This window comes from Delftia sp. JD2, assembly GCF_001682645.1.
GTDB classification, from domain to species: domain Bacteria; phylum Pseudomonadota; class Gammaproteobacteria; order Burkholderiales; family Burkholderiaceae_C; genus Comamonas; species Comamonas acidovorans.
In genome coordinates this window covers 1-56570 of sequence record NZ_LFJT01000007.1, presented here as the reverse complement: position 1 = coordinate 56570, position 56570 = coordinate 1, and the positions used below count along the sequence as shown (strand labels likewise).

52 protein-coding genes and 1 pseudogene (1 of these 53 running past the window's edge) are annotated in these 56570 nt (G+C 65.9%); 22 read left to right on the top strand and 31 right to left on the bottom strand.

Translation table 11 applies throughout. The features are described from left to right. From ACM14_RS05810 to rpsP, 5 genes are all read right to left on the bottom strand, one after another. Window positions 1-467 carry the 5' portion of a CoA pyrophosphatase gene (locus ACM14_RS05810; RefSeq protein ID WP_043825071.1) on the bottom strand. 262 nt of this gene lie to the left of the window's left edge, so 467 of the gene's 729 nt are visible here — the first part of the coding sequence; its start codon is at window positions 465-467; its stop codon lies beyond the left edge, outside the window. 87 nt (window positions 468-554) lie between these two features. Next, the gene (gene rplS / locus ACM14_RS05805) at window positions 555-935 is read right to left on the bottom strand and encodes a 50S ribosomal protein L19 (RefSeq protein ID WP_013800930.1); all 381 of its coding nucleotides are present in this window, start codon (window positions 933-935) and stop codon (window positions 555-557) included. A gap of 110 nt (window positions 936-1045) precedes the next feature. Further along, window positions 1046-1816: a tRNA (guanosine(37)-N1)-methyltransferase TrmD gene (trmD, locus tag ACM14_RS05800; RefSeq protein WP_065345607.1), complete on the bottom strand. Its 771-nt coding sequence runs from the start codon at window positions 1814-1816 to the stop codon at window positions 1046-1048. Between the two features lie 12 nt (window positions 1817-1828). Then, window positions 1829-2398 (bottom strand): ribosome maturation factor RimM, encoded by a 570-nt coding sequence (gene rimM, locus ACM14_RS05795; protein WP_065345606.1) that lies wholly within the window; start codon window positions 2396-2398, stop codon window positions 1829-1831. Between the two features lie 132 nt (window positions 2399-2530). Continuing rightward, on the bottom strand, window positions 2531-2785 hold the full coding sequence (gene rpsP / locus ACM14_RS05790; RefSeq protein ID WP_012207143.1) for a 30S ribosomal protein S16: 255 nt from the start codon (window positions 2783-2785) through the stop codon (window positions 2531-2533). Window positions 2786-2931: 146 nt separating this feature from the next. Between rpsP and ACM14_RS05785 the strand changes: the two genes are divergently transcribed. Beyond that, window positions 2932-3456 (top strand): GNAT family N-acetyltransferase, encoded by a 525-nt coding sequence (locus ACM14_RS05785; protein WP_013800927.1) that lies wholly within the window; start codon window positions 2932-2934, stop codon window positions 3454-3456. Between the two features lie 7 nt (window positions 3457-3463). Next, entirely contained in the window at window positions 3464-3970 is a 507-nt protein-coding gene (locus ACM14_RS05780) for a TM2 domain-containing protein (protein ID WP_065345605.1), read from the top strand. Window positions 3971-4060: 90 nt separating this feature from the next. On the opposite strand, the gene ACM14_RS05775 is transcribed toward ACM14_RS05780, so the two are convergent. The 7 genes from ACM14_RS05775 to ACM14_RS05745 all read right to left on the bottom strand — a co-directional run bounded on the left by ACM14_RS05775 (window position 4061) and on the right by ACM14_RS05745 (window position 10080). Beyond that, window positions 4061-5071, bottom strand: a complete 1011-nt coding sequence (locus ACM14_RS05775) for an inorganic phosphate transporter (RefSeq protein WP_012207146.1) — start codon at window positions 5069-5071, stop codon at window positions 4061-4063. A 22-nt stretch (window positions 5072-5093) separates the two neighbouring features. Beyond that, window positions 5094-5741, bottom strand: coding sequence for a DUF47 domain-containing protein (locus tag ACM14_RS05770; protein ID WP_012207147.1), 648 nt, complete (start codon window positions 5739-5741; stop codon window positions 5094-5096). A 142-nt stretch (window positions 5742-5883) separates the two neighbouring features. Further along, window positions 5884-6246 (bottom strand): DMT family protein, encoded by a 363-nt coding sequence (locus tag ACM14_RS05765; RefSeq protein ID WP_012207148.1) that lies wholly within the window; start codon window positions 6244-6246, stop codon window positions 5884-5886. Between the two features lie 252 nt (window positions 6247-6498). After that, entirely contained in the window at window positions 6499-7245 is a 747-nt protein-coding gene (locus ACM14_RS05760) for an ABC transporter ATP-binding protein (RefSeq protein ID WP_012207149.1), read from the bottom strand. A gap of 3 nt (window positions 7246-7248) precedes the next feature. Then, window positions 7249-8043, bottom strand: a complete 795-nt coding sequence (locus ACM14_RS05755; protein WP_012207150.1) for an ABC transporter ATP-binding protein — start codon at window positions 8041-8043, stop codon at window positions 7249-7251. A gap of 17 nt (window positions 8044-8060) precedes the next feature. Further along, window positions 8061-9140, bottom strand: coding sequence for an ABC transporter ATP-binding protein (locus tag ACM14_RS05750; protein WP_013800924.1), 1080 nt, complete (start codon window positions 9138-9140; stop codon window positions 8061-8063). 10 nt (window positions 9141-9150) lie between these two features. Then, window positions 9151-10080 (bottom strand): branched-chain amino acid ABC transporter permease, encoded by a 930-nt coding sequence (locus ACM14_RS05745; protein ID WP_012207152.1) that lies wholly within the window; start codon window positions 10078-10080, stop codon window positions 9151-9153. Between the two features lie 305 nt (window positions 10081-10385). On the opposite strand from ACM14_RS05745, the gene ACM14_RS05740 reads away from it, so the two are divergent. Continuing rightward, window positions 10386-10733: a GFA family protein gene (locus ACM14_RS05740; RefSeq protein ID WP_013800923.1), complete on the top strand. Its 348-nt coding sequence runs from the start codon at window positions 10386-10388 to the stop codon at window positions 10731-10733. Here the strand turns inward: ACM14_RS05740 and ACM14_RS05735 are convergent. Both ACM14_RS05735 and ACM14_RS05730 read right to left on the bottom strand, forming a co-directional pair. Then, window positions 10712-11347 carry a 2-hydroxychromene-2-carboxylate isomerase gene (locus ACM14_RS05735; RefSeq protein WP_065345604.1) on the bottom strand — a complete coding sequence of 212 codons (636 nt, stop codon included), beginning with the start codon at window positions 11345-11347 and terminating at the stop codon, window positions 10712-10714. The genes ACM14_RS05740 and ACM14_RS05735 overlap by 22 nt on opposite strands. A gap of 80 nt (window positions 11348-11427) precedes the next feature. Then, the gene (locus ACM14_RS05730; protein WP_065345603.1) at window positions 11428-12156 is read right to left on the bottom strand and encodes an SDR family oxidoreductase; all 729 of its coding nucleotides are present in this window, start codon (window positions 12154-12156) and stop codon (window positions 11428-11430) included. A 90-nt stretch (window positions 12157-12246) separates the two neighbouring features. On the opposite strand from ACM14_RS05730, the gene ACM14_RS05725 reads away from it, so the two are divergent. Further along, entirely contained in the window at window positions 12247-12696 is a 450-nt protein-coding gene (locus tag ACM14_RS05725; protein ID WP_043825062.1) for a helix-turn-helix domain-containing protein, read from the top strand. Window positions 12697-12728: 32 nt separating this feature from the next. Here the strand turns inward: ACM14_RS05725 and ACM14_RS05720 are convergent, their stop codons facing one another. Continuing rightward, window positions 12729-14033 (bottom strand): replication-associated recombination protein A, encoded by a 1305-nt coding sequence (locus tag ACM14_RS05720; protein WP_012207157.1) that lies wholly within the window; start codon window positions 14031-14033, stop codon window positions 12729-12731. Window positions 14034-14475: 442 nt separating this feature from the next. Here ACM14_RS05720 and brnQ point away from each other — a divergent pair, with 442 nt between their 5' ends. After that, on the top strand, window positions 14476-15789 hold the full coding sequence (gene brnQ / locus ACM14_RS05715; protein ID WP_065345602.1) for a branched-chain amino acid transport system II carrier protein: 1314 nt from the start codon (window positions 14476-14478) through the stop codon (window positions 15787-15789). Here the strand turns inward: brnQ and ACM14_RS05710 are convergent. The 3 genes from ACM14_RS05710 to ACM14_RS05700 form a co-directional block, all read right to left on the bottom strand. Continuing rightward, window positions 15776-17302, bottom strand: a complete 1527-nt coding sequence (locus ACM14_RS05710; protein WP_013800918.1) for a methyl-accepting chemotaxis protein — start codon at window positions 17300-17302, stop codon at window positions 15776-15778. The genes brnQ and ACM14_RS05710 overlap by 14 nt on opposite strands. 168 nt (window positions 17303-17470) lie before the next feature. Further along, on the bottom strand, window positions 17471-18106 hold the full coding sequence (gene lolA, locus ACM14_RS05705) for an outer membrane lipoprotein chaperone LolA (protein WP_043825056.1): 636 nt from the start codon (window positions 18104-18106) through the stop codon (window positions 17471-17473). A 29-nt stretch (window positions 18107-18135) separates the two neighbouring features. Beyond that, the gene (locus ACM14_RS05700; protein ID WP_065345601.1) at window positions 18136-20499 is read right to left on the bottom strand and encodes a DNA translocase FtsK; all 2364 of its coding nucleotides are present in this window, start codon (window positions 20497-20499) and stop codon (window positions 18136-18138) included. A 261-nt stretch (window positions 20500-20760) separates the two neighbouring features. Between ACM14_RS05700 and trxB the strand changes: the two genes are divergently transcribed. From trxB to rpmG, 3 genes are all read left to right on the top strand, one after another. Then, window positions 20761-21714 (top strand): thioredoxin-disulfide reductase, encoded by a 954-nt coding sequence (gene trxB, locus ACM14_RS05695; protein ID WP_065345600.1) that lies wholly within the window; start codon window positions 20761-20763, stop codon window positions 21712-21714. 267 nt (window positions 21715-21981) lie between these two features. Further along, window positions 21982-22215, top strand: a complete 234-nt coding sequence (rpmB, locus tag ACM14_RS05690; protein ID WP_012207163.1) for a 50S ribosomal protein L28 — start codon at window positions 21982-21984, stop codon at window positions 22213-22215. 20 nt (window positions 22216-22235) lie between these two features. After that, window positions 22236-22406 carry a 50S ribosomal protein L33 gene (gene rpmG, locus ACM14_RS05685; RefSeq protein WP_012207164.1) on the top strand — a complete coding sequence of 57 codons (171 nt, stop codon included), beginning with the start codon at window positions 22236-22238 and terminating at the stop codon, window positions 22404-22406. A gap of 120 nt (window positions 22407-22526) precedes the next feature. On the opposite strand, the gene ACM14_RS05680 is transcribed toward rpmG, so the two are convergent. Beyond that, window positions 22527-24011 carry a PLP-dependent aminotransferase family protein gene (locus ACM14_RS05680; RefSeq protein ID WP_065345599.1) on the bottom strand — a complete coding sequence of 495 codons (1485 nt, stop codon included), beginning with the start codon at window positions 24009-24011 and terminating at the stop codon, window positions 22527-22529. A 212-nt stretch (window positions 24012-24223) separates the two neighbouring features. Here ACM14_RS05680 and ACM14_RS05675 point away from each other — a divergent pair, with 212 nt between their 5' ends. Further along, window positions 24224-24592 (top strand): hypothetical protein, encoded by a 369-nt coding sequence (locus ACM14_RS05675; RefSeq protein WP_065345598.1) that lies wholly within the window; start codon window positions 24224-24226, stop codon window positions 24590-24592. On the opposite strand, the gene ACM14_RS05670 is transcribed toward ACM14_RS05675, so the two are convergent. After that, entirely contained in the window at window positions 24567-25790 is a 1224-nt protein-coding gene (locus ACM14_RS05670) for a fatty acid desaturase (RefSeq protein ID WP_065345597.1), read from the bottom strand. The two genes, ACM14_RS05675 and ACM14_RS05670, sit on opposite strands and share 26 nt — an antisense overlap. Window positions 25791-25905: 115 nt before the next feature. Further along, on the bottom strand, window positions 25906-27234 hold the full coding sequence (locus tag ACM14_RS05665) for an RsmB/NOP family class I SAM-dependent RNA methyltransferase (protein WP_065345596.1): 1329 nt from the start codon (window positions 27232-27234) through the stop codon (window positions 25906-25908). Window positions 27235-27326: 92 nt separating this feature from the next. On the opposite strand from ACM14_RS05665, the gene ACM14_RS05660 reads away from it, so the two are divergent. After that, entirely contained in the window at window positions 27327-27599 is a 273-nt protein-coding gene (locus ACM14_RS05660; RefSeq protein WP_012207169.1) for a DUF1653 domain-containing protein, read from the top strand. Between the two features lie 7 nt (window positions 27600-27606). On the opposite strand, the gene purN is transcribed toward ACM14_RS05660, so the two are convergent. Further along, window positions 27607-28185, bottom strand: a complete 579-nt coding sequence (gene purN, locus ACM14_RS05655; protein WP_012207170.1) for a phosphoribosylglycinamide formyltransferase — start codon at window positions 28183-28185, stop codon at window positions 27607-27609. A 98-nt stretch (window positions 28186-28283) separates the two neighbouring features. On the opposite strand from purN, the gene ACM14_RS05650 reads away from it, so the two are divergent. The 3 genes from ACM14_RS05650 (at window position 28284) to ACM14_RS05640 (ending at window position 31484) form a co-directional block, all read left to right on the top strand. After that, window positions 28284-28964 (top strand): YceH family protein, encoded by a 681-nt coding sequence (locus tag ACM14_RS05650; protein WP_043796599.1) that lies wholly within the window; start codon window positions 28284-28286, stop codon window positions 28962-28964. Window positions 28965-29117: 153 nt separating this feature from the next. Further along, window positions 29118-30299 (top strand): acyl-CoA dehydrogenase family protein, encoded by a 1182-nt coding sequence (locus ACM14_RS05645; protein WP_012207172.1) that lies wholly within the window; start codon window positions 29118-29120, stop codon window positions 30297-30299. A gap of 69 nt (window positions 30300-30368) precedes the next feature. Continuing rightward, window positions 30369-31484: an acyl-CoA dehydrogenase family protein gene (locus ACM14_RS05640; protein ID WP_065345595.1), complete on the top strand. Its 1116-nt coding sequence runs from the start codon at window positions 30369-30371 to the stop codon at window positions 31482-31484. 95 nt (window positions 31485-31579) lie between these two features. Here the strand turns inward: ACM14_RS05640 and ACM14_RS05635 are convergent, their stop codons facing one another. Both ACM14_RS05635 and ACM14_RS05630 read right to left on the bottom strand, forming a co-directional pair. Continuing rightward, a complete protein-coding gene (locus ACM14_RS05635) occupies window positions 31580-32527 on the bottom strand; it encodes a bestrophin family protein (RefSeq protein ID WP_065345594.1) in 948 nt (315 codons plus the stop codon). 123 nt (window positions 32528-32650) lie between these two features. Next, window positions 32651-34723, bottom strand: coding sequence for an IPTL-CTERM sorting domain-containing protein (locus ACM14_RS05630; RefSeq protein ID WP_254662003.1), 2073 nt, complete (start codon window positions 34721-34723; stop codon window positions 32651-32653). A 272-nt stretch (window positions 34724-34995) separates the two neighbouring features. Between ACM14_RS05630 and ACM14_RS32005 the strand changes: the two genes are divergently transcribed. Then, window positions 34996-35358, top strand: coding sequence for a hypothetical protein (locus tag ACM14_RS32005; protein ID WP_175403242.1), 363 nt, complete (start codon window positions 34996-34998; stop codon window positions 35356-35358). 191 nt (window positions 35359-35549) lie between these two features. On the opposite strand, the gene ACM14_RS05625 is transcribed toward ACM14_RS32005, so the two are convergent. Further along, window positions 35550-36251, bottom strand: coding sequence for a response regulator transcription factor (locus ACM14_RS05625; protein WP_013800907.1), 702 nt, complete (start codon window positions 36249-36251; stop codon window positions 35550-35552). A gap of 168 nt (window positions 36252-36419) precedes the next feature. Here ACM14_RS05625 and ACM14_RS05620 point away from each other — a divergent pair, with 168 nt between their 5' ends. From ACM14_RS05620 to ACM14_RS05610, 3 genes are all read left to right on the top strand, one after another. Next, window positions 36420-38399: an ATP-binding protein gene (locus ACM14_RS05620; RefSeq protein WP_065345649.1), complete on the top strand. Its 1980-nt coding sequence runs from the start codon at window positions 36420-36422 to the stop codon at window positions 38397-38399. Next, entirely contained in the window at window positions 38387-40456 is a 2070-nt protein-coding gene (locus ACM14_RS05615) for an ATP-binding protein (RefSeq protein ID WP_065345592.1), read from the top strand. Before ACM14_RS05620 ends, ACM14_RS05615 begins: the two co-directional genes overlap by 13 nt. A gap of 121 nt (window positions 40457-40577) precedes the next feature. Next, window positions 40578-41894, top strand: a complete 1317-nt coding sequence (locus ACM14_RS05610) for a methyltransferase domain-containing protein (RefSeq protein WP_065345591.1) — start codon at window positions 40578-40580, stop codon at window positions 41892-41894. A 10-nt stretch (window positions 41895-41904) separates the two neighbouring features. On the opposite strand, the gene ACM14_RS05605 is transcribed toward ACM14_RS05610, so the two are convergent. Beyond that, on the bottom strand, window positions 41905-42513 hold the full coding sequence (locus tag ACM14_RS05605; RefSeq protein WP_012207180.1) for an HNH endonuclease: 609 nt from the start codon (window positions 42511-42513) through the stop codon (window positions 41905-41907). 157 nt (window positions 42514-42670) lie between these two features. Between ACM14_RS05605 and ACM14_RS05600 the strand changes: the two genes are divergently transcribed. From ACM14_RS05600 to ACM14_RS05585, 4 genes are all read left to right on the top strand, one after another. After that, the gene (locus tag ACM14_RS05600) at window positions 42671-43720 is read left to right on the top strand and encodes a bifunctional riboflavin kinase/FAD synthetase (RefSeq protein ID WP_012207181.1); all 1050 of its coding nucleotides are present in this window, start codon (window positions 42671-42673) and stop codon (window positions 43718-43720) included. A gap of 105 nt (window positions 43721-43825) precedes the next feature. After that, entirely contained in the window at window positions 43826-46681 is a 2856-nt protein-coding gene (gene ileS, locus ACM14_RS05595) for an isoleucine--tRNA ligase (RefSeq protein ID WP_065345590.1), read from the top strand. Between the two features lie 20 nt (window positions 46682-46701). After that, the gene (gene lspA / locus ACM14_RS05590; RefSeq protein ID WP_013800899.1) at window positions 46702-47217 is read left to right on the top strand and encodes a signal peptidase II; all 516 of its coding nucleotides are present in this window, start codon (window positions 46702-46704) and stop codon (window positions 47215-47217) included. Window positions 47218-47480: 263 nt separating this feature from the next. Next, window positions 47481-49145, top strand: a complete 1665-nt coding sequence (locus ACM14_RS05585; RefSeq protein WP_013800898.1) for a Na/Pi cotransporter family protein — start codon at window positions 47481-47483, stop codon at window positions 49143-49145. A 6-nt stretch (window positions 49146-49151) separates the two neighbouring features. Here ACM14_RS05585 and ACM14_RS05580 read toward each other — a convergent pair whose 3' ends face one another. After that, the gene (locus ACM14_RS05580) at window positions 49152-50003 is read right to left on the bottom strand and encodes an NUDIX domain-containing protein (protein ID WP_065345589.1); all 852 of its coding nucleotides are present in this window, start codon (window positions 50001-50003) and stop codon (window positions 49152-49154) included. Next, window positions 50000-50980, bottom strand: coding sequence for a quinone oxidoreductase (locus ACM14_RS05575; RefSeq protein ID WP_065345588.1), 981 nt, complete (start codon window positions 50978-50980; stop codon window positions 50000-50002). The genes ACM14_RS05580 and ACM14_RS05575 overlap by 4 nt, the downstream gene beginning before the upstream one ends. A 136-nt stretch (window positions 50981-51116) precedes the next feature. Between ACM14_RS05575 and ACM14_RS05570 the strand changes: the two are divergent. Continuing rightward, a pseudogene (locus ACM14_RS05570) lies at window positions 51117-52019 on the top strand (DMT family transporter). Here the strand turns inward: ACM14_RS05570 and ACM14_RS05565 are convergent. From ACM14_RS05565 to ACM14_RS05555, 3 genes are all read right to left on the bottom strand, one after another. Then, complete coding sequence (locus tag ACM14_RS05565) at window positions 51994-54744, bottom strand: EAL domain-containing protein (RefSeq protein WP_065345587.1); 2751 nt, start codon at window positions 54742-54744, stop codon at window positions 51994-51996. The pseudogene ACM14_RS05570 and the gene ACM14_RS05565 overlap by 26 nt on opposite strands. A gap of 186 nt (window positions 54745-54930) precedes the next feature. Next, window positions 54931-55728: an SDR family oxidoreductase gene (locus ACM14_RS05560; RefSeq protein ID WP_013800893.1), complete on the bottom strand. Its 798-nt coding sequence runs from the start codon at window positions 55726-55728 to the stop codon at window positions 54931-54933. A 157-nt stretch (window positions 55729-55885) separates the two neighbouring features. Next, a partial coding sequence (locus tag ACM14_RS05555) for a DUF3422 domain-containing protein (protein ID WP_139093382.1) occupies window positions 55886-56570 on the bottom strand: 685 nt, incomplete at its 5' end.

The following is a 56570-nucleotide window of genomic DNA, read 5'->3' as shown; positions in this document are numbered from 1 at the left end:
GTGCCCGTGATGTAGATGGGCAGCGTGCCCAGCACTTGCACATCGCTGGCGGCCAGTCCGACTTCCTCATGCGCCTCGCGCAGGGCCGTGGCCTGGGCAGAGGCATCCTCCGGATCGCGCTTGCCACCCGGAAATGCCACCTGTCCCGAATGCGTGGACAGGTGGGCCGTGCGCTCGGTCAGCAGCACCGTGGGTTCGGGGCGAAGCACGATGGGCACGAGCACGGCGGCATCGGTGGGCTGGCGATCGCTGAAGCGTTTCTCGCGCACCACCTCGGGAGCCCACTGGGGCGGCAGCGCAAAGCGCTGGCGCAGGGCCTCGGGCGTGCGGGCCTCGGGGGGAACGGCAGGCAGGTGGCTGTCCTTGCCAATCAGTTGCGCCATGCGCGGGTCGGCGATCGACGGCACGGCTGCGGGCACTGGGCCGCCGGTCGGCACGGGAATGGCGGTATCGGGCAGTGAGGACACGAATGAAGGCTTGTGATGGGAAACGGCCGGACAACAAAAAAGCCGCTACAGGCGACTGTAGCGGCTTTCCAGCTGTGACGCAGGTGCTTAGGCTTCGGCAGAAACCTTGACACGCGACGGCAGCTTTTCCTTGATGCGGGCCGACTTGCCGCTGCGCTCGCGCAGGTAGTACAGCTTGGCACGACGCACATCACCGCGACGCTTGACTTCGATGCCGGCGATCAGGGGCGAGTAGGTCTGGAACGTACGCTCCACGCCTTCACCGCTGGAGATCTTGCGCACGGTGAAGCCGCTGTTCAGGCCACGGTTGCGCTTGGCGATCACCACGCCTTCGTAAGCCTGCACGCGCTTGCGGCTGCCTTCGACCACGTTCACGCTCACGATGACGGTGTCACCGGGGGCGAACTGGGGGATGGTCTTGTTCAGACGGGCGATTTCCTCTTGCTCGAGGATCTGGATCAGATTCATGGTCAACATCCAATCGATCTTGTCCGCGCCAGGATTGGCAAGCGCCGGGATTGGCGCCATGGCTGCTTTGTTCGTAGCAGCGGCCGGATAGAGGATCGAAGAATCGCGGATTATAGCCCGGAGACGTTTTTTGCCAAAAACCCCTCGTCCTTGGCGTTGAGCAGGCCCTGGGCGCGCGCCTGCTCTATCAGCTCGGGCCGGTGCCTGGCCGTGATGGACAGGCGCTGGTCGCGGCGCCAGCGCTCGATCTGCGCGTGGTGGCCGGACAACAGTGGCGCCGGCACTTCACGCCCTTCCCAGACTTCGGGGCGGGTGTAGTGCGGGCAATCGAGCAGGCCGTCGAGCGCCGGATTGAAGCTGTCCTGCTGGAAACTGCCTTCGTCATTGAGCACGCCGGGCTGCAGCCGCGCGACGGCATCCAGCAGGGCCATGGCAGCGATCTCGCCGCCAGACAGCACGAAGTCGCCCAGGCTCAACTGGTGCGTGACATGGGTATCGATGAAGCGCTGGTCCAGGCCCTCGTAGCGGCCGCACAGCAAGATTGCGCCCTGCCCCTGCGCCCAGTCGGCCACCACGGCATGGCGCAGCGTGGTGCCGATCGGCGAGAACAGCACCACGGGAGCCGGCCCGGGCTCGCCGGCATCGCGGCGCGCCTGCTGCGCCGTCTCAAGGCAGCGCTGCAGCGGCTCGGCCATCATCACCATGCCCGGACCGCCGCCAAAGGGGCGATCGTCCACGCGCCGGTAGTTGCCCTGGGCATGGTCGCGCGGATTCCACAGGTGCACGCCGACCTGGCCCGAGGCATAGGCACGGCGCGTGACGCCGCTTTCAAGAAACGGCGTGAACAGCTCAGGGAACAGCGTGATGATGTCGAAGCGCATGGAGGTCGGCGATCAATAGTCGGGCTGCCAGTCGGCAACGATGGTCTTGCCCGGCAGATCCACCTTGTCCACATAGGCATCTACAAAGGGAATCATGCGCTCGCGCTCCTTGCCTTCCTCTTCATAGGCCAGCACCAGCACGGTCTGCGGGCCGGTGGACAGCAGGTCGCGGACGACACCCAGGACCACGCCCTCGCGGTTGACCACGGACAGGCCCAGCAGATCGACCCAGTAGTACTCGCCATCTTCGGGCTGCGGGAAATCGCTGCGCGCCACGAAGATGCGCGCGCCACGCAGGGCCTCGGCGGTATTGCGGTCGTTCACGACAGGCGATGTGGCGACGACGGAATCGGAGTGGACGCGCGCCTGCTTGACCGGCAGCAGCACCGTACCGGTGAACTGCCGCGCACCCTTCTCGGGGGGCTGCAGATACCACTGCTTTGCGGTGAACAGGGCCTCGGGGTCGGCACTGAAGGCGGCCACCTTGAACCAGCCCTTGATGCCCCAGGCATCGGCAATGCGCCCGACCTCCACGGCATCGGCGGGCAGGACGCTGGCTTCGAGTTCAGGCATGTGGCTCATGGCAGTCGGTAGGCAGTAGATGGACAGTCAATGCAGATCGTTGCAGATCCGTGCAAGGCGATCCGGAGGGGAAAACAAAAACGGGCTCCGTCAGACAAGCCAACGGAACCCGATTTCAGAAGGGATGCTGAATTAGGCAGCAGTCTTCTGGGTGGCCTGCTTGATCAGGCGCTCTGCGGTCTCGGAAGCCTGCGCGCCAACGCCCTTCCAGTAGTTCACGCGGTCCAGAGCAACGCGCAGACCCTCTTCGCCGCCACGGGCGTTGGGGTTGTAGAAGCCCAGGCGTTCGATGAACGAACCATCGCGACGCACGCGCTTGTCGGCGGCAACGATGTTGTAGAACGGACGGGCCTTGGAACCGCCGCGAGAGAGTCGAATGACGACCATGATTTTCCTTCGGGTGGGCGCAGCCACCACACAATTAACTAGACAATGAATGGCTGCACATGTTTTGCGGCGTTTGAGACACGCGACATGGCCACCCGGCCAGCGACACGCCGTAAAACCAGCGATTATATCCAACTTCCCTTTCCATGCCTACCATTCGCTCAAGCCTGGACGGCGATCTCGCCGCCATCACCTCCATTTACCGCCACCACGTGCTGCACGGCACGGGCACGTTCGAGACCGATCCCCCTGCCGAATCGGACATGGCCACGCGCCGCGCGGACGTGCTGGCCAAGGGCCTGCCCTATCTGGTCGCCGTGGACGAACAGGGCCAGGTGCTGGGCTTTGCCTACGCCAACTGGTTCAAGCCGCGCCCGGCCTATCGCTTCTCCGCCGAGGATTCCATCTACGTGCATGACGCAGCGCGCGGCCAGGGCGTGGGCCGACTGCTGCTCGATGCGCTGTCGCGCGAATGCGAGGCGGCCGGCGTGCGCAAGCTGCTGGCGGTGATCGGTGACTCGGCCAATGCCGGCTCCATCGGCGTGCACCGCGCCGCGGGCTTCACCCCGGCGGGCACGCTGAGCTCCATGGGATGGAAGTTCGGCCGCTGGCTGGACATCGTTCTCATGGAGAAGACCCTGGGAGACGGCAACCGCAGTTCGCCCGAATAATGGGCGCATGAACCGACCCAGCACGCCTTTGCCTCAGCCCGCTCAAGCACAGCAGGGAGCTCCGCGCTCCAAAAGCAAGACCCTGACGACCTGGCTGGCCTTTGTCGGCGGGCCGCTGGGGCTGCACCGCTTCTACCTGCATGGCTTCGGCGACTGGCTGGGCTGGCTGCTGCCCGTGCCCACGGCGCTGGGCGTGTACGGCATCGAGCGCGTCCAGCAACTGGGGCAGGACGACCAGCTCAGCTGGCTGCTGATTCCGCTGCTGGGCTTCACCATCGCCGGCTGCGCGCTGCGCGCCATCCTCTACGGGCTGACCGACACCGAAGCCTGGAACCGGCGCCACAACCCCGGCATTGACGTGCAGGCGCAGGCCGGGCGCACGGGCTGGTCCACCATCTTTGCCATTGCACTGTCCCTGATGCTGGGTGCCGCCGTGCTCATGGCCAGCATTGCCTACAGCTTCCAGCACTACTTCGAGCACCAGGTGGAGGAAGCGCGCAAGATTTCGCAGTGAAGTTTTCGCTGTGGTGCGCCAACGCGTGCCTCCGCCCAAAAAGAAAGACCGCCATTGGCGGTCTTTCTTTTTGGAGGCACTTGCCTTGGCTCAGTACAGCTGGAGACTGATCCAGTAGGCAATGGAAGCCACGAAGGCGCTAGCAGGAATCGTCAGCACCCAGGCCCAGACGATGTTGCCTGCCACGCCCCAGCGCACGGCGCTGGCACGCTGGGTGGAGCCCACGCCGACGATGGCGCCCGTGATGGTGTGCGTGGTCGAGACCGGCACGCCCAGGAAGGTCGCGAAGAACAGCGTCAGCGCGCCACCGCTTTCGGCGCAAAAGCCTCCCACGGGCTTGAGCTTGGTGATCTTCTGGCCCATGGTCTTGACGATGCGCCATCCGCCGAACATGGTGCCCAGGCCGATGGCCAGGTAGCAGCTGACGATGGTCCACAGCGGCGGCTCCGCGTCGCCGGCATTGGCATAGCCGGTGGCGATCAGCAGCAGCCAGATGATGCCGATGGTCTTTTGCGCATCATTGCCGCCGTGGCCCAGGCTGTAGGCGCCGGCGGAGACCAGCTGCAGCCGGCGGAACCAGCGGTCCACCCGGTTGGGAGCGGCGCGGCGGCAGATCCAGGCCACCAGCACCATCATCAGCGAGCCCAGCAGGTAGCCCAGCAGCGGCGAGACGAAGATGAAGGCCACGGTCTTCCAGATGCCGCTGGCGATCAGTGCGCCCGCGCCAGCCTTGGCGATCACGGCGCCCACGATGCCGCCGATCAGCGCATGCGAGGAGCTGCTGGGGATGCCGTAGTGCCAGGTGATCACGTTCCAGGCAATGGCGCCGACCAGGGCGCCGAAGACCACGTGCGTGTCCACGATGCCGGGCTGGACGATCCCCTTGCCCACGGTGGCCGCCACGCTGAGGTGGAAGACAAAGACCGCCACCACGTTGAAGAAGGCCGCGAAGGCCACGGCCTGCGTGGGCTTGAGCACGCCCGTGGAGACCACGGTGGCGATCGAGTTGGCAGCATCGTGGAAGCCGTTCATGAAGTCGAACAGCAAGGCCAGCACCACCAGCAGGATCACGACCCACAGGGCCGCTTGTACGGATTCCATAACGAAACGACTCCGCGAGGGCTCAGGAATTCTCGAGGACGATGCCCTCGATCAGGTTGGCCACGTCCTCGCAGCGGTCGGTCACCGTCTCCAGCAGCTCGTAGATGGCCTTGAGCTTGATGACTTCGCGCACATCGGGCTCTTCGCGGAACAGCTTGCTCATGGCCGAGCGCATCACGCGGTCGGCGTCCGATTCGAGGCGGTCGATTTCCTCGCAGGTCTTCATCGCCGCGTCCACCACCGATGGATCGGAGATGCGCGACAGCAGCTTGACCGCATCGCGCAGCCGCTCGCAGCAGCGTACGCACAGGTCGGTCAGGCGCGTGATCTCATCCGTCATGTGGCGCACGTCGTACAGCGCCATGGTCTCGGCCGAGTCCTGGATCAGGTCGGCCACGTCGTCCATGGTGTTGATCAGCGAGTGGATGTGCTCGCGGTCCAGCGGCGTGATGAAGGTCTTGTGCAGTGCCTTGGTGACGTCATGCGTCACGCGGTCGGCGGCACGCTCGGCGTTGTTCACGTCCTCGTTGTATTTCTCGCGAAGATGAGGATCGTTGTAGTTGGCGACAAGCTGCGAGAAGGCATGCGCGGCATCGACGATGCGGTCGGCATGCTGGTTGAACATCTCGAAGAAATTGCCTTCGCGTGGCAATAGTTTGCCAAAAAGCATGAATGCTCCTTACCGGGAAAAGTGGGAACCAGGCGACTCACTGCGTCACATTGCGGATGCTTGGCATGGCTTCCCGGCTTGAACGGGGCGAAGTGTACTCTTGAGTCCCAAGCGCGTTTTTGCGCGCCGGCGCGTCGCCTTGTCAGCCGCTGCGAAAAATAAAATACACCGCGCCCACCATGCACAGGCCGGCCCAGAGGAAGTCCCATTTGAGGGGCTGGTTCAGGTAGAGCACGGCAAAAGGCGCGAACACCGACAGCGTGATCACCTCCTGGATGATCTTGAGCTGCGCCACGCTGAACTGCGTGTGGCCTATGCGGTTGGCGGGCACCTGCAGCAGGTACTCGAACAGCGCAATGCCCCAGCTGACAAGGGCTGCCACGTACCAGGGCGACGAGGCGTGGTTCTTCAGGTGCCCATACCAGGCAAACGTCATGAAGACATTGCTCATGGCCAGCAGGACCACGGTCTGCAGCCCGACGGGGATGTGTTGGAGCCAGTTCATGTGAGGTGCGCCCGGGTGCTGGAAGGCCTGAATTATCGCGCCCGCAGCGCCAGAAGCCGGATTTTCGATTGCTTTCCGAAAATTGCTTTTTTGCGCGAATTTTCTCGAAAAACCTGCTTCATCGCACAGATACGCAACATTCCGCATCGATGGGCATTCGATGAATCTTCATCAAATCGTCATATTTTTGCCATATCCCGTCGATGGCACGGGACATTCCAGCAACCTGTGCGCAGGCGGCGACCCCGGTGGTCACTCGCCCAGGTAGGCGGCCCGCACGCGCGGATCGCTGAGCAGGGTCTGGCCTGGCCCGGTCATGGTGATCAGGCCGGATTCCATCACATAGCCGCGATCGGCCAGCGCCAGCGCACGGCTGGCGTTCTGCTCGACCAGCACCAGCGTCACGCCCAGCGCATGCACATCGCGCACCACCTCGAAGATCTTGTCCACCATGATGGGCGACAGGCCCATGGAGGGCTCGTCCAGCAGCAGCACCTTGGGCTGGCTCATCAGCGCGCGCGCCATGGCCAGCATCTGCTGCTCGCCGCCCGACATGGTGCCGGCCAGCTGGTCGCGGCGCTCCTTCAGGCGCGGGAAGATGCCGAACATGCGCTCGATGTCGGCGGCAATGCCGGCCTTGTCGTTGCGCGTGTAGGCGCCCATGAGCAGGTTCTCGGTGATGGTCATGCGCGCGAATACGCCGCGCCCCTCCGGCACCATGACCAGGCCCTGGGCCACCAGATCCCAGGCGCCCACGTTGCGGATGCTGCGGCCCAGGTAGTGCACGTCGCCATCCGCCATCTGCAGGCTGCGCGTGACGGCCTTCATGGTCGTGGTCTTGCCCGCACCGTTGGAGCCGATCAGCGAGACCAGCTCGCCCTGGCGGACCTCGAAGTCCACGCCCTTGACGGCCTGTATGCCCCCATAGGCCACCTTCAGTCCCTGGACCTTCAACAGCACCGGCGCGGACACGCCCTTGTCTTGCACTTGCTCACCCATGGTTCAGTGTCCTCCGGTGCCCAGATAGGCTTCGATCACCTTGTCGTTCTTCTGCACCTCGGCCGGCGTGCCTTCGGCGATGGGCTTGCCATAGTCCAGCACGGTGACGCGATCGCACAGGCCCATGACCAGCTTCACGTCGTGCTCGATCAGCAAGATGGTGCGCTGGTCTCGGCGGATGCGGTCGATCAGCTCGCGCAGCTGCACCTTCTCGGTGGCGTTCATGCCGGCGGCCGGCTCGTCCAGCGCGATCAATTGCGGGTCGGTGGCCAGCGCCCGCGCGATCTCCAGGCGGCGCTGGTCGCCGTAGCTCAGCGTGCGGGCCTTGAAGTCGGCGTATTTGGAAATCCCCACGTAGTCCAGCAGTTCGCGGGCCCGCGCGCGGATCGCGGCTTCCTCGGCCTTGAAGCCGGGCGTGCGGAACACCGCGCCGATCAGGCCCGAATGCGTGCGCACATGGCGCCCGACCATCACGTTCTCCAGCGCCGTCATCTCGGCAAACAGCCGGATGTTCTGGAAGGTGCGCGCAATGCCAGCCTTGGCCACCTTGTGCACGGCCGAGGGTTCGTAGGCCTTGCCGGCCAGCTCGAAGCTGCCGCTGTCGGGCGTGTACAGGCCCGTGATCACGTTGAAGAAAGTGGTCTTGCCCGCGCCGTTGGGACCGATCAGGCCGTAGACCTGGCCACGGCCAATGGTCATGCCCACATCGGACAGGGCCTGCAGTCCGCCAAAGCGCTTGGAAATGCCCGAAACCCTGAGCACCGGGGAGGTGGAGCCGTTGTCTGCCGTGTTCGCCATCTGCGTTGTCTCCATGCTCAGGACTGGTGCGGCAGGTTCTTGCCATGCTCGGGCGACGGCCACAGGCCGCGCGGACGCATCAGCATGATGACGATCATGGCCAGCGCGATCAGCAACTGGCGCAGGATGGAGGCGTCAAGCCGCCCGTCGGTCATCTGCTGCAGAGGCCCGGCCACATAGCGCAGCACCTCGGGCAGGGCCGACAGCAGCACCGCCCCCAGGATCACGCCCGGCAGATGGCCCAGGCCGCCGAGCACCACCATGGCCACGATCATGATGGACTCCATGAGGCTGAACGACTCGGGCGAGACGAAGCCCTGGAAGGCCGCGAACATGGCGCCCGAGACACCACCGAAGGAAGCGCCCATGCCGAAGGCCAGCAGCTTCATGTTGCGCGTGTTGATGCCCATGGCCTTGGCGGCGATCTCGTCCTCGCGGATGGCCATCCAGGCGCGGCCGATGCGCGAGTCCTGCAGGCGCCAGCAGATCACGATGCTGACGAGCACCAGGAAGAGGAACAGGTAGTAGTACAGCGTGACCGAGCTGATGTCGTAGCCGAAGATCTCCTGGCGCTTGGCCAGGTCCAGGCCCAGAATCTTCACCGAGTCGATCTGGCCTATGCCCTTGGGGCCGTTGGTGATGTTGACCGGCTGGTCCAGGTTGTTCATGAAGATGCGAATGATCTCGCCGAAGCCCAGCGTGACGATGGCCAGGTAGTCCCCGCGCAGCTTGAGCACCGGGATGCCCAGCAGTATTCCCGTGATGCCCGCCAGCAGCGCCGCCAGCGGTATCACCAGCCAGATGGAGGTATGCAGCCCGTCAGGGAACATGGCGGCAAAGCCCTCGAAGGTCTCCGCCAGATGCGGCGAGGCCATCAGCGCGAACATGTAGGCGCCCACGGCGTAGAACGCCACGTAGCCCAGGTCCAGCAGGCCTGCATAGCCCACCACCACGTTCAGGCCCAGTGCCAGCAGCACATAGAGCAGGGCCAGGTCGGCGATGCGCACCCAGGCATTGCCGAAGTACTGCAGCACCAGCGGCAGCACCATCAGCGCCAGGCCGCCCAGAATCCATTGCACGGTCTTCTTGCTGTTCATGCGGGTCTCCTCAGGCGCGGTCGGCCACACGCTCACCCAGCAGGCCCGAGGGGCGCAGCGTCAGGATGATGATGAGCACGATGAAGGCGAAGATATCGGTGTAGTGGCTGCCCAATACGCCGCCCGTGAGGTCGCCGATGTAGCCCGAGCCTATGGACTCGATCAGCCCCAGCAGCATGGCGCCGACCACGGCGCCGGCCAGGTTGCCGATGCCGCCGAACACGGCCGCCGTGAAGGCCTTGAGCCCCGGCAGAAAGCCCATGGTGTGGTGGGCCGTGCCGTAGTTGGAGGCGTACATGATGCCCGCGATGGCCGCCAGCACGGCGCCGATGATGAAGGTGGCCGAGATCACCACGTCAGGCTTGACGCCCATCAAGGCCGCCACGCGCGGATTCTCGGCCGTGGCCCGCATGGCGCGCCCGAGCTTGGTGTAGTTGACCAGATAGGTCAGCGATGCCAGCGCGATCGCCGTGACCACCAGCACCAGGATCTGGGTGGGCGTGATCACCGCCGTGCCGATCTCGAAGGGCGTGCTCGGCAGCAGCGTGGGATAGGCCTTGTAGTTGGGCTTCCAGATGATCATGGCCAGCGTCTGCAGCAGCAGCGAGACGCCGATGGCCGTGATCAGCGGCGCCAGGCGCGGGCTGCTGCGCAGGCGGCGGTAGGCCACTTTCTCGATCACGAAATTCAGTGCCGCGGCCACCACGCAGGCGATCACGGTCGCCAGCAGCAGGATCAGCCAGCCCGGCGCACCGGGCATGGCCTCCTGCATCAGGCCTATGCAGCTCCAGCTGGTCAGCGCGCCGACCATGAGCACCTCGCCATGGGCGAAGTTGATGAGCTGGATGATGCCGTACACCATGGTGTAGCCCAGGGCGATCAGGGCGTACATGCTGCCCAGGACCAATCCGTTGATGACCTGCTGAAGCAGTATGTCCATATGCGCTCTCCCCTTTAGTCCAGGATGGAGACATTCAGCGTGCCTCGCATCCAAACGAACGGAGCCAGCAATGCCATGGTGGTGGAAGCTCTCCCGCCGCATCCTGGCTTGTGGCCCGGAAACCGCAGGGGATTGGCGATTCTAGGCACCCCCCGGTGGCCTGCAACGCCTTGTTGCAGGGGGGTTTCCCGAGGCTTTACAAGCCACGTGCTCTTATGTAGCACTGCAGCAATTTGCCGTAGCCAGCATGAACTCCTACCATCAACGGCAGTGCCGCCAGCCCGCGGTGGCCACGGAGAACCCCGATGAAATACCACGGCAGCTGCCACTGCGGCGGCATCGCTTTCGATGTGGAAGGCGAACTCACCCAGGCCATGGCCTGCAACTGCTCCATCTGCGCGCGCAAGGGCGCCCTCATGTGGTTCGTTCCCAGGGAACAGCTGCAGCTGCAGACGCCCGATGAACAGATGCGGACCTACACCTTCAACCGGCACCTGATCCAGCACCGCTTCTGCCCGACCTGCGGCATCCATCCGTTTGGCGAGGCCATCGATCCCCAGGGCCGGCACATGGCGGCCGTCAACGTGCGCTGCCTGGAAGGCGTGGACCCCGAGGCGCTGCGCATCACGCGCTACGACGGGCGATCGGCCTGAGGCTGGCTGCAGGCCCGCAGCGCTTGTTCCTCCACATCGCGCAGGCGGTCCTTGCCGAAGTAGATCTCGTCGCCAACAAAAAAGGTGGGCGATCCGAAAGCGCCACGGTGGAAGGCCTGCTCGGTATTTGCCAGCAGCCGGGCCTTGACTTCGGGCGTCTGGCTTGCGGCGATCAGGGCTGGGGCGTCCAGGCCCGCCCCGGACAGCTCGGTGCCGATCACCTGGGCATCGTCCATCTTGCAGCCCTTCTCCCACATGCTGGAGAACACCGCATCCACATAACGCTCGAAGCAGCCCAGGCCCTGCGCCGCCACGGCCCCGCGCATGATTTGCAGGGTGTTGACGGGAAAGTGCGGATTCATCCGGAAGCGCGTGAGCCCATGCCTTTGCACGAAACGCTGCAGTTCCAGCGCCTCATAGGCGCGCTTGTTGGGAATGTCGGCATTCGCCTCGGCCGGTGAGCGGTTGTTGGCCAGCTTGAACAGGCCGCCCAGCAGGACCGGCACATAGTCGAAGCGGATGCCGCTGCGCGCCTCGATTGCGGGGATGACCTGGTGGCAGAGATAGGCGTTGGGGCTGCCGAAGTCGAAGAGGAATTGCACGTTGGGTTTCATGGCACGGCCTGCATCAAATGGGATGGAACATCGAAGCGAAGGGGCTGAAGCGGGTGAAGGGACGCAAATGGCTGAAGGGCCTACCAGGGCTCCATCCAGGGGCGGATTTCGGTTTCATGCGTCCAGGCATCGCGCGGCTGCTGGTGCAGTTGCCAGTAGAGGTCGGCGATGTGGTCGGGATTGAGGATGCCGTCCTGCTGCTTGAGGGCATAGCGATCGGGAAAGTTGGTCCGGATGAACTCCGTGTCGATGGCGCCGTCGATCACGGGATGGGCCACATGGATGCCCTTGGGCCAGAGCTCGCGCGCCATGCTCTGGGCCAGCGCACGCAGGCCGTGCTTGGCACCGGCAAACGCCGCAAAGCCCTCGCGCCCGCGCAGGCTGGCGGTGGCACCCGTGAAGATGATGGTGCCCCGGCCGCGCGGCAGCATCACCCTGGCCGCCTCCCGCCCCATCAGGAAGCCGGCGAAGCAGGCCATCTCCCAGACCTTGAAGTAGACGCGCGCCGTGGTCTCGGTGATGCCGAAGCGCACGTTGGCGCCGATGTTGAAGACGGCGACCTCGATGGGTGCGATCTCGGCCTCGATCTTCTGCACCAGGGCCACCATTTCCTCTTCCTTGCGCGCGTCGCTGCCAAAACCATGTGCCTGCCCGCCGGCGGCGCGGATCTGTTCGACCAGGGGCTGGAGCTTGTCCGCGTCGCGGCGCGTGACGCAGGCGATATAGCCTTCGCGCGCAAAACGCCGGGCGATGGCACCGCCCGTGGCGTCGCCAGCGCCGATCACGAGAATGGCTTTCTTGTCGGTCATGGGATCTCCGTGGATGATTGGTCAGTTCATTTTTTGAACTCAATGCACGGTAGGTTTAAAATCAGAACCCGTCAAGCGGGGAACTGCCCAATGAAATGGAACGAACTGGAAGAGGAGCGCTGCTCCATCGCACGCACGGTCTCGGTCATCGGCGACCGCTGGACACTGCTGGTGCTGCGCGACTGCTTTCTGGGCGTACGCCGTTTTGATGAATTCCTGGGGCGCCTGGGCATTTCACGCCCCATGCTGTCGGACAGGCTGGCCAGGCTGGTCGAGGCAGGCGTGCTCAAGAAGGTGGCCTACCAGGAGGCGCCGGTACGGCACGAGTACCGCCTCACGCCCAAGGGGCTGGACCTGCATCCCGTGGTCATGGCCATCGTGCACTGGGGCGATGTACACATGTCCGGCGAGGAAGGCCGGCCCTTGCTGCACCGGCATACGGTGTGCGGCCACACGTTCGACCCCCTGGTCGTCTGCTCGGAGTGCCACGCCCCCCTGCACGCGCGGGACGTGGCGGTGGAGCCCGGCCCGGGCGCCTAGCCCCGGCACCGGCCTGCCCTCACCGGCTTCGGCTATGCGCCGCCTGCCTCTTCGTCCCACTTGCGCAGCACGGCCAGCTTCTCGCCGATCTTGATCTCCAGGCCCCGGGGCACGGGCTGGTACCAGCCCGGCTCCGCAATGCCTTCGGGCAGATAGGTCTCGCCGGCCGCGTAGGCGTTGGGCTCGTCGTGCGCATAGCGGTATTCATGGCCGTAGCCCAGTTCCTTCATGAGCTTGGTGGGCGCGTTGCGCAGGTGCACGGGCACCTCGCGGCTCCTGTCCTGCTTCACGAAGGCCCGGGCCTTGTTGTAGGCGTTGTAGCCGGCGTTGCTCTTGGCGGCCATGGCCAGGTAGATGACGGCCTGGCCCAGCGCCAGCTCGCCCTCGGGGCTGCCCAGGCGCTCATAGGTCAGGGCCGCGTCGTTGGCGATCTGCATGGCGCGCGGATCGGCCAGGCCGATGTCCTCCCAGGCCATGCGCACGATGCGCCGCGACAGGTAGCGTGCATCGGCCCCGCCATCGAGCATGCGCGTGAGCCAATAGAGCGCGGCATCGGGATGGGAGCCGCGCACGGACTTGTGCAGGGCCGAGATCTGGTCGTAGAAGTTGTCGCCGCCCTTGTCGAAGCGCCTGGCATTCAAGGTCAGCGCGTTCTGCACGAACTCGGCATCGATCCGCGTGACGCCCGCAGCGCCGGCCGCCGTCTGGCATTGCTCCAGCAGGTTCAGGAACCGCCGGGCATCGCCATCGGCATAGCCGACGATGGTGTCCCGCGCCAGGTCGTCGAACTCCAGGCCGCCCAGGGCCTTTTCCTGCGCCCGCAGCAGCAGTTGCCGGAGTTCATCGTCGGTCAGGGATTGCAGCACATAGACCTGCGCGCGCGACAGCAGGGCCGAGTTCACCTCGAAGGAAGGGTTCTCCGTGGTGGCGCCGATGAAGGTGACCAGCCCGCTTTCCGCATAGGGCAGCAGCGCATCCTGCTGGGACTTGTTGAAGCGGTGGATCTCGTCCACGAAGAGGATGGTGTGCCGGCCCATGGCCAGGTTCTGCTGCGCCTGCTCCATGGCCGCGCGGATGTCCTTGACCCCGGAGAACACCGCAGACAGCGCAATGAACTCGCACTTGAAGGCCGTGGCCGTGAGCCGGGCCAGCGTGGTCTTGCCCACGCCGGGCGGCCCCCAGAAGATCATGGAATGCGGCTTGCCTGACTGGAAGGCCAGGCGCAGCGGCTTGCCCTCGCCCAGCAGATGGGACTGGCCCACGACCTCGTCCAGGGTCTTGGGCCGCAGCGCTTCGGCCAGTGGTGCGGAGGGCTCCTGGGTGAACAGATCAGCCATGGGCCAGCTCCGTCGCAGGCAACGCCGCGCAGAAGGCGTTCGGCAGCCCATGTGCCGGATTCGCTGCCGAGGGGAACAGATGCAGTTGCAAAACCATGACGCCATTGTCCACGCCATGGCGGCAGCGGGTGCGCCAGCCCCTGATGCCTGTACCTGGCTGCGGGGGATGAAGCCATGGATCGCCAGCTGGGATCCTGGCCATCGCCTGCAGGCATGTCACTCACATGACATGAATGGTTTGCATGCATCTTATCAAGAGCAATCACTGACATTTTTCACCCGCTTCGGGCCGCCGCCCTAAAATGCTGCCCTTTGCGGAGCCGGCCGCGCGGCATGCGCGGCCATCGGGCCTGCGCCATTGCTGCCCCATCGCTCCGCGCCTCCCACCGTTTCCGGAACTGCCTGCCATGCGGCAAGGCGGGACCTTTTCATTTCTGCATCCATGCAAACACTCAAGACCCGGGACCTTATCGCCCTAGGCTTCATGACCTTTGCGCTGTTCCTCGGCGCGGGCAACATCATCTTTCCGCCCATGGTCGGCCAGGGCGCCGGCGAGCACGCGGCCGCGGCGGCCACGGGCTTTCTGCTCACGGGCGTGGGCCTGCCGTTGCTCACCGTGGTGGCGCTGGCGCGCGTGGGCGGTGGGCTCGATGCACTGACCTCGCCCGTGGGCCGCAAGGCCGGCATGGTGCTGGGCCTGCTGATCTATCTCATCCTCGGCCCGCTGTTTGCCACGCCGCGCACGGCCACCGTGTCGTTCGAGATGGGCTTTGCGCCCTTCGTGGGCCACAGCAGCACTGCGCTGTTCATCTACTCGGCGGTGTACTTTGTGCTGGTCATGGGCCTGTCCCTGTTCCCCGGCAAGCTGATCGACACCATCGGCAAGCTGATCACGCCCGTGCTGATCCTGGCCCTGGTGGTGCTGGGTGCCGCCGCCGTGCTGCTGCCGGCCGGTGCCGCCACCAGCGCCAGCGGCGACTACCTGGTCGCGCCCCTGACCGAAGGGTTTCTGGAGGGCTACCAGACCATGGACGCGCTGGGCGCCCTGGCCTTCGGCATCGTCATCGTCAACGCCATCCGGGACCGGGGCATCTCCCACACCGGGCTGCAGACGCGCTACGCCATCATCGCGGGCGTGATCGCGGCCGTGGGCCTGGGCCTGGTGTATCTGTCGCTGATCCATCTGGGCGCCACCAGCCAGTCCATCGCCCCGCAGGCGCAGACCGGCGTGCTCATCCTCACGCGCTATGTGGATCACACCTTCGGCCCCATCGGCAGCCTGCTGCTGGCCGTGGTGATTTCCCTGGCCTGCCTGACCACGGCCGTGGGCCTGGTCAGCGCCTGTGGCGCCTACTTCAGCGAGATGCTGCGCCTGCCCTACCGCGCGGTGGTGGTGGCCATTGGGCTGGCGTGCATCCTGGTGTCCAACCAGGGCCTGGCCCAGCTGATTGCCCTGTCCGGCCCCGTGCTGGTGGGCATTTATCCGCTGGCCATCGCCCTGGTGGTGTTGAGCCTGCTGTCAGGCCTGTGGCGCAATGCGCAGCGCGTGTTCGCGCCGGTGCTGGCCGTGGCGCTGGTGTTCGGTCTTGTCGATGCCGCCAAGGCGGCCGGCTGGCAGGACTGGCTGCCGGCCTTCCTGAACAGCCTGCCGGGCAACGGCATGGGCTGGGCCCTGCCCGTGGCAGCCACCCTGGTGCTGGCAGCGCTCCACGACCGGCTGCGCCCGGCCCCGGCCAACGCGTTCAGGCCGTCCTGAAACGCGCCATGAGTTCGACCAGCTGATGGGCCTGCTTGCGCAGGCTCTCGGCGGCCGAACTGGTCTGTTCCACCAGCGCGGCGTTCTGCTGGGTCCCCTCCTCGATGCGGACGATGGCGCTGTTGACGTGGCTCACGCCAGCGCTCTGTTCGCCGCTGGAGTGGCTGATGGCGCCGATCATGCGCGAGACCTTGGCAATCACCTCCTGCACCGAGGCCATGGTCGCACCCGCGCTGTCCACCTCCTCGGCTCCCAGGGCCACGCGCTGGGCGTTGGCCTGGATCAGGTCACGGATTTCCCGCGCAGCGCCCGAGCTGCGCTGGGCCAGCGTGCGGACCTCGGCGGCGACCACGGCAAAGCCCCGGCCCTGTTCTCCGGCCCGTGCGGCCTCCACGGCCGCATTGAGCGCAAGAATATTGGTCTGGAACGCGATGCCGTCGATCACCTCGATGATGCTGACCACGCGCTCGGACGCATCCTGGATGCTGCGCATGGTGCCCACGACGGCCGAGATGGCATCGCCACCGCGCGTGGCGATGTCGCTGGCGGACGAAGCCAGCAGGTTGGCCTTCTCTGCGTGATCGGCATTGCCGCGCACGGTGGAGTCGAGCTGGTCCATGGACGAAGCCGTCATCTGCAGGGCCGATGCCTGCTGCTCGGTGCGCTGGGCCAGGTCGCTGTTGCCGGCCGCGATCTGCGAGCTGGCGGATGCCACCTGCTCCGCATTGCCACGCACTTCCACGACGATGCTGCGCAGCTGCTCCTGCATGGCGCCCAGCGCCCGCAGCAGCTGGCCCAGTTCGTCTGGCCCGCCGCTCGCTATGGCATTGGTCAGATGGCCCTGGGCCACCTTCTCGGCCAGCTGGACCGCGCTGCGCAGCGGTGCCACCACGGCACGGGTGATGAGCCAACCAATGGCCACGCCGGCCACGGCCGCCACCAGCATCAGCACCAGGCTCAGCTCAGTGGCGTGCTTGCCGCTGCTGTAGGCATCGTCGGCCACCGCCTTGCTCTGCGCCGCAATGCCGGCCTTGAGCTGGGAAAGCAGCTCGGCCGGCTCGCGGTCCACGCCGCGCACGGCCATGTCGCCCACCGAGGGGTCGAAGCCCGTGGCCTCGAATTTGTCCAGCCCCACGCGGTAGCCTTCGGCCATCTTGCGGTGCTGCGCCACAAAGCCCTGGGCGATCTCGCGCAGGGAGGCATCGTCCACCAGGGCCAGCAAGGCCGCGGTCTTGTCCTGCACGGCGCGCTCATCGGCCAGAAAGCCCTTCCAGTGCTGCTCGCGCAGCGCGTTGTCCGAGCCGCGCAGCAGCACGTTCTTCCATTCCTGGACCTGGGTTTTGAAGTGGCCTTCCACCTCGGCGGCGAGGCGTTCCGCCGCCATGTGGCGCTGGACATCGCCGTGAAAGACGCCTAGGGATCGATGGGCCGACCAGAGTCCGAAGAATCCGGCAGCGAGGGTGAATAGCAGCGCCATGGCAATGGCGAGCGGCAACTTGCGACTGAGGTTCATAAAGGCATGCGAGAGCCGGCCAGCATGTCCTCGAAGGGACGTCGAAACAATCGCTGGCCGCAGGCCGCCATTGTCTCGACGATATTAGGCAAAACCATTACAAAACCTCACAAACTGCGCACTGCAGCTGTGACAGGCCTGAAGGGTTGCCCCGCGCGGCAACGCGGCTTACTGCTTGAGCACGTCGGCGCCCGCTGGCACCTTGAAATCGAAAGTCGAGGCCGGCAGGGACGCCTGGGTCTGCAGCTGGCTGAAGCGGATCAGCGAACGCTGGCCAAAGCTGTCCAGGATGTCCAGCGCCGAAAGCTGGCCATCGGCCGCAAAGCCCACGCGCACGCTCTTGAGCTGGCCGTTCTTGTCCTTGGGACTGGCCTGGACCCATTGCAGGCCATCCTGCTCGGGCGCGGACTGCAGATCGAAGTCGGCGCTCAACGCCTTCAGATCGTTGGCCGACGCCAGGATGGCGGCCGGCGTGCTGCCCAGGGCCTGGGCCTGGGGGCGCTGCGTGACCTGGTTGAGGTCGGCGTCATAGAGCCACAGCGTCTTGCCGTCGGCGACGATGGTCTGCTCGAACGGCTTGGTGTAGACGAACCTGAACTTGCCGGGACGCTGGAATTCGAATTGGCCGCTGGAGTTCTTGGTGCGCGGCGGCTGGCCATCCTTGGACGGGGCCGTGACGGCCTGGGTGAATTCGGCGCGGCCGGCCTGGGAATTCTTCATGAAGGCTTCCAGGCTCTTGAGGCCATCGGCCCACGAGGCCGTCGCGCTTGCCGCGATCACAACTGCAGTCAACAGACGTTTCATTCTTTCTCCATGATTGCGGGGAAGCGGGCTCATTCCCCGGCGCGCGCGGGCACCAGCACTTCGCGCTGCCCGCTGGCCGTGAGACCGCTGACGAGGCCCGCCTTTTCCATATCTTCCAGCAGGCGCGCCGAGCGGTTGTAACCAATCCTGAGCTTGCGCTGCACATACGAGATGCTGGCCTTGCGGTCCTTGAGGACCACTTCCACGGCCTGGTCGTACATGGGGTCCTTCTCGCCGTTGCCGCCGTCGCCGGACTCCGAGCCGAACTCGCTGTCGCCCTCGGCCGTGCCGCCTTCGAGCACGCCTTCGATGTAGTCGGCCTCGCCCTGCTCCTTGAGGTAGCCCACCACGCGGTGCACTTCCTCGTCCGACACGAAGGCGCCGTGCACGCGCACGGGCAGGCCCGTGCCGCTGGCCATGTAGAGCATGTCGCCCATGCCCAGCAGGGATTCGGCGCCCATCTGGTCAAGCACGGTGCGGCTGTCGATCTTGCTGCTGACCTGGAAGGCGATGCGCGTGGGGATGTTGGCCTTGATCAGGCCGGTGATCACGTCCACGCTGGGGCGCTGGGTGGCCAGGATCAGGTGGATGCCAGCCGCGCGGGCCTTCTGGGCCAGGCGCGCGATCAGCTCCTCGATCTTCTTGCCGACCACCATCATCAGGTCGGCCAGCTCGTCGATGACGATGACGATGTGCGGCAGGCGCTGCAGAGGCTCAGGCTCCTCGGGCGTGAGGCTGAAGGGGTTGGGAATGGATTCCTCGCGCGCCTTGGCCTCGTCGATCTTGGCGTTGTAGCCCGCCAGATTGCGCACGCCCAGCTTGCTCATGAGCTTGTAGCGGCGCTCCATCTCGGCCACGCACCAGTTCAGGCCATTGGCAGCCTGCTTCATGTCGGTGACCACGGGGCACAGCAGGTGAGGAATGCCTTCATAGACCGACATTTCCAGCATCTTGGGGTCGATCATCAGCAGGCGCACATCGCGGGCCTCGGCCTTGTACAGCAGCGACAGGATCATGGCGTTGATCCCCACCGACTTGCCCGAACCCGTGGTGCCGGCCACCAGCACGTGCGGCATCTTGGCCAGATCGGCCACGACCGGATTGCCCACGATGTCCTTGCCCAGGCCCATGGTCAGCATGCTCTTGGCGTCGTGGTAGACCTGCGAGCCCAGCACCTCGGACAGGCGGATGGACTGGCGCTTGGCATTGGGCAGCTCCAGCGCCATGAAATTCTTGCCGGGAATCGTCTCGATCACGCGGATGGACACCAGGGACAGCGAGCGCGCCAGATCCTTGGCCAGGTTCACGATCTGCGAGCCCTTGACGCCCGTGGCCGGCTCGATCTCGTAGCGCGTGATCACGGGGCCGGGCATGGCGGCGACCACATGCACATCGACACCAAAGTCCTTGAGGCGCTTTTCGATCAGCCGGCTGGTCATCTCCAGCGTCTCGGGCGAGACGCTTTCCTGGCGCTGCTGCGCCGCATCGAGCAGATCCACCTGGGGCAGCTTGCTGTCGGGCAGTTCGGAGAACAGGGGCTTCTGGCGCTCCTTGACCACGCGCACGCTGGGTAGCGCAGCCTCCTGGAGCATGGGTTCGATGATCTGCACGGGCTGCGGGTGCTGCACGGCGCTTTCCGTGCGCTCTTCCTGCACCACTTCCTCGCGCTCGCGCGCAGCGCGGCGGCCTGCGGCTTCGTCCCGGGCCTTTTCACGGCGCGCAAAAAGAAAGAGCACCCAGCCGTCCAGGCGTGCGCCCATGGATTCGGCCAGATGACCCCAGGAAAAGCGGAACACCATGGCCAGGCCGATCACGGCCACGCAGATGCCGATCAGGCCCGAGCCCATGAAGCCCAGCCACTGCAGGCTGTGGTACCCCAGCATGTAGCCGAAGACACCGCCGGCCGGGCCGGGCAGCACGCTCTCGAAGCGGTACAGGCGCGTCCACTCCAGTGCGCAGCTCGCACCCAGCAGCAGCAGCAGCCCGCCCCAAAAGCGCAGGCGCCGGCGCCACAGGGGCGGCAGTGGCACACCGTCGCGCGGCACGCCGCCGCGCAGCCAGCGCGCAAAGGAAGACAGCCAGGTCTGCAGCGAGGCCAGCACCAGCCACCAGACCGACATGCCGAAACCGAAATAGCAGGCGTCAGCCAGCCAGGCTCCGACGCGGCCCATCCAGTTGGCGACCAGGCGCGCGTGTCCCGCCCCGGAGGTGGACCACGCTGGATCCTGGGGCGAGTAGCTGAGCATGGAGGCAAGCCAGAACACCAGGGCCAGCAGCCCCGCCAGCAGCAGCATTTCGTGGCCGAAGCGCGCCACCATGCCGGGGCGCGCCGCAGACCTGGATTTGCCCTTGGCGGATGTGGAAGCGTTCAGAGCGTTCAATGAGTAAGTCATACGCAGGCGGGAGCTTACCCCAGCCCCCTCGGACTGGCCGCAAAAACAGCCAGGGCGACCCGCAAGCGTAATGCAAGCACTTGCAACAGAGCATGACACCGCCGCACGACGGCGCCACGTCGATCATTTTTGACAATCCGGGCCATTGATCCATATGGCAACGGGAACCTGACTGCGGAGCGATACTCCACAGCTGTTCCCGATGTATCTTTTTTTCTGCACGCCGACTGCCGGCGTGCGCCTTTTTCAAGAACTGCATCCATGTCTTCTACCCAACACGCCAAAGTCCTGATCCTCGGCTCCGGCCCTGCCGGCTACACGGCCGCCATCTATGCCGCGCGCGCCAACCTCAACCCGCTGCTGGTGACCGGCATGGCCCAGGGCGGCCAGCTGATGACGACGACCGAGGTGGACAACTGGCCTGCAGACGTGAACGGCGTGCAGGGCCCCGAGCTGATGCAGCGTTTTCTGGAGCACGCAGAGCGCTTCAAGACCCAGGTGGTGTTCGACCACATCCACAGCGTCGATTTCTCCAAGCGCCCCTTCACGCTGACCGGCGACTCCGGCACCTATACCTGCGACAGCCTGATCATCGCCACCGGCGCCTCGGCCAAGTACCTGGGCCTGCCCTCCGAAGAGGCCTTCATGGGCCGCGGCGTCTCCGGCTGCGCCACCTGCGACGGTTTCTTCTACCGTGAGCAGCCCGTGTGCGTCGTCGGCGGCGGCAACACGGCCGTCGAGGAAGCCCTGTACCTGTCCAACATCGCCAGCAAGGTCACCCTGGTGCACCGCCGCGACAAGTTCAAGGCCGAGCCCATCCTCGTGGACAAGCTCATGGACAAGGTCCGGGCCGGCAAGATCGAGCTCAAGACCCACTTCGTGCTCGAAGAGGTGCTGGGCGACCAGTCCGGCGTGACCGGCATCCGCATCAAGAGCACCCAGGACGGCCATGCCGAGGACATCCAGCTGCAGGGCTGCTTCATCGCCATCGGCCATGCGCCCAACACCGAGATCTTCAAGGGCCAGCTGGAGATGGACGAGACCGGCTACATCATCACCCAGGGCGGCCTCAAGGGCTTTGCCACGCAGACCAGCGTGCCCGGCGTGTTCGCGGCCGGCGACGTGCAGGACCATGTCTACCGCCAGGCCATCACCAGCGCCGGCACGGGCTGCATGGCCGCGCTGGACGCCCAGCGCTTCCTCGAACAGGAATAAGCAGGACGCCACCCTGCCCGCCCTGCTCTCCCGCAGGGCGGCAAAAGCCCCTGGCTGCAGCCGTGTTTGGCTGGCCCAGGGGCTTTTCTCATGGAGACGCTATAATCCGTGGCTTTGCTGAATTTGAAGCGCGCCTTGCTTGCATGGCCAGGACACTTTCAGCATGGGGTTACCGCCACCCTTTATGGCGAGGTGAGGTTGCCGGCAAGCCATGCAGCAAATGCAGGGCATCAGCGTCGGCGGCTGTACAACTATCGGAGTGTCCTCATGGCACGCGTATGTGAAGTAACGGGCAAGAAGCCCATGGTGGGAAACAACGTTTCCCACGCCAACAACAAGACCAAGCGTCGTTTCCTGCCCAACCTGCAATACCGCCGTTTCTGGGTTGAGAGCGAAAACCGTTGGGTGCGCCTGCGCGTTTCCAGCGCTGCTCTGCGCCTGATCGACAAGAACGGTATCGACTCCGTGCTCGCAGACCTGCGTGCCCGTGGCCAAGCCTAAATCCCTCAAGGAGAAACACCATGGCTGCTAAAGGCGGACGCGAAAAGATCAAGCTGGAATCCACTGCAGGAACCGGCCACTTCTACACCACGACCAAGAACAAGAAGACAATGCCCGAGAAGATGGCGATCATGAAGTTTGATCCCAAGGCTCGCAAGCACGTCACGTACAAGGAAATCAAGCTGAAGTAATTCAGCCTGTTCCCGGTACCGACAAAAAACCGCCCGGCGCAAGCCCGGCGGTTTTTTTGCGTCCGCTTTGTGTTGGCTTTGTGCCCGCTTTGCGTCCGTTTTTCGTCTGTTTTTCGCCTGTCACCCACTGCGCGCCGGCTGACCCAGCTGCGCACAGGCCATGGCACCCAGCTCGCGGCAGGCCTGCTCGATCACGGCATCCACCGGCAGGGTGCAGCCCAGGCGCATGCAGTGCTCGTAGCGCCCCGAGTTCGAGAACATGCTGCCCGGCGCCGTGCGGATGCCGCGCGCCAGCGCCTGCGTGAACAGCGCGGACGTGGACACGCCAGCCGGAAACTCCAGCCACAGGCTGAGCCCGCCGGGCGGCAGGCTCAGCCGCGTGCCCAGCGGGAAAAACCGCGCCACCAGCTGCGCCATGCCTTCACGCTGGCGCCGCAACTGCTGCTTGAGGCGCTGCAGATTGCGCAGATGCGCGGGCGAGCCCACGCAGGCGGCCGCCAGCAACTGGGCCAGGGTCTGGGTACCCCGGCTGCGCGCGAACTTGAGCATCTGCACCCGGCCATGCCACTGGCCAGCGTTCATCCAGCCCTGGCGCAGGCCCGGCGCCATGCTCTTGTTGAAGGCCTCGCAATAGATGACATGGCCCGGCAGGCGATCCCAGGCCTTGATGGGGCGCACGGGCTGGCTGCTTTCCACGAACAGTCCATAGGAGTCGTCCTCAATCAATGCCACGCCGTGGGCGCCGCACAGATCGACCAGCCTGGCCTTGTGCTCATCGGGAATGCGCGTACCCAGCGGCATCTGCAGCTCGGGCACGACCACCACGGCCTTCAGGCGCGGCTGGGTCTGCAGGGCCAGCTCCAGCGCCTCGATGGACAGGCCGGTGCGCGGGCTGCAGGGAATCTCCAGCGCCTGCATCTGCAAGGACTCCACCACCTGCAGCAGGCCGTAGTAGGTCGGCGACTCCACGGCCACCACATCCCCCGGCGAGGCCACGGCGGCCAGCGCCAGGCTCACGGCCTCGGAATTGCCCGTGGTCGCCAGCACATCGGCCGGTGCCACATGGATGCCCGCCGCCAGCGCGCGCCGCGCCATGGCGCGCTGGAAATCAGGGTGGCTGCCCATCATGGAGCGCCCCAGCACCAACAGGTCGGGCTGCTCGCGCAGCAGCCGGGCGGCGGTCTGGTTCAGGTAGCTGCGATCGAACAGTTCGGGCGGCGGCGTGGCACCGCCCAGGTCCACGCGCACGTCGGCCTGGCGGCCGCGCTCCAGCATCAGGGAAATGTGTTCATTGATGCCTGCGAAGTGCGGCTGCGGCAGCGGTTGCACCGGCTGGCTCAGGTCGGGCTCGCTGGCCGGGGCCAGGCCTGCAGGCCGGGCATCGCGCACGAAGTAGCCCACGCGCGGGCGGGCTTCTAGCTGGCCCAGGTCCTCCAGATGCCGCAGCGTCTGCAGCGCCGTGGACAGGCTGACCTCATGGCGGCGCATCAGCTCGCGCACGGAAGGCATGCGCTCGCCCGCCTTGAGCGTGCCCAGCTCCATGGCCAGGCTGTAGTCGGCCGCCAGGCGGCGGTACAGGGTCGGAGAGGCGCTTGCAAGGGTCATGGAACAGATGGAGAACGAATCGGGGACGAGAGGACTTGCCCGCGATCTTGCCGCAAGGCGCTGTTACGCAACAGATACAGATCCATCAGCCACAAAGCAGAACAGATCCACCGCCATCTGCACTGCTGCGATGCAACAAGCCGCGGGCTGTGCCTGTGCCGATGAGGGCCGCGTGCCTACGCTTGAGGGCCTGGAATCACAGGACACAGACCATGCACAACGCCGACACCCGCTCTTTCGAACTGCGCCATCTTGCCCCCGGCAACGATCTTCACCTGCATGTGCTGGAGGGCAGTGAACTGTTCTGCCGCCACGGCCCGCTGGAAATCACCGCCCCGCAACAGGCCTGGGCGGATGGGGCGCCCGCGCCGGCCCTCAGGCTGCAGCCGGGCCAGGGCTGGCGTGCGGGCGCCGATCTGCAGATACGGGTCCGCTCCTTGTCCCAGGCCATGGCAAGCCTGGAACTGCGGCAGAGCCCCACAGCAAAAAGCCGCATCGCCTCCGAAGAGGGGATGCGGCCCCGGGCATGGTCGGTTGCCGGCTGGCTTCGCGGCTTCAGGCGTGGGCAGCGCGCAGCTTGACGGAAAACTCCTTGAGCGCGGCAATGCCGCTGGCCTCGGCGCGATGGCACCAGGCCTGCAGATGGGCCGTCAGTTGCTCGCGCGACAGCGAGGTGTTCAGCCACAGCTGGCGCAGCTCCTCGCGCATGACCAGCATCTGGTCGAGCACGGGGTGGGCTGCGCGCGCCTGGGCCAGTTGCCCCTGTGCCTGGGCGGGCACCTTGTCGGCATCGCGGTGCAGCCAGCGGCGCGCCGTCTTGAGCAGGGACAGGTCGGCCTGCCGGGCCTTGCGCTGCTTGAGCGCATCGAGCTCGATCTGCACGGCGGCGCGCACGCCGCGCGCATAGCGGGCCATGACCTCGTAGCGGTTGGCGATCACGGCCTCCAGCGTCTTTTCGTCGGCCACGGGCTTGACGGCGCCCATGACCAGCCGCGGCGCCGTCTTCTTGACCTTGGCCCAGCCCAGCTTCTGCATGGCGCTGATGTAGACCCAGCCCACGTCGAACTCATAGCGCTTGACCGAGAACTTCGCCGAGGTCGGGTAGGTATGGTGGTTGTTGTGCAGTTCCTCGCCGCCAATGATCAGGCCCCAGGGCACGAGGTTGGTGCTGGCATCCTGGACCTCGAAGTTGCGGTAGCCCCAGAAATGGCCCAGGCCGTTGACCACGCCGGCAGCCCAGAAAGGAATCCAGGCCATCTGCACGGCCCAGATCGTCAGTCCGATGGCGCCGAACAGCAGCACGTCGATGATCAGCATCAGCGAAGGGCCCCAGATCGAATGCCGGCTGTAGAGATGACGCTCGATCCAGTCGTCGGGCGTGCCGTGGCCGAACTTCCTGAGTGTCTCGGCGTTCGCCGCCTCTTCGCGGTACAGCTCCGCACCCTGGCGCATCACGGTGTCCAGGCCACGTGTCTGCGGGCTGTGGGGGTCGTCCTCGGTTTCGCACTTGGCGTGGTGCTTGCGGTGGATGGCCACCCACTCCCTGGTGACCATGCCCGTGCCCAGCCACAGCCAGAAACGGAAGAAGTGCGAAGGAACCGGCCCCAGGTCCAGCGAGCGGTGGGCCTGGCAGCGGTGCAGGAAGATGGTGACGCCCGCAATGGTGATGTGGGTGGTGGCCAGGGCGTACAGCAGCAGCTGCCACCACGACAGCTGCCACAGGCCATGGGCCATCCAATCCACGGCGAGGTTCCAAACCGATCCGAAATCCAGCGACATAACCGAAGCCTTTGGCAAGGCGGCGCCCAATGGCACCGATGCCTCAATTTTAGGCGATGCGCCTACAAAGGCATTCGGCAATCTCCTGCGATTTACAGCTTATTGCGTCTGCAAGTTACGGCTTCCGGGTCCAAACGGCGGCGAAAAAGCCATCCGTCTCATGGCGCTGCGGCCACAGGCGCAGGTACTGCGTGCCGGTCTCGCCGCCGCTGCACAGCGCATCGCCCTGCTCCACCTTGAGCTGGGCCAGCAGTTCGCCGGCATCAATGGCCACGAAGTCAGAGTGCTCCGCTGCAAAGGCTTCGGCGATGGCTTCGTTTTCCTGGGGCAGGACCGAACAGGTGGCATAGACCAGGCGCCCACCCGGCTTGACCAGGCGCGCTGCACTGGCCAGGATGGCCGCCTGCTTTTGCGTGAGCTCCTCGATGGCCTTGGCCGACTGGCGCCACTTGAGGTCGGGATTGCGGCGCAGCGTGCCCAGGCCCGAGCAGGGCGCATCGACCAGCACGCGGTCGATCTTGCCGGCCAGGCGCTTGACGCGGTCGTCGCGCTCATGGGCGATGGCCGCAGGGTGCACATTCGACAGGCCCGAGCGCGCCAAGCGTGGCTTCAGGGCTTCGAGCCGGTGGCCGGACACATCGAAGGCGTACAGGCGCCCCGTGCTGCGCATGGACGCGCCAATGGCCAGGGTCTTGCCGCCTGCGCCGGCGCAGAAATCGACCACCATTTCGCCGCGCTTGGCGTCCAGCATCAGCGCCAGCAGCTGGGAGCCTTCATCCTGCACCTCGATGGCGCCGCGCGTGAAGGCGTCCAGCCGGGCCAGCGCAGGCTTGCCCTGCACGCGCAGGCCCCAGGGCGAGTACGGCGTGGCTTCGGCGGCGATGCCGGCATCGGCCAGTTCCTTTTGCACATCGGCGCGCTTGGCGTTCAGCGCATTGACGCGCAGATCCAGCGGTGCGGCCTGCTCCATGCTCTGGGCAAAGGCCCAGAAATCTTCGCCCAGCTGCTGCTTGAGCGGCGCGACCAGCCACTCGGGCAGGTTGTGGCGGTGCGGCTCCATCAGCTCATCGGGGCGCACGGCATCGCATGCGTCCAGCCATTGCAGTTCCTGGGGGGACAGCGCCGCGCGCGCAAAGCCGAGCGCCTCCTTGACGCCCTGCTCGGACTTGCCGGCCACGCGGGCCAGGGCTTCCTGGCTATGGGTAAAACCCAGGATGGCCAGCCTGCGCTCACGCGAGCCGCTGCCAGAACGCGCCAGGCTCTCAAAAAGCAGCTTCTTGCGCAGCACGGTGTAGGCGGTTTCGGCCAACGCGGCACGCTCGCGCGGGCCCAGGTTGCGGTTTTCACGGAAAAAGCGTGACACCACGGCGTCGGCCGGGTGTTCGAAAGTCAGGGTGCGCTTGACCAGTTCGGCGCAGGCGTCGAGAAGCTGTTTGGGATGCATGGGCGCAATTGTCCCACTGCCTTGCAAATCCGAGAGGGCCACAGGTCGGAACCCGCAGCAGCCCCCGGCTGGCGCAGCTACCATGGCGCCCCATGACCGACGACGACCTGCCTCCCCTGATCCCCACGCCCCCGGGCCTGTACCGCCACTACAAGGGCGCCCTCTACGAAGTGCTCGCCACCGTGCGCCACAGCGAGACGCGCGAGTCCATGACGCTGTACCGCGCGCTCTATGGCGAGCGCGGCCTGTGGGTGCGGCCTGCCGCCATGTTCAATGAAACCGTGGTCATCGACGGCGTGGAGCAGCCCCGCTTTGCACGCTGCCCCGAGCCGGAGCAGCAGGCCTTTCAGAGCGAGGGCCTGTGAGCAGACCCTAGCCCCGCATCAACTGCGCCACGGCGCGCGGGTAGATGAGGTGCTCCTGCACCAGCACGCGCGCGGCCAGCGCCTGGGCCGTGTCGCCGGGCAGTACGGGCACCACGGCCTGCTCCAGGATGGGCCCCACATCCAGCTCGGCCGTAACGCGGTGCACGGTGCAGCCGGCAAAGCGGCAGCCTGCATCGATCGCCCGCTGGTGCGTGTGCAGACCCGTGAAGGCGGGCAGCAGCGAGGGGTGGATGTTGATCATGCGCCCCTCGTAATGCGCCACGAAGCCCGGCGTGAGGATGCGCATGAAGCCGGCCAGCACGATCAGCGAAGGCGCGTGGCGGTCGATCACCTGGGCCAGCTCGGCATCAAACGCCTCGCGGCTGGGAAACGGGCGGTGGTCCAGCACCTCGGTGGCAATGCCTTGCTCGCGCGCGAAAACAAGGCCCGAAGCCTCGGCCTTGTTGCTGACCACGGCGGCCACGCGGGCGCCGTAACGCCGCGCCCAGTCCTGTTGCTGCGAAGCACGCACAATGGCAGCCATGTTCGAGCCGCCGCCCGAGATCAGGATCACGATATTTTTCATGGGCGGCGATTGTCGCACCGCAGGCCGCGCGGCCTGCGCCAGCCCCGGCAAGGCCCATGGCCCTGCCGGGCCTTGTCACCTCTTCCGTCCAGACACCCATGCCATTCGATCCCCGCTCCACCCCCCTGACCGCTGTCGAAGCCCGCGTGCTGGCCACCCTGATGGAGAAGGCGCGCACCGTGCCCGACAGCTACCCGCTCACGCTCAACGCGCTGGTCACGGGCTGCAACCAGAAAAGCAGCCGTGATCCGGTGATGGAAGTCAGCGAAGGCGAGGCCCAGGAAGCGCTGGACAGCCTGCGCCTGCGCACCATGTCCGTACAGATCAGCAGCGCGCGCGCCACGCGCTGGGAGCACAACTTCCCGCGCGGCGTGGGGGTGCCCGACCAGAGTGCCGTGCTGCTGTCCCTGCTGATGCTGCGCGGCCCGCAGACGGCGGGCGAGCTGCGCATCAACTCCGAGCGCTGGCACCGCTTCGCCGACATCTCATCGGTCGAAGCCTTCCTGGAAGAGCTGCGCGAACGCAGCGAGGAAAAAGGCGGCCCGCTGGTCGTGCTGCTGCCACGCGCGCCTGGCGCACGCGAGCAGCGCTGGGCCCATCTTCTGTGCGGCCCCGTGGACGTGAACGCCATGGCCCAGCCCCCCGCTGCAGCAGGCGCACGCGGCGATGCCCTGGCCCAGCGCGTGGTCGATCTCGAAGCCCAGGTACAGCAATTGCAGGCACGTCTTGCGCATGTCTATGCACAGCTGGGGCTGGAGGAGCCCGGCCAATCCAGCTGATCGCCTGCGCTCAGGCAGCCCCAGCAGCAAGCCCCGGACGGCCCCGCCGCCCGGGGCTTGCTGCATCAGGGATTGCCATAGGTTGTCACGCCCTGGACAGTCCAAAAAAGAACGTGCGTGCTACAAAAGCCGGGATTGAAGGAGACACAGTCCATGGACCTGGCATTTACCCCTGAAGAACAGTCCTTTCGCGAGGAAGTCCGCGCCTGGGTGCGGGCCAACCTGCCCCAGGACATCGCGCACAAGGTGCGCCATTCGCTGCGCCTGACGCGCGACGACCTGCAGAACTGGGCCAAGATTCTTGGCAAGAAAGGCTGGCTGGGCTACGGCTGGCCCAAGCAGTTCGGCGGCCCCGGCTGGACAGCCGTGCAAAAGCATCTGTTCGAGGAGGAATGCGCCCTGGCCTGTGCCCCGCGCATCATTCCCTTCGGCCCCGTGATGGTGGCGCCCGTGATCATGGCCTACGGCTCGCCCGAGCAGCAGCAGCGCTTTCTGCCCGGCATTGCCAGCGGCGAGGTCTGGTGGAGCCAGGGCTACTCGGAGCCGGGCTCGGGATCGGACCTGGCCAGCCTCAAGACCCGTGCCGAGCGCGTGGGCGACAAGTACATCGTCAACGGCCAGAAGACCTGGACCACGCTGGGCCAGTACGGCGAGTGGATCTTCTGCCTGGTGCGCACCAGCAACGAGGGCAAGCCCCAGACCGGCATCAGCTTCCTGCTGGTGGACATGAAGAGCCCCGGCGTGACCGTGCGCCCGATCAAGCTGCTGGACGGCGAGTGCGAGGTCAACGAGGTCTTCTTCGACAACGTCGAGGTGCCGGCCGAGAACCTTATCGGCGAGGAAAACAAGGGCTGGACCTACGCCAAGCACCTGTTGAGCCACGAGCGCACCAACATCGCCGACGTGAACCGCGCCAAGCGCGAGCTGGAGCGCCTCAAGCGCATCGCCAAGGCCGAAGGCGTCTACGAGGACCAGCGTTTCCGCGACGAGATCGCCAAGCTCGAAGTCGACGTGGTGGCGCTGGAAATGCTGGTGCTGCGCGTGCTGTCGGCCGAGAAATCGGGCAAGAACCCGCTGGACATCGCCGGCCTGCTCAAGATCAAGGGCAGCGAGATCCAGCAGCGCTACTCCGAGTTGATGATGCAGGCCGCCGGCCCCTTCAGCCTGCCCTTCATCGAAGAGGCCATGGAAGCCGGCTGGCAGGGCGACTTCCCCGGCGGCGTGGTGGACAACGCGCCGCTGGCATCGACGTACTTCAACATGCGCAAGACGACGATCTACGGCGGCTCCAACGAGGTGCAAAGAAACATCGTCGCTCAGACGGTGCTGGGCTGATTTTGGCTGGAGTTTCGCTGAACCCAGAAGTGCGCCGGACGCGCTTCGATCAGCTTCGGGAGACAGAAAATGGACTTTGATTTTTCGGATGACCAGCAGCAACTGCGCGACGCCGTGCGCCGCTGGGTGGACAAGGGCTATACCTTCGAGCGCCGCCGCTCCATCGTCGAGGCGGGCGGTTTTTCGCGCGAGGTCTGGGGCGAGCTCGCCGAACTGGGCCTGACGGCCTTGACCGTGCCCGAGGAGCACGGCGGCCTGGGCCTGGGCGCCACCGACGTGATGGTGGTGATGGAGGAGTTGGGCCGCGGCCTGGTGATGGAGCCGCTGGCGCAGGCCTTTGTGGCAGCCGGCGTGCTCGGCAAGCACGCCGACGCCTCCGTGGCAGGCCAGTGGCTGCCGCGCGTGGCCAGCGGCGAGGCCCTGGTCGTGCTGGCACACCAGGAGCGCCAGGCCCGCTACCGCCTCGATGTCTGTGCCGCCAAGGCCAGCAAGAGCGGCAGCGGCTACACGGTGGACGCCACCAAGAGCGTGGTGCCTGCAGGCGACGCGGCCGACGCCTTTCTGGTGCCGGCCCAGTTGGACGGCAAGATCGCCCTCTTCCTGGTGGAACGCAGCGCCAGCGGCGTCAGCACCCAGGGCTACCGCACCCAGGACGGCAGCCGCGCGGCCGAGCTGCGCTGCCAGGCGGCCCCCGCCACGCTGGTGACGGCCGATGGCCTGGCCGCCCTCACGCTGGCCCAGGACGCCGCCAACGCCGCGCTGTGCGCCGAAGGCGTGGGCGCCATGGAGCAGACGCTGAAGCTCACCACCGAGTACATGAACCAGCGCAAGCAGTTCAACACGGTGATCGCCAGCTTCCAGGCCCTGCGCCACCGCGTGGCCGACATGAAGATGCAGCTGGAGCTGGCCCGCTCCATGAGCTATTACGCCAGCCTCAAGATGAGCGCAGCCGATGCTGAGCGCCACGTGGCCATCGCGCGCGCCAAGGTCCAGCTGGGCCAGTCGCTGCGTTTTGTCGGCCAGCAGTCGGTCCAGCTGCACGGCGGCATCGGCGTGACCGACGAGTACGCGGGCAGCCACTACTTCAAGCGCCTGACGCAGATGGAGATGACGGGCGGTGACACCTTGCATCACCTGGGCATCGTCTCCGCGAAGATGCAGGACACGGCCGGCGTGTTTGCCTGAGGTCTGACCTCACCGCGCCGCACCGCACCACACCAGGCCCCGCAGAAAACTGCGGGGCTTTTTTCATGGGCCTTTGCCCATGTCTGCCCGCCGTCTCAGGTCAGCCGGTAGCCCTCCGGCCTGAGCGGTGCCGGCAGATCCGTCTCGCCCAGCGTGCAGCCCAGGCTGATCTCGATGGAGCGGCAGATGGTGTCCAGCGGCAGGTCGTTGCTCTCCAGGCCAAAGGGCTCTTCGAGTTCATCGCCCAGGGCGTCGAGCCCATAGAAGGTGTAGGCCACGATGGCCACGACAAAGGGCGTCATGAACCCGGTCGTGTCCACCAGGCCGAACGGCAGCAGAAAGCAGTACATATAGGCCGTGCGGTGCAGCAGCAGCGCATAGGAGAACGGCATGGGCGTGTTGCGAATGCGCTCGCACGAGGCGGCTGCCGCCGTCATGCGCGTGAAGGTCTTGTCCATGGACGCGGCCAGGCAGGGGTCCATCTCGCCACGGCGCACGCACTGCGCCAGATCGCGGCCCATGGACATCATCAGTGCGTCGCAGCGCTGCTCCAGCGGCAGGCCCTGGAGCTGGCGCCATTCCTTGTCCTCCAGCCAGCGGCCTGCGGCCACATCCTCGTGCAGCCCGCGCAACTGCGTCCGCAGCAGATGCGCAAAGGCGATCGCCCGGTGCACCATGCGCACGCGCACATCGCTGCTGCGCCGGGCCGGGTCCGGATCGCCATCGATGACGATCAGGCTCTGGCACTGGCGCGCCAGCGTGCGCGCGCAGATCACCATCTCGCCCCAGAGCTTGCGGCCTTCCCAGTAGCGGTCATAGGCGGTGTTGTTGCGAAAGCCCAGGAAGATGGCCAGCGGCAGGCCGATCAGCGTGAAAGGGATGGGCGTCACCGTGATCTTGACGTCGAACAGGTTGCCATGCACCAGAGTGATGATGGCGGCGAACACGATGTTCACGAGCAGCGTGACCTGGATACGCTGGAGCACCGAGCCCCGCAAAATCAGAAACAGCCTGAGGCCGGCGGGGCGATCACGGACGATCATGGGGATATCGCTAGGTATAAACCCTTATTCGATCACACATTGAGCAAGTCAATTGGCTGCGGCCGCGCCCAGATGAAAAAAAAGGCGCCCCGAAGGGCGCCCTGTGTCACGACCGACTGCCGGTCACAGCGGGTTGGAGCGGCGGCGGCGCGCCATGCCCCAGCCCATGATGCCCATCAGGCCGGACATCAGGATCAGGCCCCATTCGGAGAGCGTGGGAATGGAGGCCGGCGACACGGCCCCTGCCAGTGCCCGGGTGGCAGCGTTGTTGCCGGTATTGGCATCGCCCGTGGCACCCGTGCTGCCGGCCACCGAAGTGGCGCCGGCTGCGCTGGGCGTGCCGCTGACCGCGCAGGTCACGCTGGCGCCTGCAGGCACTGCATCGCCGGCAGACCATGCCGCATTGGACGGGCTGATGCGGCAAGCTCCTTGGCTCACGCCAGCCGGCAACCCCGTGACCGTGCACGACGTGCCCGCAGTTGCGTCGGCAGAGCCCTGGTTCTTGCAGACAAAGCTGCCGCTGTAGGGCGTATTGCTTGTGAACGAGGCAGGCAGGCCACCCAGATCAATCGCCATGTCAGGCGTTGCCACGGTGGAGACATTCGCGGTCGCCGTGTTGTTTGCCGTATTCACGTCATCCGCCGCACCGGTCGTGCCAGTGACCGTGGCCGAGCCTGCAGCCGTGGGAGTGCCGCTCACCTGGCAGGTGACGGTGGCTCCGACAGGGACTGCGTTGCCCGCCACCCACGCGGCATTGCCGGGGCTGATGGAACATGCGCCTTGCACCACACCGGCAGGCAGGCCGGTGACAGCGCAGGACGTGCCACTGACGGCATTGGCCAGACCCTGGTTGCTGCAGGTGAAGCTGCCGCTGTAGGGAACGTTCAACGGCGAGGTGGTTGGCAGTCCGCTCAGGCTGACCTGCATGTCCGAAGTTGCTGCCACGGCGATGTTGGACGTGGTCGTGTTGTTGCCCGGGGTCAGGTCGTTGTCCCCGCTCGTGGACACGGTGACGGTCGAGCTGCCGCCCGGCGCTGTCGGCGTGCCCGAGACCTGGCACACCACCGTCTTGCCAGCCGGCACCACGCTGGGCTGAATCCAGGCTGCACCGTCCAGGGTGCACTGGCCAGCGACCACACCGGCAGGCAGGCCCGTGGCATCGCAAGTGGCCTGTCCAGCACTGGTACCGCCGTTGTTCTTGCAGGAAAAACTGCCGGTATAGGGGACGCCAACGGTGGCCGAAGGCGGCAGGCCGGACACATCAGGCTCCATGTCGCTGGTCGCAGCTGCTCCCAGCAACTGGGTCTGCACCATGGCGCCGAGCAGGTTGCTCACCAGGTGGCCACCAATGCTGTAGTCGCCGTTGTTGACCTCGGGCGCGGCTGTATTGTTGGGAATGGTGACCACCATGTTGAAGCTCCCGGATTGCCCCGGCTGCAATGTGCCGAAGTCGCAGGAAGCGGCAGCCGTCGAACCCACGGCGGGTGCCGTGCAACTGCCGCCATTGTTGGGAGTGATGGATGTGAAGGTGGTGGATGCACCGGCACTGTCCTTGGGCATGGCGGTATTCACCATGACGTTATCCACCGGCGTCGAACCTGTGTTCGTATAGGTGTAGACATAAGTGATCTGCGTTCCACTGGCATTGCTGACACTCTGCGGCGCAGATGCCGTGATCCAGAGGCCTTGCGGCAGTGCCGTGTCGAAATTGTCCACATACAGGTGCCCGGAATGCCCGCCCTGGCTGCATGCGGAAGCCACGGCCTGCAGCCGGACCTTATCGCCCACGCGCAAGATGGCGTTTCCGGGCGCCACGTCGTAGGCCTGCGGATCTGTATAGGCCTGGACCACATTGCCGCTATCCGTGAAACGCTTCCATGGCGCCCCCGGCTGGCCTGCGTAGTGGTATTTGAAGAACAGTTCCTGCGGATTGGCGCTGAGGTCCGTATTGGACTGCGCGTCATAGGTCTTCACCAGGGAAATGGCGAAATAGGGCCGGTCCGTCGGTCCATGGGTGCTCGAGTCATCAAGCACCGGGGAGGCAATGAAGCGGATATGGATTTTTCCATCCTGGTCCACGTCCCCCGGACCCAGCACCACCTCCTGCGCGAGCGAACTGGCCGTATGTGTCTGCGTCGTCCAGCCGGCAGGCACGCCACCACTGCGCGGGATCACCTTGGTTGTCCCGTTGGCCAACAAGTTGATGCGTGCCGAGTTACTTCCACGCATCGGAAGTCCCAGTGCTGTCCGCGGCGTAGCGGGGTTCCATAGCGGATCCTGCAGGCTCTGCTCGGCACCGCTCACGATTTCATTGAGCGGAACCTTGGCTGCTGGAGGCTGGAGCCGGAGCTCACTCAAGCGCTGCGGGTTTGCCTGTGTGCCGCCGTTGGTCCAGGCCTGGGATGTCCAGCTGGACAGGTCTGCTGCCTCGAAATTGCCATTCACGAACGCGGCCTGTGCAACGGTGTTTGCAAGAAGCAGACCCGCCAGCAGCCAGTTTCTTTTCCCCCGCCATGCCGCACCTTGAGGCGCATTTTTCATGGCATTCAAATATTCCATGGAATCCCCCTTCTTTCTATCTGATTGGCGCCATAGCGCCGTTGCACAAAAACTGTACGACCAGCAATAAATGCAGGCTTTCGCCTGTTATAAAAAAAGGCCGAACAAATCCCCCACGTACCCAAGGTCGTGCTTTAAAAATGGAATCAATGAAAATGACAGCCAGCTTCAGCCATTTGGCTGACAGGAAAGAACCAGCACCACAGAGAGCCGCTGTCTCAAGGCGCTATGCCATTTTCATCTCAACAGGAAACCGCCACTGCGATTTTTGAACAGCTCAAATATGGAATATTATTTTTTCATTTATCGGCCGCTTGCCTGGAGCCGATGTGCAATGCGCGCTGCCATCTACCAGCGGCGGGAATTTTCTCTGGTAAATCAGTGAAAACAGACTATTTTTATATAACGAGAGAATCAGAAAACCATGGCTGAAATGCCGGTGACCCCCTGGTCACCTGGCCACTTAAGGCACGAACACCAGCCCTCGGCCGAACACTGCCCTCACCGGCAGGGCCAGCCCGGAGATATCCAGGGTCTTGCGGCGCAGCCGCGTCAGCTGCGATTCGATGCGGTGGAAGCCGTCATCCACATCGGCATAGCCCATGGTCTCGATCAAGGTCTGCTTGGCCACCATGGTTCCGGGGGTTGCCATCAGGCAGCCGAGCAATTCCAGCTCGCGACTGGTCAGGGCAATGATCTGGTGGTTGGGCGCGACCATGCAGGCCGAAAGGGGGTCAAGGCGCCAAGTCAGGAAAGGTGCCGCCGCCCGGGCCGGCTGGCCCGTGTTGCGGCGCAGCTGGGAGCGGATGCCGGCCACCAGCTCGTTCATGTCGGTGGGCTTGACGAAGTACTGCAGGGCGCCGGCATTGAGGCCGGCAATGCGGCTGTCCAGATCGCCGCGCGCCGTGAGCACCACGACGGGAATCTCCTGCTCGGCCAGGCGCTTGACCAGGCTCAGGCCGTCCTCGCCGGGCAGGCCCAGGTCGACGACGACCAGATCTGCCTTCTCGCGCAGTAGCTTTATGTAGAAGTCTTCTGCAGAATCCGTGCCCCAGGCATGCAAGCCAGACTTTGTTAAAAATCGACACACATTGATACGAATATCCTCGTCGTCCTCTACGACGGCGACGGTGAACTCGATCGATGGCTCTAGTGTCTGCTGCATGATGTTTGCCTATTGGTGCGCGGATTTTCATTGGGGCGAACGTCCGCCGCCATGCACGAACACTCTCGAATGCTCACAGTTCAGAGAAACACACAAAAATTTACATTTATTGCATGGATCATGGTCTCGCTCGGGTTGCTTGCATTTTTCGTGCTGAGCCCGGCGTCCATGCCTCCCCCTGACAAGGGACTGCGTCTTGGCAAGGACCTGCCCATGCAGGTGCTTGCCGATGCGGGCCGCAGCATGACCATTGAACAGGTCGCGGCCCTGCCCGATGATGCCTTCGAAACCCGGCGCACGCCTCTGAACGAGGGCTATACCCGCCATGCTTACTGGGTGAGGGTTGCCACGCCTGCCCTTGCGCCCACAAGCGGGCTGGCCGACAACGATGCGCTGTGGCTGGAGATCACGCCCACCTATCTGGACAGGGTCACGCTCTACCAGCAGGCGCACGGCCTGTGGCAGGCGAGGGAAAGCGGTGACACCGTGCCCATGGCTCAGCGCATCCATGTGCGCCAGCTGGTGTTTCCACTGCGCGCTGGCCAGCCCTTTGTACTGCGCATCGAGACCAGCAGCGCCATGCAGCTGTACGCCACGGTCTGGCGCAGCACGGGGCTGATGGCCTGGTTGTCCAGCGTCGAGTGGGCATCGGGCGTGCACCAGGGTGTGAATCTGGTGCTGACCCTGCTGATCGCGGGCGCGGCCCTGGCCCTGCGCATGCGCAGCCTGATGGCCATGACCTTGCTGGCCTTCGTGGTGCTGACCCACAACGCCAATGTGCGCGGCTATGCCCAGCTGTGGCTGCCCGAGCCCTGGGCGCCGCATGCGGATGTCTGGGTGAGCGTGGGCGTCTTCCTGCTGCCTGCCGCCTTTGCCTGGCAGGCACGCGAGACCTTGACGCGCGGCACGGCCTGGCGCCGCATCGATCGCATGCTGGTGCTGCTGACCGTGGCACCGCTGCTGGCCGTACTCAGCATACCGACGGGGCACTACACGCAATGGGCCTGGCTGGGGGTCAGCGTGCCCTGGATGGCCAGTCTGCTGAGTGCGCTGGTGGCCTGGCAGAACCTGTTCCGCCAGGGTCCCAGCATCGTCAACCTGCTGGTGCTTATTCCCTACACGCTGCACACGGTCATGGGCATCCACGTGGCTGCGGCCTATACGGGACTGGTGTCTTCCGACATCGAGGCAGGCATGTACTGGCAGCTGGAATCGCTGCTGCTGTACATCCTCATCATCATTGCCGTGGGCGCCAGCCTGGTCGAGAAATTCCAGAACTCCATGGGCAGGCAGGCACAGCTGGTGGAGTCGCTGGCCCGGTCGGAACATGCGCTGGAAGGACGGGTGCGCATGCGCACGGCGGAGCTGCTGCATGCGCAAAACGCGCTGCAGGCCGCCTTGCATGGCGAACGCACGCTGCGGCTGGAGCAGCGCCAGTTCTTCAACATGGTCAACCATGAATTCCGCACGCCGCTGGCCGTGGTGGACAGCGCGGCCACCGAGCAACTTACTTTTCCGTCCACCGATATCGATTCCCAGCTGGAACGCGCAGCCCAGATCCGCCGCGCCTGCAGGCGCCTCACGGCCCTGGTGGACAACTGCCTGGTCAGCGACCGACTGGACGCGCCTGCATTCCGGCTGCAGCTCGACCGGGTGCCCGTGATGGACCTGATCGACGATGCCGTGCAGCTCGTGCACTGGTCGCGCCGCCACCATCTGAAGCTGGAGACTGCGGGCGTCCCCGCCTCCTGGGAGTGCGATCCCACCCTGGTGCGCATCGCCTTGTCCAACCTCGTGGACAACGCCGTGAAATACGCCCAGGCCGGAGAAATCGCCGTATGCGCCCGCCTGGACGGGCAGGGCAGGCTGGAACTCACCGTCAGCGACGAGGGCCCTGGCCTGGCGCCCGAGTTGGCGCAGCGCATCTTCGAGCTGCACGAGCGCGGAGAGCGTTCGGACCAGACCCGAGGCTTCGGCCTGGGGCTGTGGGTGGCCCGGCGCGTGGCCCAGATGCATGGCGGCGATGTGCAGGTCACGCCAGCTGCGGGCGGCGGCACCTGCTTCACGCTGACGCTGCCCAGCAGCATTCCCGAAGACAGCGGCCTTGCCACAGCTGCAACACAGCCCGCCTCGCCATGCGTATCCTGAACCTGCTGCGTATCCTGAACCGGCTGGCGCTGCCGGGCTGGCTGGTGTTTTCGCTGGTGCTGGTGGTCTGCTTCATTCTCAGCCCGGCCTGGCAGTCCCTGCCGGCAAAGCGCCTGCAGCTGGGCACGGACCTGCCCATGCTGGCGCTCGTCGATGCCCAGGGCAGCTTCACCATCGATCAGGTGGCAGCCCTGCCCGATACGGCCTTCACCCTGCTCGATACACCGCTGAACAAGGGCTATACGCGCGATGTGTATTGGCTCAAGGTGCAGGCGCCTCACATTGCAGCCGGCAAGGCAGACCCCGAGCACGATCCGCTGTGGCTGGAAATCCTGCCCAGTTACCTGGACCGCGTTGCGCTCTACCAGCACGTGGACGGCGCATGGCGCATGCGCAGCAGCGGTGATACGGCCACCGACGAACCGCGCGTGCACGTTCGGCAGCTGGTGTTTCCGCTGTACTCGGGCCAGCCCTTCATCCTGCGCGTGCAGACCTCCAGCCCCATGCAGCTGGACGCCACGCTCTGGCGCAGCAGCGGCCTGATGACGCAGTTCTCGGCCGTGGAATGGGCATCGGGCATCCACCAGGGCATCAACCTCATGCTGGCCCTGCTGATCATCGGCGCAGCCCTGGCCCTGCGCCTGCGCAATCTGGCCGCCATGGCCGTGGCCGCCATGGCCGTGCTGATCCACGGCGCCAGCGACCGGGGGTACCTGCAGATCTGGCTGCCCGACCATCTCGCGCACTGGGGCCATCTGTGCGTCAGCCTGGGCACCTTGATGCTGCCCGCCGCCCTGGCCTGGCAGATGCGCGAGCTGCTGACACGCGACACACGCTGGCGACGCATGGATCGGGCCTTGCTCGCCCTGGGAATCATCCCGCTGCTGTGCCTGCCCAGCATACCGCTGGGCCGCTACCAGGACTGGGCCTGGATAGGGGTTGGCGCGCCCTGGGCCATCAGCGCACTGTTCGCCGTGGTGGCATGGAGCAATCTGCTGCGCGAGCGTGCCAATCTGGTCCATGTGCTGATGGTGGTTCCCAGCACCATGTATGGGCTGATGGGCCTGTATGTGACGGCGGCCTATGTCGGCCTGACCAGCCTGCCGACCATAGAAACCAGCGTGTTCTGGCAGCTCAACACCTTGCTGGTCAACATCGTGATCACCGTGGCCGTGGGCGCCGGTCTGATCCAGAAATTCCGCGACTCCATGGCACGCCAGGCACAGCTGCTCGAGTCCCTTGCCAAGTCCGAGCATGCGCTGGAAGAGCGTGTACGCCTGCGCACGGCCGAGCTGCTGCGCGCCCAGAACGCACTGCAAGCGGCACTGCACAGCGAACGCACGCTGCGGCTGGAGCAGCGCCAGTTCTTCAACATGGTCAACCATGAATTCCGCACGCCGCTGGCCGTGGTGGACAGCGCGGCCACCGAGCAGTTGTCCTTTCCCTCGCCCGACATCGACTCCCAGCTGGAACGCGCCGCACAGATCCGGCGCGCCTGCAGGCGCCTGACGGCCCTGGTGGACAACTGCCTGGTCAGCGACCGCCTGGATGCTCCCGCCTTCCGGCTGCAATTGCACCGCGCTCCCGTCATGGAACTGGTCGATGATGCCGCGCAGCTTGTGCACTGGTCACGCCGCCACCACCTGAACCTGGACAGCGCCAATGCGCCCGCCACATGGGAGTGCGACTCCACGCTCACCCGCATCGCCCTGTCCAACCTCGTGGACAACGCGGTGAAATACGCCAAGGCCGGAGAAATCGCCGTGCGCGCGCGCACCGACGAACACGGCTGGCTGGAACTCACTGTCAGCGACCAGGGCCCGGGTCTTGCACCCGAGCTGGCGCAGCGCATCTTCGAGCGCTTCGAGCGCGGCCACCGCGCGGACCAGGCCCGCGGCTTCGGCCTGGGCCTGTGGGTCGCACGGCGCATCGCGCGCCTGCACGGCGGTGACATACAGGCAGCCCCCTCCCACAAGGGGGGCACGAGCTTCACGCTCACGCTGCCGGTACGCCCTCCCGCCCCGATGCAGGCCAAAACCATGCAGACAGCTACTTGAAACATGGCGCCCCGGAGAATCCACGATAATGAAAAGTTAGCCACTGGCGCAATCCCTGTTTGGAACGCGCGCTCCGCCCCCCCCCCGGCCCATACGCCCGCGCACACCTATTTTTCTGTCCATGAGCGTTATCTCCACCCCCGTAGACATCAATCGCAAGCATCTGGAAGCGGCCCGCCAACAGATCGAACAAGGCAATCTGAAGAAAGCCGCACAGACCCTGAACAAGGCCCAACGTCAGATGCCGAACGACGCACGCGTCTTCATGCTGGCAGCGTTGATGGCGGAGAAGGCTGGCAATCACGCTAAAGCCGAAGAGGCATTTGGACATTGCATCAGTCTGGCCCCCATGTGGGGACCCGGTCTGCTGGAAGCCGCACTTTATCGAGCACGCCGCAGCCAATTCGACTCTGCCGTGGAACTGGCAGAGAAAGTGGCGCGCATCGAGCCTGGAAATCCGCAAGTACTGGCAGGGGTGGTCGACATTGCCCACCGTGCCGGCCATACCGCAATGGCAGTCGAGCACCTGCGCAGAGGCTTGCAGCTATTTCCCGGTGACACCATGCTGCGCCAGTATCTGGCCAACGATCTGAGCAGCCTGCAAGAACACACAGAGGCGGGACAGATCTGGGATGCACTGGTACAGGAGCAGCCAGAGCAGCCATCGCTGCGCCTTGGCCGCATCAAGGCCTGCATCGCACGCGGCGAGCCCGCAGCGGCACAGCCTGACATCCACATGCTGCAGGAACGATCCCCCAAGGATGCGACGCTGACTTACTATGCAGCTCTGGCCCGCGGCGAAACCCCGGCCCACCAGCCTGTGGAAATGCACCGCCCTCTGTTCGACGGGCTGGCCGAGCAATACGACATGCACATGGTGCGTGGCCTCGGCTACCAATTGCCAAAGCGCGTCGCTGAGCAACTGATCGCGCGCCATCCGGAAAAGGACTTCAATCTGCTGGACCTGGGCTGCGGCACAGGGCTGCTGGGTGTCTGCCTGGGTCCCATGCAAGGCTTCCTGATCGGCGTGGACAGTTCCGTGAAAATGATCGAACAGGCAGCACGGCACCGCATCTATGACCGTTTCCACAACGTGAGCCTGCTGGATGCCCTGCGAGACACCCCAGACAGTGAATACGACGCGATTACCTGCCTCGATGTACTCATTTACGTGGGTGATGCAGCTACGGTCATTCCCAATGCCGCACGCATTCTCAAGACGGGTGGCGAGTTCATCTTCTCCTGCGAGACAGCGCCAGAAGACGGTCCCGACCTGGTCCTCCAATCCAGCCAGCGCTATGCCCACAAGCGCAGCCATATCGAGGCACTGTGCAAGCAAGCCGGTTTCAGTGTGGCGACGGAAGAACTGGTGCTGCGCCAGGAAGGTGGCGAGCCGGTTCAGGGCTTTGTCGTGACGGCCACCAAGACCGCTGCCTGACGGGCCTTCATCAAGCCCACGCCACCTCGTGCGTGGGCGCACCGCCGCCCTCGGCGAATCCGTCCCGTGCCCAGCGCGAACTCCGGGGCACGTGCAGCAGCAGAAACTCCATCTGATCGGCCAGGATCCGCCGGTTGCGCAGGATGAAGTCTTCCCAGAGGCTGGGTATATAGGGCGTGTAGAGCAGCGGCATGCGCGCCTGCTCGGGCGTGCGGGCACCCTTGCGGTGATTGCAGGAGCGGCAGGCCGTCACCAGATTCATCCACTGGTGGCCTCCCCCTGCGGAGATGGGCACGATGTGCTCGCGCGTGAGGTCGTTTTCATGAAAGACCCGGCCGCAATAGGCGCAGATGCAGCGGTCGCGTGCGAACAGCTTGCCGTTGGTCAGGCCGGGCTGCAGGCTGTGCGGATTGATGGCAGGCGCGCCGCGCGTACCGATGATGCTGTTGATGTGGATGACCGACTGGCAGCCCGTGACGGCATTGTGACCACCGCGGAAACAGGCGACCTCTCCGCCGGACTCCCAGCGCACATCGTCCGCCGCGTAATGCAGCGCCGCCTGCTCCAGCGTGATCCAGGATTGGGGCAGCCCTTGGGCCGACAGCTTCAAGACCTTCACGACACGCCTCCTCTGACACCAAAGTGAACGGGAATGCAGCCAGTGCACAGGGCCTGCAAGGCAGGCCTTATCGGGGCAATATACTCTGTTTCCATGTCGGATTGACAGCCTGCGCTGGCTGCGCGCGTGCCAGCCGCTATTGAAAACAAAGCGTCCCATGAAGATTTTTCGAGGCTTCAACCATCCAGGGCGGGAATCGGCCTGCGCCGTGACCATCGGCAATTTCGATGGTGTCCACCGCGGCCACCAGGCCATGCTGGCCCTGCTGTCGGCCGAAGCTGCACAGCGTGGTGTGCCCACCTGCGTGCTGACCTTCGAGCCCCATCCGCGCGACTACTTCGCCCAGACCCTGGGACGGCCTGAAATCGCTCCGGCGCGCATAGGCACGCTGCGCGACAAGCTGTCGGAGCTGGAGCGCTGCGGGGTGGACCAGACCGTGGTTCTGCCTTTCAACCAGACGCTGGCCAGCCAGTCGCCGCAGGCCTTCATCGACGAAGTGCTGGTGGCGGGCCTAGGCGCGAAATACGTGCTGGTTGGCGACGACTTCCGCTTCGGCACCCAGCGTGCGGGCGACTACGCCATGCTGGATGCGGCAGGCCAGCGCCAGGGCTTTGATGTGGCCCGCATGAACAGCTACGAGGTGCACGGCCTGCGCGTGTCCAGCACCCATGTGCGCGCAGCCCTGGCCGAGGGGCGCATGCAGGACGCAGCGCGGCTGCTGGGTCATCCCTACACCATCTCCGGCCATGTGGTGCACGGCCGCAAGCTGGGCCGCAGCCTGGCCGAGAGCCGCCAGGGCGCGGGCGACGGCTTTCGCACGCTGAACCTGCGCTTCAACCACTGGAAGCCTGCGGCCAGCGGCATCTTCGCCGTGCTGGTCCATGGCCTGAATGAACGACCGCTGCGCGGCGTGGCCAACCTCGGCGTGCGCCCTTCCCTGGACCCGACGGATGTCAACGGCGGGCGCGTCCTGCTGGAAACCCACTGCCTCGATTGGCCCGGCGCGCCGGGAGGCGAAGAGGCCTACGGTAAAATCATCCGCGTGGAACTTCTGCACAAACTGCACGACGAGCTGAAGTACGACAGTCTCGACGCCCTCACCGCCGGCATCGCCAAGGACTGCGATGACGCGCGCGCGTTCTTCGCCACCATCCACACACCCATCTACACCGAGACCCGTCGCCAGACCACGCGCGACCGAATTTGACGATCTCCGTCACCTGCCCGGGCGCGGGTGCGCACCAGGCTTCCCTCCCCTTTTTCCGTGCCTGGACCAGACGGTCCGGGCTCTGGCCTGCTTTCAAGGTTCTCCATGTCTGATTCGAAAGTCTCCCCCAACGCCAATGCGGGCTATCGCGCCACGCTGAACATGCCCGACACGCCCTTCCCCATGCGCGGCGACCTGCCCAAGCGCGAGCCGGGCTGGGTCCAGGAATGGGAGGACAAGGGGCTCTACAAGAAGCTGCGCGATGCGCGCCACGGCGCGCCCAAGTTCATCCTGCATGACGGCCCGCCCTACGCCAACGGCAAGATCCACATCGGCCATGCGGTGAACAAGGCGCTCAAGGACATGATCGTCAAGAGCCGCCAGCTCGAAGGCTTCGACGCGCTGTACGTGCCGGGCTGGGACTGCCACGGCCTGCCCATCGAGAACGCCATCGAAAAGCTGCATGGCCGCAACCTGCCGCGCGACGAGATGCAGGCCAAGAGCCGCGCCTTCGCCACCGAGCAGATCGCCCAGCAGATGGTGGACTTCAAGCGCCTGGGCGTGCTCGGCGACTGGGACCATCCCTACAAGACCATGAACTACGCCAACGAGGCCGCCGAGCTGCGCGCCCTCAAGCGCGTCATGGAGCGCGGCTTCGTCTACCGCGGCCTCAAGCCCGTGTACTGGTGCTTTGACTGCGGCTCCTCGCTGGCCGAGTTCGAGATCGAATACGCCGACAAGCAAAGCCAGACGCTGGACGTGATGTTCCCCACGGCCGAGCCCGACAGGCTGGCGGCCGCCTTCGGCCTGCCCTCGCTGGCCAAGCCAGCCTTCATCGTCATCTGGACGACGACGGCCTGGACCATCCCCGCCAACCAGGCGCTCAACGTCAACCCCGAGCTGGAATACAGCCTGGTGGACACCGAGCGCGGCCTGCTGATCGTGGCCTCGGCCCTGGTCGAGAAATGCCTGGCACGCTGGAAGCTCGAAGGCCAGGTCGTCGCCACCGCCGTGGGCAGGAAGCTGGACCACCTGCTGTTCAAGCACCCGCTGGCCGATATGGACAAGGGCTTCGACCGCGTCTCGCCCGTGTTCCTGGCCGACTACGCCACGGCCGATGACGGCACCGGCATCGTGCACTCGGCCCCCGCCTATGGCGTGGACGACTTCAACAGCTGCATGAACAACGGCATGACGCGCGAAGACATCCTGAGCCCCGTGCAGGGCAACGGCGTCTACGCACCCGAGCTGCCGCTGTTCGGCGGCCAGCACATCTGGAAGGCCACGCCCGCCATCATCGACGCGCTCAAGCTGGCCGGCCGCCTGATGGACACCAAGACCATCACCCACAGCTACCCGCACTGCTGGCGCCACAAGACGCCCGTGATCTACCGCGCCGCAGCCCAGTGGTTCATCCGCATGGACGAGGGCGAGGGCGTGTTCACCAAGCCCGGCGACAAGCCCGCGCAGACGCTGCGCCAGATCGCGCTGGAAGCCATCGAGCACACCCAGTTCTACCCGGAGAACGGCAAGACCCGCCTGCGCGACATGATCGCCGGCCGCCCCGACTGGTGCATCTCGCGCCAGCGCAGCTGGGGCGTACCCCTGCCCTTCTTCCTGCACAAGGACAGCGGCGAGCTGCACCCGCGCACCATGGAGATCATCGACCAGGCGGCCGCCATGGTCGAGCAGGGTGGCATCGAGGCCTGGAGCCGCGTGACGGCCGAGGACATCCTGGGCGCCGAGGAGGCCGTGCACTACACCAAGAGCACCGACATCCTCGAAGTCTGGTTCGACTCCGGCTCCACCTTCTGGCACGTGATGCGCGGCACGCACGCCGAAATGCACCACGACCAGGGCCCCGAGGCCGACCTCTACCTGGAAGGCCATGACCAGCACCGCGGCTGGTTCCATTCGTCGCTGCTGCTGGCCTCGGCCATCTTCGGTCGCGCGCCCTACCGCGGCCTGCTGACGCACGGCTTCACCGTGGACGGCCAGGGCAAGAAGATGTCCAAGTCGCTGGGCAACACCGTCGCCCCGCAGGACGTGAGCAACAAGATGGGCGCCGAGATCATCCGCCTGTGGGTGGCCTCGACCGACTACTCGGGCGACCTGGGCATCGACGACAAGATCCTGGCCCGCGTGGTGGATGCCTACCGCCGCATCCGCAACACGCTGCGCTTCCTGCTGGCCAACGTCAGCGACTTCGATGCTGCGCAGGACTCGGTTCCCACCGAAGAGCTGCTGGAGATCGACCGCTGGGCCCTGGCCCGCGCGGCCCAGTTCCAGGCCGAGCTGCTGGCCCACTACAAGGTCTATGAATTCCACCCCGTGGTGGCCAAGCTGCAGCTGTTCTGCTCGGAAGACCTGGGCGGCTTCTACCTGGACGTGCTCAAGGACCGCCTGTACACCAGCGCGCCCAAGAGCCTGGCCCGCCGCAGCGCCCAGACCGCCCTGCACCAGATCACGCATGCCATGCTGCGCTGGATGGCGCCCTTCCTGTCCTTCACGGCCGAAGAGGCCTGGAAGGTCTTCGGCGACAGCGAGTCCATCTTCCTGGAGACCTACACCGACCTGCCGGCCGGTGACGAGGCCCTGCTGGCCAAGTGGGCGCGCCTGCGCGAGATCCGCGACGTGGTGAACAAGGATATCGAGGCCGTGCGCACCGAAGGCCGGGTCGGCTCCTCGCTGCAGGCCGAAGTCAGTGTCTCGGCCCAGCCCGAAGACCTGGCCCTGCTGCAAAGCCTGGGCGACGACCTGAAGTTCGTCTTCATCACCTCGGCGGCCGAGGCCCTGGCAGGCGAGGCCCTGCAGGCCGCCGTCACACCCAGCAGCCACGCAAAATGCGACCGCTGCTGGCACTACCGCGCCGACGTGGGCATCAACCCCGAGCACCCCAGCCTGTGCGGCCGTTGCGACAGCAACCTGCACGGTGCTGGCGAAGAGCGCCACAAGGCGTAATCAACCCCTGAGGCGCTGCCATGACCCCTACCTTTGCTGCGGTCCCCGAATCCCGCAACAGCCGCATCTGGCCCTGGCTGGCCTGGTCGCTGGCGATCATCGCCATCGACCAGCTCACCAAGCAGTGGATCCTTGGTGCCTACCAGCTGGGCGACTGGACGCCGATCACGGGCTTCTTCAACATCGTGCGGGCCCACAACACGGGCGCGGCCTTCTCGTTCCTGGCCGGAGCGGGCGGCTGGCAGCGCTGGCTGTTCGTGGGCATCGGCGTGGCGGCCACGCTGCTCATCGTCTGGCAGTTGCGCAAGCATCCGGGGCAGAAGCTGTTTTGCTTCTCGCTGGCCAGCATCCTGGGCGGCGCCATCGGCAACGTGGTGGACCGCCTGCAGCACGGCTACGTGGTGGACTTCCTGGACTTCTACTGGGGCCGTTCGCACTTTCCGGCCTTCAATGCCGCCGACATCGCCATCAGCGTGGGCGCGGGCCTGCTGATCCTGGACGAGGTGCTGCGCGCACGGCGGGCCAAAAGAACCTGATCCCCGCCGCGGCGCACGCCACGACAGCCAGCCCAGCCCCTCCTGCGAGGGGCTTTTTCATGGAGGCTGCCGCCAACTGCGTGCCGACGGGCTTTCTCCTCGGGTTTTCCTGAGTGCGTTTTTGGTCAACCGAAATTCTTTTTGATTCGTTTTATTTCTACAATTTTCTTTATTTCGCACCAAACTGTGCGCTCATGCGGCCGACTCTCCTGCGCGCAAGCCGGGACCGGGGTTATATTGGTCCGCTTCTCCGCTCACAGCACATGAAGCACTTACTCAATCTACTGGCCGCCATCGCCCTGCTGGTCTGGGGCACGCACATGGTCCGCACCGGCGTGCTGCGGGTGTTCGGCGCCAACCTGCGCGACCTGCTCGCCCACAGCATGAGCAACCGTTTCTCGGCTGCGCTGTCGGGCCTGGGCGTGACTGCGCTGGTGCAGTCGAGCACGGCCACCTCGCTGATGACCTCGGCCTTCGTGGGCCAGGGCCTGATCTCGCTGCCGGCCGCGCTGGCCGTGATGCGTGGCGCCGACGTGGGCACGGCGCTGATGGCCGTGCTGTTCTCCACCGACCTGTCCTGGCTGTCGCCGCTGTTCATCTTCGTGGGCGTGGTGCTGTTCATCACCCGCCAGGACACCACGGCCGGGCGCATAGGCCGCGTGCTGATCGGGCTGGGCGTGATGCTGCTGGCCCTGCGCCTGGTCGTCGAGGCCACCGAGCCGCTGCTGGAAGCCCCCGCCGTGCGCACCCTGCTGGGCTCGGTCACCAGCGATATCTTCATGGAGTTGCTGCTGGGTGCGCTGCTGGCCGTGATGGCCTATTCCAGCCTGGCCATCGTGCTGCTGATCGCGGCCATGGCCAGCTCGGGCGCGATTCCCATGGAAGTGGCGCTGGGCCTGACGCTGGGCGCCAATATCGGCAGCGGCCTGGTGGCCGTGCTGACCACGGCCAAGTCCAGCACCGAAGTGCGCCAGGTCACCATCGGCAACATGCTGTTCAAGATCATGGGGGTGGCCATCGTCGCGCCCTTCCTGGGGCTGTGGGCCACCTACGTGATGCCGATGATCGACGGCAAGGGCCAGAACATCGTGCTGTTCCACCTGGCCTTCAATATCTTCAACAGCCTGTGCTTCATCGGCCTGACGCAGACCGTGGCGCGCTGGGTGACGGCCCTGCTGCCCAAGCCCGAGGCCAGCTCCACCAGCCTGCTGCGACCCCGCCACCTGGACCCGTCGGCGCTGAGCACGCCGTCGCTGGCCATTTCCTGCGCCGCGCGCGAGGCCCTGCACCAGGCCGACATGGTCGAGTCCATGCTGATCGGCATGCAGCGGGTGCTGGAGACAGACGACCTCAAGCTGTCCCAGGAGCTGCGCGAGCTTGAAGGCACGGTGGACGATCTGTACTCGGCCATCAAGTACTACATGACCAAGATCTCGCGCGCCGAACTGGATGAGCGCGAGGGCCAGCGCTGGACGGAAATCATCAGCTTCACCATCAACATGGAGCAGATCGGCGACATCATCGAGCGCGTTCTGCTGGACATCGAGGACAAGAAGATCAAGAAGGGCCGCCAGTTCTCCGAGGCCGGCACGCAGGAGATCCGCGAGCTGCTGCACCACCTGCTGGACAACCTGCGCCTGGCGATGAGCGTGTTCCTCAACGGCAATGTGCGCGAGGCGCAGAAGCTGCTGGAGGAAAAGGCGCGTTTCCGCGACCTGGAGCTGGCCTACTCGGCCACCCACCTGGCGCGCCTGTCCGACAACACCGTCTCCAGCATAGAGACCAGCTCGCTGCACATCGACCTGATCAGCGACCTCAAGCGCATCAACTCGCTGCTGTGCTCGGTGGCCTACCCCATCCTCGAATCGGCCGGCGCCCTGGCGCCCAGCCGGCTCAAGGAATCGGCTCTGAACAAGACGGCGCGCTGAAGCGTTTCACCAGCCCAGCCAGGCCGCCAGCACCTGGGCGGCCTCGGGCGTGAAGCGGCCCTGCAGCAGCCATTCGACGAGCTGCTCGCGCTCGATCAGCGCAAAGGCCTGGACCTCGCCATCCTGGTTGCCGGGCTCCAGCGCCGGCGGCACGGTGGCGCTGAACCAGTCGATGCGCTCGCGCATGAAGCCCCGGCCCTCGGCCTCGTCACTGGGGCGCTCGAACAGCACATGGCCGCCATGGCGCAGGCCCTGCAGCTCGGCCACGCGCAGGCCGGCCTCTTCCCAGGTTTCACGCTCCACGGCCTCGGCCACGGTATCGCACGCGGCCACCATGCCGCCCATCAGCGTGTCCCACATGCCGGGGTTGGTGGGCTTGTTGTCGGCGCGCTGCTGCACCCAGATGCGGCCATCGGCCGTCTCGCCCACCAGATGCACGGCCTGGGTGGCAATGCCCAGCGGGCGCACAGCGCCGCGCTCCACGGTGGCAATGCGCTGGCCCTGGACGTTGCACACGGCCAGCTGCTCATCGCGCCAGGGGCCGCTGTGGCCCGTGGCACGCAGCACCCGGGCCAGGGCGTTGAGCAAGGTCGTGGCATCGCCCTGGCCTTGCAGATGCCATTGGCCGGCCTGCAGGCACAGTGCCACGCCGTGGGCACGCATCACATCGTCCGGCAGCAGCGCGGCCAAGCCATCTTCCAGCGAACCTGTCTCCTGCCCCGTCACCAGCAACGGCCGGCGCGGCTGCAGCGCGGGCTGGCGCGTGTCGGCGCGCAGGCGGCACAGCCAGGCCTGCACGGCCGGGTCGACCGGATCAGCCGGGTCGGCCGGATCAGTCAGGCGCTTTTGCACACTCATGGCAGCAGGATGGTCGAGCCCGTGGTCTTGCGCGCCTCCAGGTCCAAATGTGCCTGGCGCACCTCGGCCAGCGGATAGCGCTGGTCGATATGGATCTTCACGGCACCGCTTTCCACCACGGCGAACAGATCGTCGGCCATCGCCTGGGTGGCCTCGCGGCTGGTGATGTGGGAGAACAGGGTCTGGCGCGTCACATACAGCGACTTGGCCGCGAGCACGGCAGGAGCGAAAGGCGCCACGGGGCCCGAGGCGTTGCCGAAGCTCACCAACAGGCCGAAGCGCCGCAGGCAGGCCAGCGAGCCTTCCCATGTGTCCTTGCCCACGCTGTCGTAGACCACCTTCACACCCTGGCCGCCCGTGATCTCCTGCACGCGCTCGGCGAAGTTTTCGCTGCGGTAGTTGATGGCATGGGCTGCACCGTTGGCCAGGGCCAGCGCGCACTTCTCATCCGAGCCCGCGGTGGCGATGAGCTGCAGGCCCAGGGCCCTGGCCCACTGGCAGGCGATCAGGCCCACGCCACCGGCCGCCGCATGGAACAGCACGGCATCACCCGGTGCCAGGCCCTCGACCGGAATGCATTTCTTGAGCAGGTACTGCGCGGTCAGGCCCTTGAGCATCATGGCGGCGGCCGTCTCGAACGCAATGGCATCGGGCAGGCGGCACACGCACATGGCGGGCATGACGCGCACCTCGCTGTAGCTGCCCGGCGGATTGCTGGCATAGGCCACGCGATCACCCGCGCCCAGGTGCTCCACGCCGGCCCCCACGGCCTCGACCACGCCTGCGCCTTCCATGCCCAGGTTCAAGGGCATGGGCAGCGAGTACAGGCCGGAGCGCTGGTACACATCGATGAAGTTCAGGCCCACCGCATGGTGGCGTATGCGTACCTCGCCTGGCCCGGGCTCGCCCACGGCGACCTGCACCAGCTCCAGGACTTCGGGGCCGCCGTTGTGGCGGATCTGCACTGCAATACCCATGGGAGCACTCCTGCAAAAAGCGACAAGAGCGGCATCGTGCCATGTTTCGGCCCGCCTCGCGGAAGACGGCAACGCATGGTCGGCGCAAAGAGCGCGCAACGCCTATAGTGGCGAGCCCGAAAGCCGGATGATCCCGATGAGCCAGCCGCTGAAGCCCTCCACCGCCGCCATCCTGACGCTGCCGCCGCTGCTGTAGGCCGGCAATGCCATCGTGGGCCGCATGGTCCATGACCTGATCTCGCCCTTCGCGCTGAATTTCCTGCGCTGGGCCATTGCCTTCATGCTGCTGCTGCCGCTGGCGGGATGGGTGCTGCGCCGGGACAGCGCCGTCTGGCCGCAGTGGCGCCAGTTCGCGCTGCTGGGATTGCTGGGCATCGGCTGCTACAACGCCCTGCTGTACCTGGCGCTGAAAACATCGACGCCGCTGAATGCCACCCTGGTCGGCTCCAGCATGCCGGTGTGGATGCTGGCCGTGGGCCGCATCTGCTGGGGCATTGCCGTGAGCCGCCGCCAGTTGCTGGGGGCCGGGCTGTCGGTGCTGGGCGTGGCCGTGGTGCTGTCGCGCGGCGATCCGCAGGTGCTGCGCCAGCTGCAGCTGGTGCCGGGCGACCTGTTCATGGTGCTGGCCACGATCCTGTGGGCCTTCTATACGTGGCTGCTGTCCAGGACCAGCGTGTCAGGACAGCTGCGCGCGGACTGGTCGGGCTTTCTGCTGGCACAGATGGTCTTCGGCCTGATGTGGTCCGGCCTGTTCACGGGACTGGAGGCCGCATCGGGACGTTTTCACCTTCAGGCAGGGGGGCCGCTGCTGGGCGCCCTGCTGTTCATCGCCGTCGGGCCGGCCATCCTGGCCTATCGCTTCTGGGGCCTGGGCGTGCAGCGCAGCAGCCCTGCGGTGGCGGGCTTCTTCGGCAATCTGATGCCCCTGTTCACCGCCCTGCTGTCCATTCCGCTGCTGGGCCAGACGCCGCAGCTGTACCACGGGCTGGCCTTCGCGCTCATCGTGGGCGGCATCATGGTGTCTTCGCGCCGGGCATAGCCTTGGGCAGGCCATGCGCCACGGTGCGCACGGGCACCTTGGCCAGCAGCTGCTCGAACGCGCGTATGGGCACGGGCGGGCTGAACAGGTAGCCCTGGAAATACTCGCAGCCGTAATGCGCGAGCAGGGCGCGCTGCTCCAGGGTCTCCACGCCTTCGGCGATCACATCCAGGTTCAGGTTGCGCGCCATGCCGATGATGGTCTGCACGATCACGTCATCGGTATGGCGCAAGCCCAGGTGGCGCACGAAGGACTGGTCGATCTTGAGCTGGTTCAGCGGCAGCTGGGTGAGATAGGTCAGCGAGGAGTGACCAGTGCCGAAGTCGTCCATGGAAAAGCACACGCCATGGCTGCGCAGCTGCTTCATCTTGTCGATGGACTCCTGCACGTTCTCGATCACCAGCGACTCGGTCAGCTCCAGCTTGAGCAGATGGGGCGCAATGCCGGCATTGCGCACCTGCTCGATGACCTGGGAGGCAAAGTCCTGGTGCCGGAACTGGCGGGCACTGACATTCACAGCCACCTGCAGATGGCGCAGCCGCGCATCCTTTTGCCAGATCGCCAGTTGCTCGCAGGCCGTGCGGATCACCCACATGCCCAGCGGCACGATGATCTCGCTTTCCTCGGCCACGGCAATGAACATGCCGGGCGGCACCAGACCGCGTTCGGGGTGGCGCCAGCGCAGCAGGGCTTCGGCACCTATGACCTCGCCGGCCAGCGTGAACTGGGGCTGGTAGTGCAGCTCGAACTGGGACTGCGCCAGGGCCTGGCGCAGGTCGCCTTCCATGCGCACGCGCTGGTGGATTTCCACCTGCATCTGCGGATCGAAGAAGCACAGGCCGCTGCCGTTGCGCGCCTTGATCTGGTACATGGCGATGTCGGCCTGCTTGAGCAGCTCGGCCGCCGACTGCGGCTGGCGGCCGAACAGCGTGGCGCCAATGCTGCAGGCGCTGCGGTGCAGGTGGGCGCCCAGCACATAGGACTGGTTGAGCCGCGCCAGGATCTTCTCGCCGATGCGCTGGGCCAGCGTGGCCGCCTCGGCAGGCTCGTGCGACAGCTCGCAGAGCATGACCACGAACTCATCCCCCCCAAGGCGCGCCACCGTGTCCGAAGATCGCACGGCGCTGCGCAGGCGGTGCGCCACCTGCTGCAGCAGCTGGTCGCCCACTTCGTGGCCCAGCGTGTCGTTGAGCATCTTGAACTGGTCCAGGTCCAGGAACAGCAGCGCCCCGGTCCAGCCTTCGCGTGCGGCCAGCACCGTAGCCTGGGCCAGGCGGTCCAGCAGCAGGCGGCGATTGGGCAGGCTGGTCAGCGGATCGTAGAAGGCAAGGCTCTCGATCTCGGCCGTGGCCAGCCGGATATCGGTGACATCGTTGTAGGTGATGACCACGCCGTCCTCGGCGGCCAGCCGTGCCGTCATCTGGACAAAGCGGCCGCTGGGCAGTTGCTGCTCAAAGGGCACGCCAGGCCGCAGCACCAGTTGGCGGTGCAGGTCCTTGGCCTCGTCGGCCTGCGCCGGCGCCGCCGCCAGGCCCACGGCGCTGGGGCAGGAATCGAGCAGCGATTGCAGGGGCCGCCCAGGCTCCAGCTGATCCGCGTGCCAGGGGAACATTTCCTCGTAGCAGCGGTTCCAGCGCAGCACGCGCTGCTGCGAATCCAGCAGCAGAAAGCCGCTGACCATGCTGTCCAGCGCCTGGTCCAGCCACTGCTCGGACCGCTGGGCCTGGCGCCGCGCGGCATGCAGGCGGTCCATGTAGCGGTGCACGGTCCAGCCCAGCACGGCCAGCAGCACGCCGAAGATCATCACGGCCAGCACCATCAGCCAGGCAGCCACGCGCCAGCTGGCCAGCACGGAGGACATGGGCAGGCTGGCCGTGACCCACAGATGTCCCTTGGGCAGCGGATGCGCAGCCACCAGGGCGGGCACGCGGCTCAGGCGTGCGGCCATGTGCATGACGCCGCTGGACGGCAGCTGCGACGTCGTCGGCAGCAGCCGCACAGCGGCGACATCGCCATACTGGGGCATGGACAGCAGCAGCTCGCCGCTGCCCTGCTCCAGCGTGACCTCCAGGCCGTCCAGCACGCCGCCCTGTGCCAGCACGGCGCCCAGCGCCGCAGCCGGCACCTGCATCAGCACATAGCCGCCCTGCTCCGCCCGGCTCAGGGGCCGCACAAGGTACAGCATGCGCTCGCCACCCGGCACCTGCGGCGCGACGGAGGGTGGACTTGCCAGCAATTCGGAGCGGCTTTGGCCCGCCAGGCGCTCCCAGGCCTGCGCAGGCAGGTCGATGACCGGGCCATCGCCCGAAGCGGCCAGTTCCCGGCCCTGGATATCGTGCACCGAGGCGCGCTGCGCCAGCGTGTTCTGCCGCACCATGGTGTGCAGCATTTCCTGCAGTTGCGGCTGCGATGCCGATGCGGGGTTGCGCGAGCCCAGCAGTTCGTCCACGCCCAGCGCCAGGGCATCCAGGGATTCCAGGCTGCGGCTGATGGCCGCCTCGGTGCCCAGCACAAAGCGCACCAGGCGCAGCGAAGCCTCCTCCTGCGCCGTGGTCCGCATGCCGCTGAGCAGCCAGACCATGGCGGCCGCCAGGGCCACCGTCAGCAGCACCAGCATCAGCGCCAGGGTATGGCGCATGCCCGCAGGGCCTGCGGCCGCTGCCGGGCCGGGCGCGCGGACGGGGTCGGCCGCCGCCCAGTCCGTCTGATGGGGCTGGCCCGTCATCTCCGGGCTCCCTGCATGGCGTTTGGAATGGGCAGGCTGCGGCAAGGCCGCTGGCCACGATGCAGGAACGGGACTGTCAAGGCTGACCCTGCCCATGGACCGCTCGGCACTGCGCAGCCATGCAAGGGACCATTTCCCGGGCCTTGCCGGCCCTGGACCCGTTCATGGAGGCAGTGCACCGGCGCATCAGAAGGTTCCTGCGTACAGGCCGCCGTCGGGCAGGATGTTCTGACCCGTCATGTAGCCTGCATGCGCGCTGCACAGGAAGGCGCAGATGGCGCCGAATTCATCGGGCGTGCCGAAGCGGCGGGCCGGCACCTGGGATTGCTGCACCAGGCGCACATCGTCCAGGCTCTTGCCGCTCTTGTTGGCGGCGGCCGTGAAGGTGGTGCGCAGGCGATCGGTGTCGAACTTGCCAGGCAGCAGGTTGTTGATGGTCACGCCCTTGGCCGCGATGCCGCTGCGCGCCAGGCCCGCCACAAAGCCCGTGAGGCCGCTGCGCGCGCCATTGGACAGGCCCAGGATGTCGATGGGCGCCTTCACGGCGCTGGAGGTGATGTTGACGATGCGGCCGAATCCGCGCGCCGCCATGCCGTCCACCGTGGCCTTGATCAGCTCGATGGGCGTGAGCATGTTGGCGTCCACGGCCTTGAGCCAGGCCGCGCGGTCCCAGTCGCGGAAATCACCGGGCGGCGGGCCGCCGGCATTGGTGACGACAATGTCGAAATCCACGCCCGGGCCACCGGCTGCCGACAGCACGGCGGCGCGGCCTTCCTCGGTGGTGATGTCGGCCGCCACGGCCAGCACCTTCACCTGCGGCGCCAGGGCGGCAAGGCTGGCCGCAGCCTCCTGCAGTGCCTCGGGATTGCGCGCATTGATCACCAGGTTCACGCCCTCTTGCGCCAGCGCCTTGGCACAGCCAAAGCCCAGGCCCTTGCTGGCGCCACATACCAGGGCCCACTTGCCCGCGATTCCCAGATCCATGTCTCACTCCTGAACAAAAAAAGCCTTGCTCGATCCTTGCAGAACGGCAGCGCACATTGTGCGCGAGGCTTCGATGCTTTCACGCCAAACGTGTGAAAACGCGAAAACGCCGCTGCTGGGGAACACAGGCGCATGGGCGGGGCTGCGGGAGCTCCCTTCAGTGCGTGCCGGACCCGTGCTGGCCACGGAACAATCTGTGGTGCAGCCTGCGCAGCGACCACCATACGCCCAGTGCCACCACGGGAATGGCGACGGCGGCCGTGCTCTCCGGCGACCAGGGCCAGCCCAGCGTCTTGGCGCCCTTGGCCAGGTAGCTGATCAGGCCCGTGAAGTAGTAGGTGATGGCGGCCACGGACAGGCCCTCCACCGTGGACTGCAACTTCAACTGCATGTCCTGGCGCTGGTTCATGGCGCCCAGCAACTGCTGGCTGCTTTGCTGCTGCTCGATCTCCACCCGCGTGCGCAGCAGGCTGCTGACGCGCGAGACGCGCTCGGACAGCGCGTTCTGCCGCCGCGCTGCCCATTCGCAGGTGCTGCGCGCCGGCGTCAGGCGCCGGTCCATGAACTCGCGGATGGTCTGTATGCCGTCGATGCGCGATTCCTGGATGTCCTGAATGCGCTTGTCCACCAGTTCGAAATAGGCCGCGCTGGCGGAAAAGCGCGAATGCGTGGTGGCGTATTCGCTCTCCACCTGCCCGGCCAGGCGTGTCAGCCGGTCCAGCAGTGCCGGCTCGGCATCGCGGTCGGCAAGCCGGATGGAATGGGCCAGGGCCGCAAGATCCCGCTCGGCCGTGGCCAGTACGGCAGCGGCCTGGCGGGCTGCCGGCAGGCCCAGCAGGGCC

Bases quoted from the DNA above. Each gene is read 5' to 3' on its own strand.
- ACM14_RS05720 (WP_012207157.1), bottom strand. From the start codon at position 14,033: ATGGCTGATCTGTTCACCCAGGAGCCCTCCGCACCACTGGCCGAAGCG.
- ACM14_RS05775 (WP_012207146.1), bottom strand. From the start codon at position 5,071: ATGGAATCCGTACAAGCGGCCCTGTGGGTCGTGATCCTGCTGGTGGTG.
- trxB (WP_065345600.1), top strand. From the start codon at position 20,761: ATGTCTTCTACCCAACACGCCAAAGTCCTGATCCTCGGCTCCGGCCCT.
- ileS (WP_065345590.1), top strand. From the start codon at position 43,826: ATGTCTGATTCGAAAGTCTCCCCCAACGCCAATGCGGGCTATCGCGCC.
- ACM14_RS05780 (WP_065345605.1), top strand. From the start codon at position 3,464: ATGAACCGACCCAGCACGCCTTTGCCTCAGCCCGCTCAAGCACAGCAG.
- ACM14_RS05560 (WP_013800893.1), bottom strand. From the start codon at position 55,728: ATGGATCTGGGAATCGCGGGCAAGTGGGCCCTGGTATGTGGCGCCAGC.
- ACM14_RS05710 (WP_013800918.1), bottom strand. From the start codon at position 17,302: ATGAACCTCAGTCGCAAGTTGCCGCTCGCCATTGCCATGGCGCTGCTA.
- ACM14_RS05580 (WP_065345589.1), bottom strand. From the start codon at position 50,003: ATGAGTGTGCAAAAGCGCCTGACTGATCCGGCCGACCCGGCTGATCCG.
- ACM14_RS05565 (WP_065345587.1), bottom strand. From the start codon at position 54,744: ATGACGGGCCAGCCCCATCAGACGGACTGGGCGGCGGCCGACCCCGTC.
- ACM14_RS05575 (WP_065345588.1), bottom strand. From the start codon at position 50,980: ATGGGTATTGCAGTGCAGATCCGCCACAACGGCGGCCCCGAAGTCCTG.
- ACM14_RS05600 (WP_012207181.1), top strand. From the start codon at position 42,671: ATGAAGATTTTTCGAGGCTTCAACCATCCAGGGCGGGAATCGGCCTGC.
- ACM14_RS05615 (WP_065345592.1), top strand. From the start codon at position 38,387: ATGCGTATCCTGAACCTGCTGCGTATCCTGAACCGGCTGGCGCTGCCG.
- ACM14_RS05660 (WP_012207169.1), top strand. From the start codon at position 27,327: ATGACCGACGACGACCTGCCTCCCCTGATCCCCACGCCCCCGGGCCTG.
- ACM14_RS05665 (WP_065345596.1), bottom strand. From the start codon at position 27,234: ATGCATCCCAAACAGCTTCTCGACGCCTGCGCCGAACTGGTCAAGCGC.
- trmD (WP_065345607.1), bottom strand. From the start codon at position 1,816: ATGCGCTTCGACATCATCACGCTGTTCCCTGAGCTGTTCACGCCGTTT.
- rpmB (WP_012207163.1), top strand. From the start codon at position 21,982: ATGGCACGCGTATGTGAAGTAACGGGCAAGAAGCCCATGGTGGGAAAC.
- ACM14_RS05730 (WP_065345603.1), bottom strand. From the start codon at position 12,156: ATGACCGACAAGAAAGCCATTCTCGTGATCGGCGCTGGCGACGCCACG.
- ACM14_RS05755 (WP_012207150.1), bottom strand. From the start codon at position 8,043: ATGGCGAACACGGCAGACAACGGCTCCACCTCCCCGGTGCTCAGGGTT.
- ACM14_RS05635 (WP_065345594.1), bottom strand. From the start codon at position 32,527: ATGATCGTCCGTGATCGCCCCGCCGGCCTCAGGCTGTTTCTGATTTTG.
- ACM14_RS05645 (WP_012207172.1), top strand. From the start codon at position 29,118: ATGGACCTGGCATTTACCCCTGAAGAACAGTCCTTTCGCGAGGAAGTC.
- ACM14_RS05610 (WP_065345591.1), top strand. From the start codon at position 40,578: ATGAGCGTTATCTCCACCCCCGTAGACATCAATCGCAAGCATCTGGAA.
- ACM14_RS05765 (WP_012207148.1), bottom strand. From the start codon at position 6,246: ATGAACTGGCTCCAACACATCCCCGTCGGGCTGCAGACCGTGGTCCTG.
- purN (WP_012207170.1), bottom strand. From the start codon at position 28,185: ATGAAAAATATCGTGATCCTGATCTCGGGCGGCGGCTCGAACATGGCT.
- ACM14_RS05770 (WP_012207147.1), bottom strand. From the start codon at position 5,741: ATGCTTTTTGGCAAACTATTGCCACGCGAAGGCAATTTCTTCGAGATG.
- ACM14_RS05620 (WP_065345649.1), top strand. From the start codon at position 36,420: ATGCCTCCCCCTGACAAGGGACTGCGTCTTGGCAAGGACCTGCCCATG.
- ACM14_RS05675 (WP_065345598.1), top strand. From the start codon at position 24,224: ATGCACAACGCCGACACCCGCTCTTTCGAACTGCGCCATCTTGCCCCC.
- ACM14_RS05680 (WP_065345599.1), bottom strand. From the start codon at position 24,011: ATGACCCTTGCAAGCGCCTCTCCGACCCTGTACCGCCGCCTGGCGGCC.
- lspA (WP_013800899.1), top strand. From the start codon at position 46,702: ATGACCCCTACCTTTGCTGCGGTCCCCGAATCCCGCAACAGCCGCATC.
- rimM (WP_065345606.1), bottom strand. From the start codon at position 2,398: ATGAGCCACATGCCTGAACTCGAAGCCAGCGTCCTGCCCGCCGATGCC.
- ACM14_RS05750 (WP_013800924.1), bottom strand. From the start codon at position 9,140: ATGAACAGCAAGAAGACCGTGCAATGGATTCTGGGCGGCCTGGCGCTG.
- ACM14_RS05735 (WP_065345604.1), bottom strand. From the start codon at position 11,347: ATGAAACCCAACGTGCAATTCCTCTTCGACTTCGGCAGCCCCAACGCC.
- brnQ (WP_065345602.1), top strand. From the start codon at position 14,476: ATGCAAACACTCAAGACCCGGGACCTTATCGCCCTAGGCTTCATGACC.
- rpsP (WP_012207143.1), bottom strand. From the start codon at position 2,785: ATGGTCGTCATTCGACTCTCTCGCGGCGGTTCCAAGGCCCGTCCGTTC.
- ACM14_RS05625 (WP_013800907.1), bottom strand. From the start codon at position 36,251: ATGCAGCAGACACTAGAGCCATCGATCGAGTTCACCGTCGCCGTCGTA.
- ACM14_RS05650 (WP_043796599.1), top strand. From the start codon at position 28,284: ATGCCATTCGATCCCCGCTCCACCCCCCTGACCGCTGTCGAAGCCCGC.
- ACM14_RS05725 (WP_043825062.1), top strand. From the start codon at position 12,247: ATGAAATGGAACGAACTGGAAGAGGAGCGCTGCTCCATCGCACGCACG.
- ACM14_RS05740 (WP_013800923.1), top strand. From the start codon at position 10,386: ATGAAATACCACGGCAGCTGCCACTGCGGCGGCATCGCTTTCGATGTG.
- ACM14_RS05585 (WP_013800898.1), top strand. From the start codon at position 47,481: ATGAAGCACTTACTCAATCTACTGGCCGCCATCGCCCTGCTGGTCTGG.
- ACM14_RS05670 (WP_065345597.1), bottom strand. From the start codon at position 25,790: ATGTCGCTGGATTTCGGATCGGTTTGGAACCTCGCCGTGGATTGGATG.
- ACM14_RS05745 (WP_012207152.1), bottom strand. From the start codon at position 10,080: ATGGACATACTGCTTCAGCAGGTCATCAACGGATTGGTCCTGGGCAGC.
- ACM14_RS05700 (WP_065345601.1), bottom strand. From the start codon at position 20,499: ATGACTTACTCATTGAACGCTCTGAACGCTTCCACATCCGCCAAGGGC.
- lolA (WP_043825056.1), bottom strand. From the start codon at position 18,106: ATGAAACGTCTGTTGACTGCAGTTGTGATCGCGGCAAGCGCGACGGCC.
- ACM14_RS05760 (WP_012207149.1), bottom strand. From the start codon at position 7,245: ATGGGTGAGCAAGTGCAAGACAAGGGCGTGTCCGCGCCGGTGCTGTTG.
- rplS (WP_013800930.1), bottom strand. From the start codon at position 935: ATGAATCTGATCCAGATCCTCGAGCAAGAGGAAATCGCCCGTCTGAAC.
- rpmG (WP_012207164.1), top strand. From the start codon at position 22,236: ATGGCTGCTAAAGGCGGACGCGAAAAGATCAAGCTGGAATCCACTGCA.
- ACM14_RS05785 (WP_013800927.1), top strand. From the start codon at position 2,932: ATGCCTACCATTCGCTCAAGCCTGGACGGCGATCTCGCCGCCATCACC.
- ACM14_RS05640 (WP_065345595.1), top strand. From the start codon at position 30,369: ATGGACTTTGATTTTTCGGATGACCAGCAGCAACTGCGCGACGCCGTG.